55 protein-coding genes, 1 other RNA gene and 1 pseudogene (2 of these 57 only partly in view) are annotated in these 53961 nt (G+C 70.5%); 16 read left to right on the top strand and 41 right to left on the bottom strand.

Features of this window, described 5'->3' with window-relative positions; translation table 11 throughout:
* The 4 genes from C9F13_RS09910 to C9F13_RS09895 all read right to left on the bottom strand — a co-directional run.
* Positions 1-305, bottom strand: partial view of a TRAP transporter large permease gene (locus C9F13_RS09910; protein WP_108446111.1) — the 5' end (the start) only. 979 nt of this gene lie to the left of the window's left edge; 305 of the gene's 1284 nt are visible here — the first part of the coding sequence; the start codon lies at positions 303-305; its stop codon lies off the left edge, out of view.
* Between the two features lie 30 nt (positions 306-335).
* Positions 336-911 carry a TRAP transporter small permease gene (locus tag C9F13_RS09905; protein ID WP_108446110.1) on the bottom strand — a complete coding sequence of 192 codons (576 nt, stop codon included), beginning with the start codon at positions 909-911 and terminating at the stop codon, positions 336-338.
* A 199-nt stretch (positions 912-1110) separates the two neighbouring features.
* A complete protein-coding gene (locus tag C9F13_RS09900) occupies positions 1111-2133 on the bottom strand; it encodes a TRAP transporter substrate-binding protein (protein WP_108446109.1) in 1023 nt (340 codons plus the stop codon).
* Positions 2134-2235: 102 nt separating this feature from the next.
* Positions 2236-2751, bottom strand: a complete 516-nt coding sequence (locus C9F13_RS09895; RefSeq protein WP_108446108.1) for a TIGR02444 family protein — start codon at positions 2749-2751, stop codon at positions 2236-2238.
* A 53-nt stretch (positions 2752-2804) separates the two neighbouring features.
* Here C9F13_RS09895 and C9F13_RS09890 point away from each other — a divergent pair, with 53 nt between their 5' ends.
* Positions 2805-4751 carry an ATP-binding cassette domain-containing protein gene (locus C9F13_RS09890; protein WP_108446107.1) on the top strand — a complete coding sequence of 649 codons (1947 nt, stop codon included), beginning with the start codon at positions 2805-2807 and terminating at the stop codon, positions 4749-4751.
* 221 nt (positions 4752-4972) lie between these two features.
* Here C9F13_RS09890 and dtd read toward each other — a convergent pair whose 3' ends face one another.
* The 4 genes from dtd to thiD all read right to left on the bottom strand — a co-directional run bounded on the left by dtd (position 4973) and on the right by thiD (position 7885).
* The gene (gene dtd / locus C9F13_RS09885; RefSeq protein WP_108446106.1) at positions 4973-5410 is read right to left on the bottom strand and encodes a D-aminoacyl-tRNA deacylase; all 438 of its coding nucleotides are present in this window, start codon (positions 5408-5410) and stop codon (positions 4973-4975) included.
* A 69-nt stretch (positions 5411-5479) separates the two neighbouring features.
* The gene (locus C9F13_RS09880) at positions 5480-6061 is read right to left on the bottom strand and encodes a chalcone isomerase family protein (RefSeq protein WP_108446105.1); all 582 of its coding nucleotides are present in this window, start codon (positions 6059-6061) and stop codon (positions 5480-5482) included.
* Between the two features lie 82 nt (positions 6062-6143).
* Positions 6144-6989: a universal stress protein gene (locus C9F13_RS09875; protein WP_108446104.1), complete on the bottom strand. Its 846-nt coding sequence runs from the start codon at positions 6987-6989 to the stop codon at positions 6144-6146.
* A gap of 83 nt (positions 6990-7072) precedes the next feature.
* Positions 7073-7885 (bottom strand): bifunctional hydroxymethylpyrimidine kinase/phosphomethylpyrimidine kinase, encoded by an 813-nt coding sequence (gene thiD / locus C9F13_RS09870; protein WP_108446103.1) that lies wholly within the window; start codon positions 7883-7885, stop codon positions 7073-7075.
* A 63-nt stretch (positions 7886-7948) separates the two neighbouring features.
* On the opposite strand from thiD, the gene C9F13_RS09865 reads away from it, so the two are divergent.
* Positions 7949-8380 carry a YqaA family protein gene (locus C9F13_RS09865; protein ID WP_108446102.1) on the top strand — a complete coding sequence of 144 codons (432 nt, stop codon included), beginning with the start codon at positions 7949-7951 and terminating at the stop codon, positions 8378-8380.
* A gap of 76 nt (positions 8381-8456) precedes the next feature.
* Here C9F13_RS09865 and C9F13_RS09860 read toward each other — a convergent pair whose 3' ends face one another.
* From C9F13_RS09860 to C9F13_RS09835, 6 genes are all read right to left on the bottom strand, one after another.
* Entirely contained in the window at positions 8457-9545 is a 1089-nt protein-coding gene (locus C9F13_RS09860; protein WP_108446101.1) for a TRAP transporter substrate-binding protein, read from the bottom strand.
* 133 nt (positions 9546-9678) lie between these two features.
* Entirely contained in the window at positions 9679-11082 is a 1404-nt protein-coding gene (locus C9F13_RS09855) for a TRAP transporter large permease (RefSeq protein WP_108446100.1), read from the bottom strand.
* Positions 11082-11639 carry a TRAP transporter small permease subunit gene (locus C9F13_RS09850; protein ID WP_108446099.1) on the bottom strand — a complete coding sequence of 186 codons (558 nt, stop codon included), beginning with the start codon at positions 11637-11639 and terminating at the stop codon, positions 11082-11084. Before C9F13_RS09850 ends, C9F13_RS09855 begins: the two co-directional genes overlap by 1 nt.
* A 115-nt stretch (positions 11640-11754) precedes the next feature.
* Positions 11755-12591 (bottom strand): endonuclease/exonuclease/phosphatase family protein, encoded by an 837-nt coding sequence (locus tag C9F13_RS09845; RefSeq protein ID WP_108446098.1) that lies wholly within the window; start codon positions 12589-12591, stop codon positions 11755-11757.
* 1 nt (position 12592) lies between these two features.
* On the bottom strand, positions 12593-13225 hold the full coding sequence (locus tag C9F13_RS09840) for a thiol:disulfide interchange protein DsbA/DsbL (protein WP_108446097.1): 633 nt from the start codon (positions 13223-13225) through the stop codon (positions 12593-12595).
* 166 nt (positions 13226-13391) lie between these two features.
* A complete protein-coding gene (locus tag C9F13_RS09835; protein ID WP_108446096.1) occupies positions 13392-14012 on the bottom strand; it encodes a c-type cytochrome in 621 nt (206 codons plus the stop codon).
* A gap of 238 nt (positions 14013-14250) precedes the next feature.
* Between C9F13_RS09835 and yihA the strand changes: the two genes are divergently transcribed.
* Positions 14251-14877, top strand: coding sequence for a ribosome biogenesis GTP-binding protein YihA/YsxC (gene yihA, locus C9F13_RS09830; RefSeq protein WP_108446095.1), 627 nt, complete (start codon positions 14251-14253; stop codon positions 14875-14877).
* A 38-nt stretch (positions 14878-14915) separates the two neighbouring features.
* Here the strand turns inward: yihA and C9F13_RS09825 are convergent, their stop codons facing one another.
* The 7 genes and pseudogenes from C9F13_RS09825 to argH form a co-directional block, all read right to left on the bottom strand.
* Positions 14916-15644 carry an HAD family hydrolase gene (locus tag C9F13_RS09825; protein WP_108446094.1) on the bottom strand — a complete coding sequence of 243 codons (729 nt, stop codon included), beginning with the start codon at positions 15642-15644 and terminating at the stop codon, positions 14916-14918.
* Positions 15641-16558, bottom strand: a complete 918-nt coding sequence (locus C9F13_RS09820; RefSeq protein WP_108446093.1) for a tyrosine recombinase XerC — start codon at positions 16556-16558, stop codon at positions 15641-15643. Before C9F13_RS09820 ends, C9F13_RS09825 begins: the two co-directional genes overlap by 4 nt.
* The gene (locus tag C9F13_RS09815; RefSeq protein WP_108446092.1) at positions 16555-17271 is read right to left on the bottom strand and encodes a DUF484 family protein; all 717 of its coding nucleotides are present in this window, start codon (positions 17269-17271) and stop codon (positions 16555-16557) included. Before C9F13_RS09815 ends, C9F13_RS09820 begins: the two co-directional genes overlap by 4 nt.
* Positions 17272-17315: 44 nt before the next feature.
* Positions 17316-18149 (bottom strand): diaminopimelate epimerase, encoded by an 834-nt coding sequence (dapF, locus tag C9F13_RS09810; RefSeq protein ID WP_108446091.1) that lies wholly within the window; start codon positions 18147-18149, stop codon positions 17316-17318.
* Complete coding sequence (gene lysA / locus C9F13_RS09805; protein WP_108446090.1) at positions 18149-19429, bottom strand: diaminopimelate decarboxylase; 1281 nt, start codon at positions 19427-19429, stop codon at positions 18149-18151. The genes dapF and lysA overlap by 1 nt, the downstream gene beginning before the upstream one ends.
* 85 nt (positions 19430-19514) lie before the next feature.
* Positions 19515-19625 (bottom strand): annotated as a pseudogene (lptM, locus tag C9F13_RS17865) (LPS translocon maturation chaperone LptM); the annotation flags it as partial.
* Positions 19625-21034, bottom strand: a complete 1410-nt coding sequence (gene argH / locus C9F13_RS09795) for an argininosuccinate lyase (RefSeq protein ID WP_108446088.1) — start codon at positions 21032-21034, stop codon at positions 19625-19627. The gene argH and the pseudogene lptM, both read right to left, overlap by 1 nt.
* Positions 21035-21267: 233 nt before the next feature.
* Between argH and hemC the strand changes: the two genes are divergently transcribed.
* From hemC to C9F13_RS09775, 4 genes are read left to right on the top strand one after another with little or no spacing between them, the layout of a single operon-like run.
* Complete coding sequence (hemC, locus tag C9F13_RS09790; protein WP_108446087.1) at positions 21268-22209, top strand: hydroxymethylbilane synthase; 942 nt, start codon at positions 21268-21270, stop codon at positions 22207-22209.
* Complete coding sequence (locus C9F13_RS09785) at positions 22209-23003, top strand: uroporphyrinogen-III synthase (protein WP_108446086.1); 795 nt, start codon at positions 22209-22211, stop codon at positions 23001-23003. Before hemC ends, C9F13_RS09785 begins: the two co-directional genes overlap by 1 nt.
* 6 nt (positions 23004-23009) lie before the next feature.
* Complete coding sequence (locus C9F13_RS09780) at positions 23010-24551, top strand: uroporphyrinogen-III C-methyltransferase (RefSeq protein WP_108446085.1); 1542 nt, start codon at positions 23010-23012, stop codon at positions 24549-24551.
* A complete protein-coding gene (locus tag C9F13_RS09775; RefSeq protein WP_108446084.1) occupies positions 24548-25801 on the top strand; it encodes a heme biosynthesis HemY N-terminal domain-containing protein in 1254 nt (417 codons plus the stop codon). The genes C9F13_RS09780 and C9F13_RS09775 overlap by 4 nt, the downstream gene beginning before the upstream one ends.
* Before the next feature lie 343 nt (positions 25802-26144).
* Here the strand turns inward: C9F13_RS09775 and ybiO are convergent, their stop codons facing one another.
* Positions 26145-28466 (bottom strand): mechanosensitive channel protein, encoded by a 2322-nt coding sequence (gene ybiO / locus C9F13_RS09770; RefSeq protein ID WP_425432878.1) that lies wholly within the window; start codon positions 28464-28466, stop codon positions 26145-26147.
* 363 nt (positions 28467-28829) lie between these two features.
* Between ybiO and C9F13_RS09765 the strand changes: the two genes are divergently transcribed.
* Both C9F13_RS09765 and C9F13_RS09760 read left to right on the top strand, forming a co-directional pair.
* Entirely contained in the window at positions 28830-29213 is a 384-nt protein-coding gene (locus tag C9F13_RS09765) for a fluoride efflux transporter FluC (protein WP_108446082.1), read from the top strand.
* Positions 29210-29599 carry a fluoride efflux transporter FluC gene (locus tag C9F13_RS09760; RefSeq protein WP_108446081.1) on the top strand — a complete coding sequence of 130 codons (390 nt, stop codon included), beginning with the start codon at positions 29210-29212 and terminating at the stop codon, positions 29597-29599. The genes C9F13_RS09765 and C9F13_RS09760 overlap by 4 nt, the downstream gene beginning before the upstream one ends.
* Positions 29600-29624: 25 nt before the next feature.
* Here C9F13_RS09760 and C9F13_RS09755 read toward each other — a convergent pair whose 3' ends face one another.
* Positions 29625-30098, bottom strand: coding sequence for a methylglyoxal synthase (locus C9F13_RS09755; protein WP_108446080.1), 474 nt, complete (start codon positions 30096-30098; stop codon positions 29625-29627).
* Positions 30099-30474: 376 nt separating this feature from the next.
* Between C9F13_RS09755 and gap the strand changes: the two genes are divergently transcribed.
* A complete protein-coding gene (gap, locus tag C9F13_RS09750; protein WP_108446079.1) occupies positions 30475-31488 on the top strand; it encodes a type I glyceraldehyde-3-phosphate dehydrogenase in 1014 nt (337 codons plus the stop codon).
* Positions 31489-31494: 6 nt separating this feature from the next.
* Here the strand turns inward: gap and C9F13_RS09745 are convergent, their stop codons facing one another.
* From C9F13_RS09745 to tmpA, 14 genes are all read right to left on the bottom strand, one after another.
* Positions 31495-32790, bottom strand: a complete 1296-nt coding sequence (locus C9F13_RS09745) for an aspartate kinase (protein ID WP_108446078.1) — start codon at positions 32788-32790, stop codon at positions 31495-31497.
* A 149-nt stretch (positions 32791-32939) separates the two neighbouring features.
* Positions 32940-34094: a carboxynorspermidine decarboxylase gene (gene nspC / locus C9F13_RS09740; RefSeq protein ID WP_108446077.1), complete on the bottom strand. Its 1155-nt coding sequence runs from the start codon at positions 34092-34094 to the stop codon at positions 32940-32942.
* A gap of 6 nt (positions 34095-34100) precedes the next feature.
* On the bottom strand, positions 34101-35300 hold the full coding sequence (locus C9F13_RS09735) for a saccharopine dehydrogenase family protein (RefSeq protein WP_108446076.1): 1200 nt from the start codon (positions 35298-35300) through the stop codon (positions 34101-34103).
* 260 nt (positions 35301-35560) lie between these two features.
* Positions 35561-37006: an aldehyde dehydrogenase family protein gene (locus C9F13_RS09730; protein ID WP_108446075.1), complete on the bottom strand. Its 1446-nt coding sequence runs from the start codon at positions 37004-37006 to the stop codon at positions 35561-35563.
* 15 nt (positions 37007-37021) lie between these two features.
* Positions 37022-37747: an ABC transporter permease gene (locus C9F13_RS09725; protein ID WP_108446074.1), complete on the bottom strand. Its 726-nt coding sequence runs from the start codon at positions 37745-37747 to the stop codon at positions 37022-37024.
* Between the two features lies 1 nt (position 37748).
* On the bottom strand, positions 37749-38456 hold the full coding sequence (locus C9F13_RS09720) for an ABC transporter permease (RefSeq protein WP_108446073.1): 708 nt from the start codon (positions 38454-38456) through the stop codon (positions 37749-37751).
* 77 nt (positions 38457-38533) lie between these two features.
* Positions 38534-39310, bottom strand: coding sequence for a transporter substrate-binding domain-containing protein (locus C9F13_RS09715; RefSeq protein ID WP_108446072.1), 777 nt, complete (start codon positions 39308-39310; stop codon positions 38534-38536).
* A 33-nt stretch (positions 39311-39343) separates the two neighbouring features.
* Complete coding sequence (locus C9F13_RS09710) at positions 39344-40138, bottom strand: ATP-binding cassette domain-containing protein (protein ID WP_108446071.1); 795 nt, start codon at positions 40136-40138, stop codon at positions 39344-39346.
* On the bottom strand, positions 40135-41361 hold the full coding sequence (locus C9F13_RS09705; RefSeq protein ID WP_108446070.1) for a pyridoxal phosphate-dependent aminotransferase: 1227 nt from the start codon (positions 41359-41361) through the stop codon (positions 40135-40137). The genes C9F13_RS09710 and C9F13_RS09705 overlap by 4 nt, the downstream gene beginning before the upstream one ends.
* Positions 41362-41368: 7 nt before the next feature.
* Entirely contained in the window at positions 41369-42139 is a 771-nt protein-coding gene (locus tag C9F13_RS09700; protein ID WP_108446069.1) for a class II aldolase/adducin family protein, read from the bottom strand.
* A complete protein-coding gene (locus C9F13_RS09695; RefSeq protein WP_108446068.1) occupies positions 42136-43092 on the bottom strand; it encodes a glycine betaine ABC transporter substrate-binding protein in 957 nt (318 codons plus the stop codon). The genes C9F13_RS09700 and C9F13_RS09695 overlap by 4 nt, the downstream gene beginning before the upstream one ends.
* A 71-nt stretch (positions 43093-43163) precedes the next feature.
* Positions 43164-44765, bottom strand: coding sequence for a 5-guanidino-2-oxopentanoate decarboxylase (locus C9F13_RS09690; protein ID WP_108446067.1), 1602 nt, complete (start codon positions 44763-44765; stop codon positions 43164-43166).
* Entirely contained in the window at positions 44762-45376 is a 615-nt protein-coding gene (locus tag C9F13_RS09685; protein WP_108446066.1) for an HD domain-containing protein, read from the bottom strand. The genes C9F13_RS09690 and C9F13_RS09685 overlap by 4 nt, the downstream gene beginning before the upstream one ends.
* Positions 45373-46491 carry a 2-trimethylaminoethylphosphonate dioxygenase gene (gene tmpA, locus C9F13_RS09680; protein ID WP_108446065.1) on the bottom strand — a complete coding sequence of 373 codons (1119 nt, stop codon included), beginning with the start codon at positions 46489-46491 and terminating at the stop codon, positions 45373-45375. Before tmpA ends, C9F13_RS09685 begins: the two co-directional genes overlap by 4 nt.
* Positions 46492-46593: 102 nt before the next feature.
* On the opposite strand from tmpA, the gene C9F13_RS09675 reads away from it, so the two are divergent.
* Positions 46594-47631, top strand: a complete 1038-nt coding sequence (locus C9F13_RS09675; RefSeq protein WP_108446064.1) for a GlxA family transcriptional regulator — start codon at positions 46594-46596, stop codon at positions 47629-47631.
* 86 nt (positions 47632-47717) lie between these two features.
* On the opposite strand, the gene ssrA is transcribed toward C9F13_RS09675, so the two are convergent.
* Positions 47718-48098, bottom strand: a transfer-messenger RNA (tmRNA) gene (gene ssrA / locus C9F13_RS09670).
* Positions 48099-48138: 40 nt separating this feature from the next.
* Entirely contained in the window at positions 48139-48630 is a 492-nt protein-coding gene (gene smpB / locus C9F13_RS09665) for an SsrA-binding protein SmpB (RefSeq protein ID WP_108446063.1), read from the bottom strand.
* 128 nt (positions 48631-48758) lie between these two features.
* On the opposite strand from smpB, the gene C9F13_RS09660 reads away from it, so the two are divergent.
* Together C9F13_RS09660 and C9F13_RS09655 are read left to right on the top strand one after the other, a co-directional pair.
* Complete coding sequence (locus C9F13_RS09660; RefSeq protein WP_108446062.1) at positions 48759-49193, top strand: type II toxin-antitoxin system RatA family toxin; 435 nt, start codon at positions 48759-48761, stop codon at positions 49191-49193.
* On the top strand, positions 49183-49497 hold the full coding sequence (locus C9F13_RS09655) for an RnfH family protein (RefSeq protein ID WP_108446061.1): 315 nt from the start codon (positions 49183-49185) through the stop codon (positions 49495-49497). The genes C9F13_RS09660 and C9F13_RS09655 overlap by 11 nt, the downstream gene beginning before the upstream one ends.
* A 58-nt stretch (positions 49498-49555) precedes the next feature.
* Here C9F13_RS09655 and C9F13_RS09650 read toward each other — a convergent pair whose 3' ends face one another.
* Positions 49556-49984: an outer membrane protein assembly factor BamE gene (locus C9F13_RS09650; RefSeq protein ID WP_170121141.1), complete on the bottom strand. Its 429-nt coding sequence runs from the start codon at positions 49982-49984 to the stop codon at positions 49556-49558.
* A 72-nt stretch (positions 49985-50056) separates the two neighbouring features.
* Between C9F13_RS09650 and fur the strand changes: the two genes are divergently transcribed.
* A complete protein-coding gene (fur, locus tag C9F13_RS09645; RefSeq protein WP_108446059.1) occupies positions 50057-50503 on the top strand; it encodes a ferric iron uptake transcriptional regulator in 447 nt (148 codons plus the stop codon).
* Between the two features lie 102 nt (positions 50504-50605).
* Here fur and recN read toward each other — a convergent pair whose 3' ends face one another.
* A complete protein-coding gene (recN, locus tag C9F13_RS09640) occupies positions 50606-52279 on the bottom strand; it encodes a DNA repair protein RecN (RefSeq protein WP_108446058.1) in 1674 nt (557 codons plus the stop codon).
* A gap of 269 nt (positions 52280-52548) precedes the next feature.
* On the opposite strand from recN, the gene grpE reads away from it, so the two are divergent.
* Positions 52549-53172 (top strand): nucleotide exchange factor GrpE, encoded by a 624-nt coding sequence (gene grpE, locus C9F13_RS09635; RefSeq protein WP_108446057.1) that lies wholly within the window; start codon positions 52549-52551, stop codon positions 53170-53172.
* 121 nt (positions 53173-53293) lie between these two features.
* Positions 53294-53961: the 5' portion of a molecular chaperone DnaK gene (gene dnaK / locus C9F13_RS09630; RefSeq protein ID WP_108446056.1), read on the top strand. 1261 nt of this gene lie beyond the right edge of the window; 668 of the gene's 1929 nt are visible here — the first part of the coding sequence; the start codon lies at positions 53294-53296; its stop codon lies beyond the right edge, outside the window.

Below are 53961 nucleotides of genomic sequence, written 5' to 3'. Positions count from 1 at the left end.
CAGGAGGCGGCGGTGCTGACCGCCAGCCCGCCCTTCACGTGGCCGATGAAGGACATCACCATGTTGATCAGGCGGTCGGCCGACTGCCCCCGCGTCATGATGTCCGCGGCGAGGATGAACATCGGCACCGCGATCAGCGAGGCCGGTCGGATGCCCGCCATCATTTGCTGGATCAGCGTATCCATCTGATCCAGGCCGTTGAACATCATGAAGAAACCAATGACCGCCGCGGTGATCAGCGGGATCATCATGGGAAAGCCCAGCAGCAGCAGGGCGATCATGGTGGTAACCATTATTGTCGTCATCGTGCGTTCCCCCGGGCGTACTGCCCTCCGTCAGACTTCCGTTTCCGTATCCTTGTAGCCGTCGAGCACGCCGGTCGACAGGTAGACGTCCCGCGACGTCAGGTTCTTGATCGCGGTGAGCAGGTACTGGATGCCGGTGATCAGGAAGCCGAGCGGTGCCCAGACGTAGATGATCCAGATCGGGAAGCCCAGTGCCGGCAGGATCCTGCCCTTGTCGTAGAGGTCCAGGATGTAGATGACCGAGTAATAGAGCAGGAAGAACATCACCAGCGAGGTGACCAGGGCGATGAAGATCATCAGCGCCTTGCGCCCGCCGACTGGCAGCGCATCGTAGATGGCTGACATGCGGATATGGCGGCCGTGCCGGGCGGCGTAGCCGATGCCGGCGAAGGTGATCATGATGATCAGGATGCGGTTGATCTCGCCGGAGAAGTAGATGCTGTCGCCGAACACGAAGCGCGCGATGACGTTGGCGATCGTGTTGAAGGCCATCAGCAGCACGCCGAGCGCAAGGATGACCGCCTCGAGCTTGCTGATGAAGGTGTCGATGGTGCCCAGAAAGCCCGGCAATCCCGAGCGGTAATGCTTTTCGGACTCTTCGGTCATGTCCGCGCTCCCTTTCAGCATGCGATGCGGGAAAAATGGGATTCCCTCAGGGCCAGCATACGCGTCGCGATCAGGCGCCGAGACCCGGGAGATCAACGCTGGGTGCACGCTCGCTCATGCCCGGGAATCCACGGCTCTGAAACAGCAGGGGGGTGGCCCGGGCAGGCCACCCCCCTGTTAGGGCGACGTCGGTTGCGGGTTACTCCGCGTCGTTGCTCACGGCCTCGAGATCGGCCTTGAACTGCTCGAGCAGCTCCTTGCCGCGCTCGCCGGTCATGTCGATGAACTCTTCCTCGACCTGGGGCGCACGCTCCTTGAAGGCCTGGATCTGCTCATCGTCGAGACGCGTCACGGTGACCTCGTCGGAAGCCGCCTGGATCTTCTCCAGCGACTCTTCGGCCAGGCCCTGGATGTGCTCGATGGTGTGGTCGTAGGCCGCTTCGGAGGCGGCGCGCACCAGCTCCTTGTCCTCGTCGGAGAGGTCCTCGAAGAAGTCCTGGTTGGCCATCATCGCGGTGGTGAACCAGCCGTGGCTGGTGAAGGTCAGGTGCGGCGACACCTCGTAGAGGCCGCCGGACTCGATCCAGAAGATCGGGTTTTCCTGGCCGTCGATGATGCCGGTCTGCAGGCCGCCGTAGACCTCGCCCCAGGGCAGCGGCGTCGGCGTGGCGCCGAAGGCGCTGTAGGTCTCGGCCAGCAGCGGATTGGTCATGGTACGGATCTTCTTGTTCTCGAAGTCCTCCGGCGAGGTGATCGGCTCGTCGGCGGTGACCACCATCTCGCCTTCCGGGTACATCTGCAGCAGCTCGAGGCCCTGCTCGGCGTAGAGCTTCGGGAACATCTCGTTGATGGCCTTGCTCTCGTCGAAGAACTCGAGCACCTGGTCCATGTCGGTGGGCATCAGATAGGGGATGAAGAAGATCTGTGCCTCGGGGATCAGCGCGCCGGTGAAGCCGGGAGACTGGTTGACGAACTGCAGGATGCCGTTCTGGGTCTGCTCCATGATGTCATCGGACTCACCGAGCTCACCGAAGCGGTAGATCTGCAGCGTGTGATCGGAGTTGGCCTCGATGTAATCCTTGAAGGCGACCGCGAAGACGTCCTGCACATCGCCTTCGTACTCTTCGTGAGCATAGCGCCAGTTGTCGGCCATCGCGGCGGAGGACATGCCAATCATCAGGGCGCCGATGCCGGCGCTCGTCAACAGTTTCTGTGACTTCATTCTTGTGATCCCTCTACAGGTTTGCCCGTGATGGAGTGATCCATCGGCGGGTGTCTGGTGAACATGGCATTCACGCAACTGAATTTCAGGCTAGCGTGGCCGCTATGAGGGGTCAAGCTGGCTTATTAGCATCTTAAGTTTAATAAGATGTGACGTTTCATGGAGATGAAAGCGCGCGGCGAGGTGCGCCAGCGGGTCGGGAGGCGGCGTGGGCAGCGGGCGGATGCCGGCCCCGCTCAGGGCCAGGCGCTGCAGGCGCGTGAGGGCCTCGCGCTCGGCCTGCAGCTCGGCCTGCTGGAGGGTGCGGCGCAGCGCGGCCACGCCCTTGTCCGTCCGGGCCTCGGCCTTGAGGGCCCGGCGCAGGCGGCGCAGCGGCGCCGTGACCTCATGCTGCCAGCGGCGCACGGCGTCGGGCGGGAGCTCGCAGGCCAGGCCGTGGCGATAGAGCCAGCAGTGCCAGAGCAGCTCGCAGACATCGACGCCGGCCTCGTCCTGCAGCGTCAGGCAGGCCGCCTCGACCCCGTCGCGCCCGTAGAGGGCCAGCGCAAACTCCCAGAGCGGGGCCTGGCGCAGACGGGCCCGCAGAGCGTCGGGCAATTGGGTAGAATCGTGGGTCATGACACGCTGTCGCCCCTGGGCGGCGGCCTCACCGACTGCCGAGTGGAGCCTGCATGATCGCACTGCGCCAAGTTTCCCTGCAACGCGGCACCCAGACCCTGCTGGAGGGGGCCGACCTGACCCTGCATGCCGGCCACAAGGCGGGGATCGTCGGGCCCAACGGCGCGGGCAAGTCCAGCCTGTTCAAGCTGCTGCTCGGCGAGCTGGCCCCGGACAAGGGCGAGGTCGAGATGAGCGGCGGGCAACGTATCGCCCACATGGATCAGGAGGTGGAGGCCCTGGAGCGCTCCATCGTCGACTACGTGCTCGACGGCGACCGCGAGCTGCGGCGCACCGAGGCGGCCCTCGAGCAGGCCCGCCAGCAGGGCGAGGCCCACCGCGAGGCCGAGCTGCACGGCGCCATCGAGGCGCTGGACGGCTACAGCGCCCCGGCCCGCGCCGCCCAGCTGCTGGTGGGGCTGGGCTTCGTCCAGGCCGACCTGGCGCGGCCGCTGTCGGCCTTCTCCGGCGGCTGGCGCATGCGCGTCAACCTGGCCCGCACCCTGTTCAAGCCCTCCGACCTGCTGCTGCTCGACGAGCCCACCAACCACCTGGACCTGGACGCCCTGCTGTGGCTCGAGCAGTGGCTCGCCCGCTATCCCGGCACCCTGCTGCTGATCTCCCACGACCGCGACTTCCTCGACGCCGTGTGCGACCACATCGTGCACTTCGATCGCCAGTCGCTGGTTCTGTATCGCGGCAACTACACCACCTTCGAGCGCACCCGCGCCGAGAAGCTGGCCCTGCAACAGGCCGAGGCCGCCAAGCAGCAGGCCCGCCGCGAGGAGATCGAGCGCTTCGTGGCGCGCTTTCGCGCCAAGGCGACCAAGGCGCGCGCCGCCCAGAGCCGCCTGAAGATGCTCGAGCGGATGGGCGACATCGCCGTGGCCCACGCCGACTCGCCCTTCCACTTCACCATCCCCTCGGCCGACAAGAGCTCCCACCCGCTACTGGTGCTCGACGAGGCCCGGCTCGGCTACCGTCACCCCGACGGCCAGGAGACGACGCAGCTCGACGACGTCAGGGTGACCCTGCTGCCGGGGCAGCGCATCGGCCTGCTGGGCCCCAACGGGGCCGGCAAGTCGACCCTGATCAAGTCGCTCACCGGCGACCTGCCGCTGCTGGCCGGGCGGCGGGTGCCCGGCGAGCACCTGGCGATCGGCTACTTCGCCCAGCACCAGCTGGAGGGGCTGGACCTCGCCTCCACGCCGTTCCAGCACGTGCAGCGCCTCTCGCCCACCGCGGCGGACCTGGACATCCGCAAGTTCCTGGGCGGCTTCGGCTTCCACGGCGACGACGTCTTCGCCGAGGTGGGACGCTTCTCCGGCGGCGAGAAGGCGCGCCTGGCGCTCGCCCTGGTTGCCTGGCAGAAGCCCAACCTGCTGCTGCTCGACGAGCCCACCAACCACCTCGACCTGGAGATGCGCGAGGCGCTCACCGAGGCGCTGGCGAGCTTCGAGGGCACGGTGATCATCGTCTCCCACGACCGCCACCTGCTGCGCGCCACCGTGGACGAGTTCTGGCGGGTGGCCGACCACGGCGTCACGCCCTTCGACGGCGACCTGGAGGACTACCGGACCTGGCTCAAGAACCGTCTGGAGGACGAGCGCCGCGAGGCCCGGGCCGACAAGGCCGAGCGCCAGGAGGCGGGGAGCGCGCCCCGGGAGGATCGCAAGGCGACGCGCCGGGCGGCGGCGGAGCTGCGCGAGAAGCTGCGTCCGCTCAAGCGCGACCGCGACCGGGCGGAGCAGGCCATGGAGAAGGTCCAGGCCGAGCTCGCCGGGGTCGAGGAGGGGCTCGGCGAGGCCGAGCTCTATACCGACCCGGCGCGCAAGGAGGAGCTCACCGAGCGCCTGGGGCGCCAGGGCGAGCTCAAGTCGCGGCTCGAGGCCCTGGAGCAGGCCTGGCTCGACGCCGAGGAGGCGCTGGAGGCCGCCGAGGCGGAGCTCAACGGCGCCTGAACAAAGCTATCGCAGTGACCAGGCACCGGGGCGCTGAGGACAAGTCGAAGAGGAGGTCCTGCGCCAGGGATGGCGTCGGTAGCGCCCAAGGAGGGGTTCACAGCGCCTCCGGAAGGCCGGCCCCGCTCGCAGGCTTGTCGCCAGGTCAGCTCGGAGCTACCGATCTGTAAAGCTATCTGCGATGGCCTTGGGCGCCTGAACGCGGGGGTTGCGCGTAAGAATCAGCCCTCCAGCAGGAAGGTGACCGGCCCGTCGTTGATCAGCGAGACCTGCATGTCGGCGGCGAACTCGCCGCTTTCCACCGTCGGCCAGGCCGCTCGGGCCCGCTCGAGCAGGTAGTGGAAGAGGCGCTCACCCTCGGCGGGCGGGGCGGCGCTGGAGAAGCTGGGCCTGAGCCCCTTGCGGGTGTCGGCGGCCAGGGTGAACTGGGAGACCAGCAGCAGTCCGCCCTCGGCCTGCTGCAGGTTCAGGTTCATCTTGCCCTCGGCGTCGGCGAAGACCCGATAGTGCAGCAGCTTGTGCAGCAGTCGGTCCGCCGCGGCCTCGTCGTCGCCCTTCTCGACGCCCACCAGGGCCAGCAGCCCCGGGCCGATGGCGCCCACTTCACGCTCCTCCACTTCCACGCTGGCGCGTCGCACGCGCTGGATCAGGGCCTTCATCGGGCGGGCTCTCCTTGCTGATGTCTCGGGCGACCAAGCCTAGCACGAGCGCCGCCGCGAGGGCCGCCCTCAGCGGCCCAGCAGGTCGTCCCGGAAGTCGTCGCCCAGCGGGTCGTCGCCCAGCCAGATGCCGAACAGCGCGTTGGCGAGCGCCGGGTCGCCTCCCGAGTAGAGGGTCTCGCCGTTCAAGGCGAGGGTCAGGGCGTCGCCGTCCCAGCCCAGGGCATAGCGGTCGCCGGGGCGCACGTCGCGGTAGCGGCCGTTGAAGGCAGAGAGGCTCGGCGCGAGGCGGGCGAACTCGTCGCCCGGCAGGGCCTTCTTGACCCTCTCGCGGGTCACCTCGGCGAAGTCGCCGGCCTCGATGGCGTGGAAGTACTCGAGCTCCAGGCGGCGCGGCACGTCGGATTGCGGGGCCGGCCGGGGGTAGCCGGCGGCCTGGTAGTAGGCGCCGGCATAGGCGTCCCAGATCATGTAGCGGAAGAGGCCGTGGCCGATGCGCTCGTAGCGGCGCTCGCCGACTTCCAGGGCGGCGGGGAAACGGGCGCCCTCGATCACGACGGCGCCCGGCGCGGACGAGGCGGTGGCGGCGGCGGGCAGCGCGGCGGTGAGGGCCGCGAGCAGCAGGAGGGCGCGGGTAGGCGACAGCGACATGGGAAGAACCTCGCAGGACGGAGCATGTCCTCGTACGGACAGCGAAGTCTCGTAAAGGTTCTGTACAGCTTGTGCCGGCCCGCTACCAGGAGCGACAGAGCATGATGTCGCAGTGGGGCTCGGAGAGCAGGCGCTCGGTGATCTGGCTCTGGCGGCCCAGCTGCCCGCGGCTGCCCAGGGCGAGCAGGTCCGGCGGCTGGCGGCGCAGGCGCGTCATCAGCACCTCCAGGGGGTCGCCCTGCTCGAGCACCAGTTCGAGCTCCGGCACGTCGTCGAGCTCGCCCATCAGCTGCTCGGTCTCGCGCTCGAGCTGGGTGCGCAGCCGCTCCACCTCGCGGTCGCGCCAGCGGGCGAAGTCGCCGTTCGAGCCGAGCTCGCGCTCGCCGGGGATGTCCCAGGCGTGCAGCAGGGTCAGCCGCGCCTCGGGGAAGCGCTTGAGGGTCTCGCGCAGGGTGTGCCGCGAGGTCAGCGAGAAGTCCACCGGCACCAGGATGTCGTGCCACGCCTGGGTCGCCAGGTGGCTGACCGAGAGCACCGGGCAGGGGGCGCTGCGCAGCACCCGGGCGAGGGTGGTGCCGGCCACCAGGTCGGGCTGCCCGCGCTTGCGATGGGCGCCGAGGATGATCATGTCGGCCTGGCGCTCGTGGGCCTCGCGGATGATCTCGGCATAGGGGGCGCCGGCCATGGTCTGGATCAGGCTCTGGGGCTCGGGCAGCGCATAGTCCTCACGCAGGTCGGTGAGGGTGGCGCGGAGGTCCGCCACCACGGCCTCCTCCAGGTCGTGGAGGACACGGCGCGGCAGGTAGGGGTCGAGCACATGGATGATGTCGAGGCGGGCGCCGCTCTCCACCGCGAGGCGCACGGCGCGGGCGAAGGCGGCGCGGTTCTCGGCGGAGAGGTCGCTGGCGAACAGCAGGGTCTGGCTCATGATGACTCCCTCCCGGGCAGGAAGATCTCGAGGGCACCGCTCTCAGCATGGGTGGCCCGGGGGGAGGGCGCAAGGCCGCCCGCCTACCACCAGGCGTGGAAGTGGTGCACCGGGCCGTGTCCCTGTCCCACCGCGAGGCGATGGCTATGCTCGAGCGCCTCAGACAGCCAGGCCTTGGCGGCGGCCACCGCCTCGGGCAGGGCGTCGCCCAGGGCCAGCCGCGCGGTGATCGCCGAGGAGAGCGTGCAGCCGGTGCCGTGCAGGTTGCCGGTGGCGATGCGCGGGCCCTCCAGCCACTCGAGGCGGTCGGCCGTGATCAGCAGGTCCGGGCAGGCCTCGCCGCGCAGGTGGCCGCCCTTGAGCAGCACCGCCCCGGCGCTCAGCTCGCGCAGGGCCGGGGCCATCGCCTGCATGCCAGCGCGGTCCGTGGGCATCGGGCAATCGAGCAGCACCGCCGCCTCCGGCAGGTTCGGGGTAATCAGGTCGGCCATCGGCACCAGCACGTCGCGCACCGCAGCGATGCCGGCGTTGTCGACCAGGGTGTCGCCGCTCTTGGCCACCATCACCGGGTCGAGCACCACCCAGCGCGGCCGCTGGGCGGAAAGGCCCTCACGGATCACCTCGGCCACCGGGCGGCTGGCCACCATGCCGACCTTCACCGCGTCGATGGCGATGTCGTCGAGCAGGGTGTCGAGCTGGGTGGCGATGAAGTCGGCCGGCACCGGATGCACACCGGTGACGCCGCGGGTGTTCTGCGCGGTCAGCGCGGTGATCACGCTGGTACCATAGCTGCCCAGGGCCGAGAAGGTCTTGAGGTCGGCCTGAATGCCGGCGCCGCCGGAAGGGTCGGAGCCGGCGATGGTCAGGGTATTGGGGATCGAACGGGGGGTGGCCATCAGCGTCTTGTCATTGCTTTGTAAGGGGACTGATAGCCTACTGCAGGGAGGGGGCGCGGTGCCATGCTGATGCTGTTCCTGGTGGCGCTGGCCAGCGCCACCCTGCTGCCTGGCGGCTCCGAGGTGTGGCTGGCGCGGCTCTGGTGCCAGGGCGAGCCGGGGTGGTGGCTGTGGGGCGTGGCGAGCGTCGGCAACACCCTGGGCAGCCTCGTCAACGTGGGCCTGGGGCGCTATGCCCGCCACTTCCAGGAGCGCCGCTGGTTTCCGGTCTCGCGGGGCGGGCTCGAGCGCGCCGAGCGCTGGTACCTGCGCTTCGGCGAGTGGAGCCTCTTGGCCTCCTGGGCGCCGATCATCGGCGACCCGCTCACCGTGCTGGCCGGGATCCTGCGCCTGCCTTGGTGGCGGGCGATCCTGCTGATCACGGTGGCCAAGGGCGCCCGCTACGCCCTGGTGCTGTGGCTCGCCGAGGCCTGGCTGGCGCCGCTCTGCGCGTAAGCGCGGCCGGTGATGCGCCCGCCAACGACGAGGGGCCGCCCGCAGGCGGCCCCTCGAGGGCGTGGCAGCGGCGTGCCTACTCGCTGGTGGTGTCGCCCTCGGGGTTGCGGGCGTTGTAGTAGGCCTGCTCGGAGATGGCGTGATAGTTCACGACCTTGTCCTGGAAGGCCTGGTAGGAGTCGTAGATCTTCTGGGCCATCTCGCTCGACTCGGCGAGTTCGGCGACCACGTCGGCGGAGTGCTCCTTGGCCTGGGCCAGCACGTCGGCCGGCAGGCGGCGCAGCTCCACCTCGTGCTCGTTGACCAGGGTCTCGAGGGCATCGTTGTTGCGCGCGGTGTACTCATCGAGCACGTCGGCGTTCACGTCGCGCACGGCAGTGCGCAGGATCGCCTGCAGGTCGGCGGGCAGCGACGCCATGGCCTCCTCGTTGACGATCGCCTCGAACATCACCGTCGGCTCGTGCCAGCCGGGATAGTAGTAGTACTCGGCGGCCTGGTGCAGGCCGAAGGCGAGGTCGTTGTAGGGGCCGATCCACTCGGTGGCGTCGATGGCGCCGGACTGCAGGGAGGTGAAGATCTCGCCGCCCGGCATGTTGACGATGGCCACGCCCATGCGCTGCATCACCTCGCCGCCGAGGCCCGGCATGCGCATCTTCAGGCCGTCCAGGTCGTCGACGGAGTTGATCTCGCGGTTGAACCAGCCGCCCATCTGCACGCCCGAGGCGCCGGCGGCCATCACGTCGACGCCGAAGTCGTCATACAGCTCGTTCCACAGCGCCAGGCCGTCGCCATGGTGCAGCCAGGCGTTCATCTCCTGGGCGTTCATGCCGAAGGGCACGGCGGCGAAGAACTGCGCGGCCGGCGCCTTGCCCTTCCAGTAGTAGGAGGCGGAGTGGCCCAGCTCGGCGGTGCCGCCGGAAACGGCGTCGAAGACCTCGAAGCCCGGCACCAGCTGACCGGCCCCGAATACCTCGATGGTCAGGCGACCGTCGGACATCTCCTCGACCAGCTCGGCGAGGCGCTCCGGCCCCTGGCCCACGCCGGGGAAGTTCTTCGGCCAGGAGGTGACCATCTTCCACTCGAAGGTCTCCTGGGCCTGGGCGGTGCCCGCGGCCAGCATCAGGCCGGCGGCGCCGACGGCGATGGCGAGTGCTTTGGGTTGCATGTGATTCCCTCTCATTGTGTGCGTTGTGGGGGAGTGGTCCGCGTCGGACCGGTCGGCCGGGAGGGCAGCCGCCCTCCCGGTGACGTTCGCGTCACTATACCCGGCCGCCGGGGCGGCCGATTCCACGCTCTGCCTAGAACTGGTTCGGCAGCCAGGTGGCGAGGCCCGGGAAGAAGGCCAGGGCCAGCAGCATGGCCAGCTGCAGCGCGATGAACGGCATCACGCCCTTGTAGATCGCCGTGGTGGGCACCGACTCCGGCGCCACCCCGCGCAGATAGAAGAGCGCGAAGCCGAAGGGCGGCGTCAGGAAGGAGGTCTGCAGGTTGATGGCGATCATGATGCCGAGCCAGATGGGGTCGAGGCCCATGGCCAGCAGGATCGGCCCGACGATCGGCACCACCACGAAGGTGATCTCGATGAAGTCGAGGATGAAGCCGAGCAGGAAGATCACCAGCATCACGATCAGCGTCGCGCCGACCACGCCGCCGGGCATGTTGTCGAACAGGTCGGTGACCAGCTCCTCGCCGCCGTAGGCGCGAAACACCAGCGAGAAGAGCGCCGCACCGATCAGGATCAAGAACACCATGGTGGTGACGTGGGTGGTGGAGCGCAGCACCTCCTTGAGGGTGGCGAGGTCCAGGCGGCGATAGGCCAGGGCCAGCATCAGCGCGCCGAAGGCGCCCACCGCCGAGGCCTCGGTGGGGGTGGCGAAGCCGCCGAGGATCGAGCCGAGCACCACCACGATCAGCACGATGGGCGGCACCAGCCCCTTGAGCAGCAGCAGGCCGAGGCCGCCCTCGTGGCCGAGCTCCTCCATCAGGTCGCGTCGGTCGACGGCCGGCGCGGCGCTGGGCTTCCACCAGGCGACCAAGGCGACGTAGACGATGTAGAACACCACCAGCACCAGGCCAGGCACCAGCGCGCCCATGAACAGGTCGCCCACCGAGACCGTCTTGGGGCTGAAGATGCCCATCGAGAGCTGGGCCTGCTGGTAGGCGGAGGAGAGCACGTCGCCCAGCAGCACCAGGGCGATGGAGGGCGGGATGATCTGGCCCAGGGTGCCGGTGGCGCAGATGGTACCGGTGGCCAGCGGCATGCTGTAGCCGCGCTTGAGCATGGTCGGCAGGGACATCAGGCCCATGGTCACCACGGTGGCGCCGACGATGCCGGTGGAGGCGGCCAGCAGCATGCCGACCAGGGTCACCGAGATGCCCAAGCCCCCGCGCAGCGAGCCGAACAGCAGCGCCATGGCCTCGAGCAGGGTCTCGGCGACCTTGGACTTCTCCAGCAGCACGCCCATCAGCACGAACAGTGGCACCGCCAGCAGCGTCTGGTTGGTCATGATGCCGTAGAGGCGGTTGGGGAAGGCGCTCAGGTAGCCGGCATCGAAGTGGGCGTCGATGCCCAGGGTCTCGAGCCCGAGGCCCAGCCCGGCGAAGGCCAGGGCGGTGCCGGCCAGCGACAGCGCGACCGGGTAGCCGGCCATCAGCACCAGGCAGATGACGACGAAGAGGATCAGCGGCATGAACTCCAGCATTACAGGTGCTCCTCGTGGGGCTCGTCGTCATGGGTGGCGGCCAGGCGCCCGGTCAGCACGTAGACATTCTTCACCGCCTCGACCAGGGCCTGGAGGATCATCAGGCCGGCGAACAGCGGGATCAGCGTCTTGAGCAGGAAGACCCCGGGAATGCCGCCGGAGTCGGGCGAGCCCTCGAGGATCGCCCAGGACTTGCCGACGTAGCCCAGGCTCGAGAGGATCACGAAGCCCGTCACCGGCAGCAGCAGGAAGAGGGTGCCGGCGAGGTCGACCAGCGCCTTGCGCTTCGGCGTCATCGCCCGGTAGAAGATGTCCACCCGCACGTGGCCGTCGTGCTTGAGGGTGTAGCCCGCGGCCAGCAGGAACACCGTGGCGTGCAGGTACATCACCGACTCCTGCATGGGGATGCTGTTGACGCTGAAGGCGTAGCGCAGCACCACGATCAGGAACTGGATGAGCATCATCAGAAGGATCAGCCAGGAGAGGCTGGTGCCGAGCCGCTCCGAGGCGCGGTCGAGCCAGGCGATGAAGCCCGGCAACTCGCGGGATTGGGCCATGAGGGGTCTCGCTGTGTCGAACGGGGCGTGGAAAGGGGGCGGATGGTCGCACACCCGAGACGTGCTGACCGCCGCGGTCTCCAACGCTGACTATACGTTACCGACCCGCTCGGCGTCAGTGGCGCCGGCGCTCGCCGTTCGGCCGGCCGACGGCCAGGCAGCTGGCCAGGCAGGCGTCGGGCAGCCGCACGTCCACAGCGATCGGCAGATGATCCGAGAAGAGGTGCTCGAGCACCCGCACCTCGTCCGCGTGGAGGGAGTCGGAGAGCAGGATGTGGTCCAGGGCGCGGCGCGGCTGCCAGGAAGGGTAGCTGAGCGGCGGGCGCACCGGGTGCAGCGGCAGCGAGGCGCGGAAGCGCTCGTGGCCGTGCAGCTGGTCCGGGGTGCAGTTGAGGTCGCCCATCACCACCACGTGGCGCAGCGGGCGGATGATCTCGCTGAGGTAGTCGAGCTGGCGCACCCGGCCGCGGTGGCTGAGCGCCAGGTGGGCGACGAACAGGTGCAGGGCGTCGGCCCCCTCGCCGTAGCGGACGTGGATGGCCCCGCGGCCGGGCAGGGTGCCGGGCAGGCGGTGCTCCTCGATGCGCGACGGCGTCAGTCGCGAGAGCAGCCCGTTGCTGTGCTGGGCGATGCGGCCCAGGTTGCGGTTGAGCTGCTGGAAATGGTGGGGAAAGCCGGCATGGGTGGCGAGGTACTCCACCTGGTTGATGTGGCTCGAGCGGAAGCTCCCGCCATCGGCCTCCTGGAGGCCGACGATGTCGAAGCGGCTGAGCACCTCGCCGATCATGTTGAGACGCTGCAGCCGTTTCGGGTGGGGCAGCAGGTGCTGCCAGCTGCGTGTCAGGTAGTGGTGGTAGGCCGAGGTCTGGATGCCCACCTGCAGGTTGAAGGTGAGCAGCTTCAGGTGGCCGCCGTCGAGCAGCGGTGTCCTTGCCTCGGCCAGCTGGGTCATCTCAGTCGGCGCGCTCCTCGCGGACCTTCTCGACCAGGGCACCGGCGATCTGCGGCATGTTGCCGAGGCTGCCGGCGGTGCTCGGCGAGACCAGGTAGCGACCGTCGACGATCAGCGCCGGAACGCCCATCAGCTGCATCTGGCGCATGCGGGCGTGGGCCTGGTTGACCTGGCTCTTCACGCCGAAGGAGGCGAGCGCCTCCCGGGCCTCCTCCTCGCTGACGCCGTAGTCGCTGAAGAAGGCGGCGATGGCGTCCTCCGAGGTCAGGCGCTGGCCCTCTTCGTGGATGGCGTGGAAGAAGTCGTCGTGGAGCGCGTCGAGGATTCCCAGCTGCTCGGCGGCATAGAAGGCGAAGGCGTGGGTGTTCCAGTCGCCGCCCATGGTGGCCGGCATGCGCCGGAAGACCACGTCCTCGGGCTGCTCGGCGACCCAGGCGTTGAGCGGCTCCTCGAGGTTGTAGCAGTGCGGGCAGCCGTACCAGAAGGCCTCGGTCACCGCGACCTGGCCGTCCTCGACCCGCGTCTCCACCGGGTTCTCGAGCACGGTGTAGTGCTCGCCCTCGACGAGGGGGGCGGCGGATACCAGGGATGACAGGCCGAGGCCGGCCAGGGCGACCATCAGGGTCTTCAGCATGGGAACTCTCCTTGAGTGCAACACCTTGAGTGAAACAGGATCCGGGTGCCGGCGCGCGGCACGTCGCTGGCTTTGATGCCCCGGCACCGTCCGGGTTCCCCACAGACGCCGAGGGCGGCCACTGGCCGCCCTCGAAGTGCCGCTGCCCGGCGGGCCGGGACGGGGCTCAGTGCAGGCCGCGCACGTAGTTGGCCACGGCGGCCATGTCGTCGTCGCTCATCTTGCTGGCGATGTCACGCATGATGGCGGCCGGGTCGTTGGCCCGCTCGCCGGCGGCGAAGTCCTGCAGGGTGGAGACCACGTAGTCGTGCTTCTGGCCGGAGAGCGCCGGGTAGACCGCGGAGCCGATGCCCTCGCCTTGCGGGCTGTGGCAGGCCGAGCAGGCCGGGATGCCCTTGGCCATGTCGCCGGCGCGGTAGAGCTGGCGGCCGCGCTCGATCAGCGCCTCGTCGTCCTCGGCCTGACCCAGGGCCGGGTCCATCTCGGCGAAGTACTTGGCCACGTCCCAGGCGTCCTGGTCGGAGTAGTTGTCCACCTGGCCGGCCATCTGCGCGACCATGCGGTTGCCGTCGCGGATGTCCATGATCTGCTTGGCCAGGTAGGAGGCCTGCTGGCCGGCCAGGTTGGGGAAGGCGCCGGAGGGGCTGATGCCCTGCTGGCCGTGACAGGCGGCGCAGGCCTGCGCCTTCTCCCGACCGGCCGCCGCATCGGCATCCGCTTGAAGGTCCGCATGGGCCACGCCGACCGCGCCCATGGTGATTGCCAGGCTTGCCAGTAGCTTTCTCATCGCAGTTCCACTATCCCGTTACGTTGTTGGCCGGTACGTACCCCGGGTGCCGCCCGGGTTGGATCCGGGTGCCCTGTGGCCGGTCGTCGCCGACGCGGTGGTCGGTCGCTGGCGGCCGAAGCACGGTGGTATACTGACGCGCCCCGGGTCGCAGACAAAGACACTGCATTATAACGGAACACCCGAGCCGCGGGAATGCAAGCCGTGGCGCCCTTGATCAACGTCAGGATTCTCCCGCATGTCGCGACTCAACTACCAGGCCTCCCGTTTCCTCACCAGCGCCCCGACCCTGGCCAAGTGTCCGCCGGACGCCGGCGCCGAGGTGGCCTTCGCCGGCCGCTCCAACGCCGGCAAGTCCAGCGCCATCAATGCCCTGACCCGGCAGAAGGCGCTGGCGCGGACCTCCAAGACGCCGGGGCGCACCCAGCTGATCAACTTCTTCGGGCTCGGCGAGGACAGCGACCACCGACTGGTCGACCTGCCGGGCTATGGCTATGCCAAGGTGCCGGAGCAGGTCAAGCTGGAGTGGCAGCGCCACCTCTCCGACTACCTGCGCCGGCGCGGTTCGCTGCGCGGCCTGGTGCTGGTGATGGACGTGCGCCATCCGCTCTCGGAGTTCGACCAGACCCTGCTCGGCTGGGCCGACGAGGCCGACATGCCGGTGCACATCCTGCTGACCAAGGCCGACAAGCTGAAGAGTGGCGCGGCGAAGAGCGCCCTGCAGCAGGTGCGCTCGCGGCTGCGCGAGTGGGAGGACCTGGTCAGCATCCAGCTCTTCTCCGCCCTCAAGAAGCAGGGCATCGAGGAGGTGCATGCGCGCCTCGACCAGTGGCTGCTCGACGCGCCGGTGCCCGCCGACGACTGACGTCCGCCTTCCATGCGTCGCGCTGGCCGCGGCGGCGACTAGCCGAGGTCGGCCAGCAGGGCCGGCAGCTCGCGCACGTGCGCGAGCCGATGCACCCCCTCGGGCAGCGTCCCCGCCGGGGCGTCCGGGGCGATCCACACCGCCTGCATCCCGAGCCGCCGCGCCGGCAGCACGTCCTCCTGCCAGGAATCCCCCACGTGCAGCGCCCGGGAGGGTGCGGTCTCGAGGCGCGCCAGCGCGGCCAGGAAGGGCCGGGCGTCCGGCTTGGGGGCCTGGATCTCGCCGGCGGCGATGGCCACCCGGAAGTGGCGATGCAGCGCCAGGCGGTGCAGCGCCAGGTTGCCGTTGGTGATGGCCCCCAGCCGGTAGTGTCTGCCGAGCGCCTCGAGCAGCGGCTCCACCTCGGGGTGGGGCGCGACCTCGATTCGCAGCGCATGGAAGCGCGCCATGGCGGCGGCGGCCCATAGCCAGGCGGTGCTGCGCGGGAGCCCGTAGGCCTCCAGCAGCTCCACCAGGGCGCGCTCGCGCAGCCAGGTGAAGTCGCCGCGTCGCGGCGGGAAGCGCTCGGCCAGCCGGCCGCGCGCCGCCTGATAGGCCGCCAGGGGGTAGCGCTCGGCGAAGCGCCCGCGCGCTTCGCCGCGGCGCGACAGCCAGTCGGTCAGGGCCTCATCGAGCCAGGCGTAGTGGCCGGTCTCGGTGCGCGCCATCACCCCGCGGTTGTCCCACAGGGTGTCGTCCAGGTCGAAGGTGATCGCCCGCAGGCTCATGAGGGCTCTCCATTGTCGTTGCCGCGGCGGCGCGCCCGCGGGTGGGCGGCGTCGTAGCTCGCCGCCAGGTGCTGCCAGTCGAGCCGGGTGTAGACCTGGGTGGTTGCGAGGTCGGCGTGGCCGAGCAGCTCCTGCACCGCGCGCAGGTCCTGGCTCGACTCCAGCAGGTGGCTGGCGAAGGAGTGGCGCAGCCGGTGCGGGTGGAGGTGCTCGGCGAGCCCGCGCGCCCTGGCCAGCTCGGCGAGGCGCCGCTGGATGCCGCGATGGCCGAGGCGACTCCCGCGTACCCCGACGAACAGCGCCTGGGTGTCGCGCGCGGCGAGCTGGCCGCGCACCGCGAGCCAGGCGTCCAGCGCCTGGCGGGCCCGGCGGCCGACCGGCACCTGGCGGGGCTTGCCGCCCTTGCCGAGCACCCGGACCCGCTGCGGCTGGAGATCGGGAAGGTCCAGCGCTGCCAATTCGGCCAGGCGCAGGCCGCTGGAGTAGAAGAGCTCCAGCATCGCCTGGTCGCGCCGCGCCAGCGGCGAGTCGTCGTGGGGAGTGTCGAGGAAGCGGGAGAGCTGGTCGACGTCCAGCGGCCGGGGCAGGTGGCGGGGCTGGCGCGGGGCCTTCACCAGGGCGGCCGGGTTGTGGGCCAGCCGCCCCCGCTCCACCAGGTGGGCGGCGAAGCGCGAGATCGCGGCGCGGCGCCGGGCCAGGCTGCGCGGGGCCAGGCCGCGCAGCCGCTCGCCGCCGAGGAAGCGGCGCAGCAGGGCGGCATCGAGGCGCGACCAGTCGTCGATCCCCTCGTCGGCGAGGAAGGCCGTCAGGGCCTCGAGGTCGCGCCGGTAGGCGTCCGCCGTGGCGGGACTCGCCGTGCGCGCCAGCGCCGCCACGAAGGCCTCGACCTCGGACGCGAGGGGGGCTGTGCTCACGACGAGGCCGGCGCCATGCGCACCAGCAGGCGCGCCACCACCTCGCCCACGTAGTCGGTGAACAGGGTGTCCATGCTGGCGCGGAAGTGGTCGGGGTCGGGGCTCGCCAGCACCAGGTAGCCCAGCGGCTCGCCCAGGGTCAGCCGGGCCACCGCGCAGGAGCCGGCCTTGGCGGGCGCCGGCGCGTGGGGCAGCAGGCGCTTCCAGTCGGTGGGGGTCAGCCGCGTGCAGCGGCTGGCGCGGCCGTCGAGCAGCGCCGCGAGGCGCTGGCCGGCGTGGTCGTCGAGCACCTGCCGGGGCGCCTGGGGCGGGCGGGGCTCGGCGTCGGTGAGGCTCGCCGGGCACCACAGCGCCACCGCCGGGGTATGGAAGTGCTCACTCAGCTGGGTCGCCAGCGCCTGGCCCAGGGCGTCGTTGTCCTCGGCCTCGAGCAGCGCGAGGATCAGCTCCCGGGTACGCCGGTACTGGCCCTCGTTGAAGCGGGCCGACTCCAGCAGCTGCTCCAGGCGCCACTCGGCCTGCTCGGCACGGGCGCGCAGGTCGTGCACCAGCCGCTCGAGCAGCGAGGTGGCACCGCGGCTCTCGGGGTGAGGCACCTTGAGCTGCTGCAGCAGGCCCTCGCGCCCGACGAAGAAGTCCGGGTGACGGGCCAGCCACTCGGCGACCCGATCGGGATCGAGGGTCTTGCGCGGATCGGGGGCGGCTCGGGTCATGGGGCTTCTCCTGGGGTGGCGAGGGTCCTTGGGGGCAGAGCGACTCAGTTCAGCACGACGCGGCCGTCGAAGACGCGTTCGGCCGGTCCGGTCATGATCAGCGGGGCGGCGTCGCCGGCCCACTCGATGACGAGCTCGCCGCCGGGCAGGTGCACGGTGACGGGGCTCTCGAGCAATCCCTGGCGGATGCCGCTGGCCACCGCCGCGCAGGCGCCGGTGCCGCAGGCCAGGGTCTCGCCGCTGCCGCGCTCATAGACGCGCAGGCGGATCTCGTGGGGCGACACCACCTGCATGAAGCCGGCGTTGACCCGCTTGGGGAAGCGCGGGTGGGCCTCGATGGCCGGCCCCAGCCGCTCGACGGGGGCGCGGTCGACGTCGGCGACCCGCAGCACCGCATGGGGGTTGCCCATGGAGACCACGCCCACCTCGAGGCGCTCGCCGTCCACCTCGAGGGCGTGCACGACGCGGTCCTCGGCGGCGTCGAAGGGCAGCGCCTCCGGGGCGAAGCGCGGGGCGCCCATGTCGACGCGCACCCGGCCGTCGTCCTCGACCACCAGGGTCAGCGGGCCGCCGGCGGTCTCGACGTGGATCTCGTGCTTGTGGGTCAGGCGCTGGTCGCGCACGAAGCGCGCGAAGCAGCGCGCCCCGTTGCCGCAGTTCTCGACCTCGCTGCCGTCGGCGTTGTAGATGCGGTAGCGGAAGTCCATCTCCGGGTCGCGGGGCGGCTCGACCACCAGCAGCTGGTCGAAGCCGATGCCGAAGCGCCGGTCGGCCAGGCGGCGGATCTCCTGCTCGCTGAAGCGCGCCCGCTGGGTGACCAGGTCGACCACCATGAAGTCGTTGCCCAGCCCATGCATCTTGGTGAAGTGCAGGAGCATCAGCGCGCCTCTCCCGCATCGTCGGGCAGCAGCGCCTCGCCGGCCCACAGCTCCTCGAGGCGCTCGCGGCGACGCACCAGGTGCACCCGGTCGCCGTCGACCATCACCTCGGCGGGGCGCGGGCGGCTGTTGTAGTTCGAGGCCATCACGAAGCCGTAGGCGCCGGCGGAGCGCACCGCGAGCAGGTCGCCCGCGGCGATGGCGAGCTCGCGATCCTTGCCCAGGAAGTCGCCGGTCTCGCAGACCGGGCCGACCACGTCGTAGGTGGCGGCGTCGCGCGGGTGGCGGGTGTCCACCGGCAGGATCGCCTGCCAGGCCTGGTAGAGCGCCGGGCGGATCAGGTCGTTCATGGCCGCGTCGACGATGGCGAAGTTCTTGGTCTCGCCGGGCTTCAGGAACTCGACCCGGGTCAGCAGCACGCCGGCGTTGGCGGCGATCGAGCGGCCCGGCTCGAAGAGCAGGGTCAGCCGCTCGCTGCCCGGCCACGCCGAGAGCCGCTCGAGCAGGGCGGTGGCGTAGTCGAAGGGCGCCGGCGGGCGCTCGTTGTGGTAGGGCACGCCGAGCCCGCCACCGAGGTCGAGGTGCTCGACCTCGATGCCGCGCTCGCGCAGCCGCTCGAGCAGCACCAGCAGGCGGTCGAGGGCGTCGAGGAAGGGGGCGAGCTCGGTGAGCTGGGAGCCGATGTGGCAGTCCAGGCCAACCACCTCGAGGTGGGGCAGCGACGCCGCCAGCTCGTAGACGGCCAGCGCCTCGTCCACCGGGATGCCGAACTTGTTGTCCTTGAGCCCGGTGGAGATGTAGGGGTGGGTGCCGGCGTCGACGTCCGGGTTGACCCGCAGCGAGACCGGCGCCCGCCGGCCGAGCCGGCCCGCCACGGCGTTGAGGCGCTCGAGCTCGGGGCGCGACTCGACGTTGAAGCACTTGATGCCCGCCTCCAGGGCGCGGGCCATCTCGGCCTCCTGCTTGGCCACGCCGGAGAAGACCACCCGGGCCGGGTCGCCGCCGGCGGCGAGCACGCGCTCGAGCTCGCCCACCGAGACGATGTCGAAGCCGGCGCCCATCTTCGCCAGCAGGCCCAGCACGGCCAGGTTGGAGTTGGCCTTCACCGCGTAGCAGATCAGGTGCGGGTGGCCGCCCAGGGCCTCCGCGTAGGCGCGGTAGTGGCGCGCCAGGGTCGCCCGGGAGTAGACGTAGCAGGGCGTGCCGAACTCGTCGGCGATGCGGGTGAGCGGCACGTCCTCACCGTAGAGGACGCCGTCGCGGTAGTCGAAGTGATCCATGCTAGCTCTCGTCGTCGCGGGCGGTGTCGTCGTCCTGCGGGGCGGCGGCGTCGTCCGACGTCGCCTGCTCGCCGGCAGGGTCATAGCGCTCGGCGGCCGCCTCGTCGCCGGGCAGGTAGAGCGGGCCCTTCTGGCCGCAGCCGGCCAGCGCGAGGGCCAGGGCCAGGGCCAGGGCGGCGGGGAGCAGGCGTCCCATCAGGCCAGGCTCGCCAGGGCGTCGCGGGCGCGCTGGGCCGCGGCCCGCACCTGGTCCGGGGCGGTGCCGCCGATGTGGTTGCGGGCCGCCACCGAGCCCTCGAGGGTCAGCACCTCGAAGACGTCCGCCTCGATGGTGTCGGAGAACTGTCGGAGCTCCTCGAGGCTCATCTCGGAGAGGTCCTTGCCCTCCTTGAGCCCGAAGGCCACGGACTGGCCGACGATCTCGTGGGCGTCGCGGAAGGCCACGCCCTTGCGCACCAGGTAGTCGGCCAGGTCGGTGGCGGTGGAGAAGCCGCGGCGGGCGGCCTCGGCCATGCTCGGCTTCTTCGACTCGATGGCCGGGGCCATGTCGGCGAAGGCGCGCAGGCAGCCCTTGACGGTGTCCAGGGTATCGAACAGCGGCTCCTTGTCCTCCTGGTTGTCCTTGTTGTAGGCCAGCGGCTGGGACTTCATCAGGGTCAGCAGGCCCATCAGGTGGCCGTAGACGCGCCCGGTCTTGCCGCGCACCAGCTCCGGCACGTCGGGGTTCTTCTTCTGCGGCATGATCGAGGAGCCGGTGCAGAAGCGGTCGGGCAGGTCGATGAAGTCGAACTGGGCGCTGGTCCACAGCACCAGCTCCTCGCTCATCCGCGACAGGTGCATCAGCAGGATGCTGGCGAAGGACGTGAACTCGATGGCGAAGTCCCGGTCGCTGACCGCGTCGAGGCTGTTCTCGGCGGGACGCTCGAAGCCCAGCAGCTCGGCGGTGACGTGGCGGTCGATGGGGTAGGTGGTGCCGGCCAGCGCCGCGGCGCCCAGCGGCAGCACGTTGACCCGCTTGCGGCAGTCGAGCAGGCGCTCGTGGTCGCGGGCCAGCATCTCCTGCCAGGCCAGCAGGTGGTGGCCGAAGGTCACCGGCTGCGCGGTCTGCAGGTGGGTGAAGCCGGGCATGATGGTGTCGGCCTCGCGGTCGGCCAGGTCGATCAGCCCCGCGCGCAGGCGCGCAAGCTCCGCGGCCACGGCGTCGATCTCGTCGCGCAGGAAGAGGCGGATGTCGGTGGCCACCTGGTCGTTGCGCGAGCGGCCGGTGTGCAGCTTCTTGCCGGTGATGCCGATCTTGGCGGTGAGCCGTGCCTCGATGTTCATGTGCACGTCCTCGAGCGCCACCGACCACTCGAAGGTGCCGCCTTCGATCTCGCCGCGGATCTCGTCGAGGCCCTGGACGATGGCGTCGCGCTCCGCGTCGGTCAGCACGCCGACCCGGGCCAGCATGGTGGCGTGGGCGACTGAGCCCTGGATGTCGTGGAGGGCGAGGCGCTGGTCGAAGCCGACCGAGGCGGTGAAGCGTTCGACGAAGGCGTCGGTGGGCTCGCTGAAGCGGCCACCCCAGGACTGATTGGTGCCGGGGTTGGAAGGACTCGGGCTCATCGGGCTGGGCATCCTGCTTGACGAAAGGGGTGATGGGCACCGCCATGGCGGCGCTGCCTTGACATGGCGGAAAGTGTACCAGAGTCCGAGGGGCTGGCGAGGGGCGGGGCACGCTCGCCGCACCGTGATTTTTCCTGCTTCGCGCGGTGCTTTATGATGAGGCGTATCCACATCATCACCGGGCGCCAGCGCATCGCGCGCCATCGGCAGGCCAACCGGTACGGGAGAACCACGTGCAAGCCATCAACACCCTGCGTATCGCCACCCGCAAGAGTCAACTGGCCATGTGGCAGGCCGAGCATGTCCGCGACCGTCTGATGGCCGCCCATCCCGGTCTCACGGTCGAGCTGGTGCCCATGTCCACCCGCGGCGACAAGATCCTCGACACGCCGCTGGCCAAGGTCGGCGGCAAGGGGCTGTTCGTGAAGGAGCTGGAGGAGGCGATGCTCGACGGCCGCGCCGACATCGCCGTGCACTCCATGAAGGACGTGCCGATGCACTTCCCCGAGAGCCTGGGCCTCTCGGTGATCCTCGAGGGCGCCGAGCCCACCGACGCCTTCGTCTCCAACCACTACGCGTCGCTGGACGCTCTGCCCGAGGGCGCGCGCATCGGCACCTCCAGCCTGCGCCGTGGCCTGCAGATGCGCGAGGCGCGCCCGGACCTCGAGGTGCTCAACCTGCGCGGCAACGTCCAGACCCGCCTCGGCAAGCTCGATGCCGGCGAATACGACGCCATCCTGCTGGCGACCTCCGGCCTCAAGCGGCTGGGCCTCGAGGCGCGCATCGCCATGGAGCTGCCGCCCGAGGTCTGCCTGCCGGCCTGCGGCCAGGGGGCGCTGGGCATCGAATGCCGCCTCCACGACCCGGAGCTGCTGGCGCTGCTGACGCCGCTGGACGACGCGGCCACCGCCACCCGGGTGCGCGCGGAGCGCGCCATGAACACCCGCCTGGAGGGGGGCTGCCAGGTGCCCATCGGCGGCCACGCCGTGTTCGAGAACGACGGCCAGACCCTGTGGCTGCGCGCCCTGGTGGGCAACCCGGAGGGCACCCGGGTGCTGCGCGCCGAGGGGCGCGGGTCCATCCACGAGCCGGAGGCGCTGGGCATCCGGGTGGCCGAGGAGCTGCTCGACCAGGGCGCCGGCGACATCCTCGCCGAGGTCTACGGCGCCGTTTGATGGCGAGCCGACCGGTCCTGATCACCCGTCCGGGCGAGCGCGCGGCCCCGCTGGCCGCGGCCATCGAGGCTTGCGGCCTGCCCGTGGCGCGCCTGGAGGTGATGCGCCTCGAGCCGCTGGCGGAGACGCCGGCGGCGCGCAGCACCTGGCTGGACGTCGACCAGTTCGACAAGGTGGTGGTGGTGAGCCCCTTCGCCGCCGAGTGCCTGGCTGATGCGCTCGATCGCTACTGGCCGCAGCTGCCGGTCGGCATCGACTACTATGCGGTGGGGGCGTCCACCGCCGCCGCCCTGCACCACCACCTCGGGGTGCGCGTGCACGTGCCGTCGCCGGACAGCGGCGAGGACACCAGCGAGGCGCTGCTGTGCCTCGCCTCGCTGCGGGCCCTCGACGAGCAGCGGGTCTTGCTGGTGACCGGCGAGGGGGGGCGAACCCTGCTCGCCGACACCCTGTCCGCGCGCGGCGCGAGGGTGACGCGCCTGGCGGTCTACCGGCGCCGCCTGCTCGACCCCGCGCCACCCCTGCAGGCGCGGCTGGCGACGGGCGATTACCGGGCGCTGGTGGTCAGCAGCGGAGAAATCCTCGAACATCTGGCAGGATGGTGTACGGATGCCGCCTTGAACCAACCGCTAATCGTTTCCAGCGCGCGGTTGGCTACACTGGCCGGCAGGCTGGGATTTCGTGTCCCCGTGGTGGCGTCGGGTGCCACCCCTGCCGCCCTGGCGGCCGCGGTCGCCGGGAGCAGCGCCCCTGAGGAGGCCGATGTCGATCATGATGATCTCGAAAAGGGCTAGCGACAGATGAGCAAGCAACCAAACGATCAGGACGAACAGCAGACGCCTTCCGATGCGGCCCAGGGCGCATCGACGCCCCCGGGCGGTCAGGGGAGCGGCGAGGCCGACAAGGCCGGCGGTTCGTCCTCCCGCCGCTCGCGCCGCCGCGGCAAGGGCGGCTCATCGGCTTCGGCCGGCGCCGCGGCCGGGCAGGAGAAGCAGGACGCGGCCGCGCAGGACGCTAGCGCGTCGTCCGGCACGCCGAGCGCCTCCGCCGACAAGCCGGCCGCCGGCACCGACAAGGCGACGACGCAGAACGCCGCGCCCGCCAAGCCGACCTCCGGCGCCGCCGGCACCGACAAGGCCAAGACCCATAACGCCTCCGCCGACAAGCCGGCCGCGGGTGCCGCCGGCACCGGCAAGGCCAAGGCCCAGGACGCGCCCGCCGACAAGCCCAAGGCCGCCGACGGCGGCAAGCCCCCGGCGGGCGGTGCCGCCACCGCCAAGAGCGGCGGCCAGGGCGGTGGCAAGGCCGGTGGTGTGGCGCTGGTGCTGGTGATCCTGCTCGCCATCGGCGTGGGCGTCTTCGGCTGGCAGGCCTGGCAGAAGCTCGAGACGCAGCAGCAGCGTCTCTCCGCACTGCCCGCCGAGGTCGCCAGCGAGTCCGCCCTGGGCGACCTGGAAGCGCAGCTCGAAAGCGCCGAGAGCGAGCGTGACGCGGCCCTCGAGTCGACCCTCTCCAGTCTGCGTGCCGACTTCGCGGACTACCGCGGCAGCGTCGACGAGACCCTCGACCGGGTGCTCGACGAGCTCTCCCGCGAGCAGGAGACCGACGAGCGCGACTGGCTGCACGCCGAGGCGGCCTACCTGCTGCGCCTGGCCAACCAGCGCCTGCAGCTGGAGCGCGACGTCGAGGGCGCCGCGGCCCTGCTGCGCACCGCCGATGCACGCCTGCGCGAGGCCGACAACCCCGCCCTGGTGCCGGTGCGCCGCGAGATCGCCTCCGAGCTCGCCGCCCTGGAGGCCGTGCCGACGGTCGATCGCACCGGCCTCTACCTGGCACTCAACGCCCAGCAGGAGCTGATCGCCGGCCAGCCCCTGGCCCAGGACATCGAGGAGATGACCGCCGATGCCGTCATCGAGGAGGCGCCCACCGGCGGCTGGCAGCAGCAGCTGTCGCGCTTCGGCAACGAGCTCAAGGACCTGGTCACCGTGCGCAAGCACGACGAGGCCCTGGAGGCGCTGATCGCCCCGGAGCAGGAGTCCTACCTGCGCCAGAGCGTGCGCCTGGTGCTCGAGCAGTCCCAGCTGGCGCTGCTCAAGGAGGAGCAGGAGCTCTACGAGGCAAGCCTCGACAAGGCCCTGACGCTGATCCGCGGCTACTACGACATGGAGGCGCCCGGCGTGCAGTCGGTGGTCGCGCGCCTCGAGGAGCTCCAGCAGCGCAGCATCCGTCCCGAGCTGCCGGACATCAGCGGCTCCCAGCAGGCGCTGGCGAGCTTCATCGAGCATCGCTTCGAGAGCCGCGCCGCCGATCAGGCCGAGGGCGGCCAGGGAGATGACGCATGAGAAAGCTGATCCTGATCGTGGTCCTGGGCCTCGCGCTCGGGGCGCTGTTCGGCCAGCTGATGATGTCGGTGCCGGGCTACTGGCTGGTGCGGGTGGGCGACACCTCCTACCAGACCTCCTTCTGGTTCGGCCTGGTCATCCTGCTGGCGGTGTTCATCGCGCTGCACTTCGGCCTGCGCCTGCTGATGCGCCTGACCCGGCCGGTCAGCCGCTTCAAGGTGTGGAACAGCCGCGCCCGCAACCGCACCGCCATGAAGCGCACCGTGCGCGGCCTGGTGGCGCTCGCCGAGGGGCGCTGGAAGCGCGCCGAGAAGGCCCTGGTCAAGGCCGCCGATGACTCCAGCACGCCGCTGGTCAACTACCTCTCCGCGGCCCTGGCCGCCCACTACCAGGGGCGTTACGAGCAGGCCGACACCCTGCTCAAGCGGGCGCACCTGAGCACCGAGGGGGCCGACACCGCGGTGGGCATGATGCAGGCCCAGCTGATGCTGGATCGCCAGCAGTACGAGGAGGCGCTGGCGATCCTGACCCGCCTGGACCGCCACCTGCCCAACCACCCCCAGGTCCTCAAGCAGCTCAAGCAGGCCTACCTCAGCGTCAGCGACTGGGACGGCCTGCGCCGCCTGATGCCGCGGCTGGGGGCGCAGCAGCTGATCTCCCGCGAGGAGCGCGAGCAGCTCGAGCTGCGCGCCTACCGCGAGCTGATCGGCCAGGAGGCCCGCAACCCCGGCGACATCGAGCGGGTGCGCAACCTCTGGGCCGACATGCCCGACTACCTGCGCACCAACAACGACCTGATCGTGCTCTACGCCGAGGCGCTGGTGCGCGGCGACCAGGAGGGCATCGCCGAGCGACTGCTGCGCCACTCCCTCAAGGAGCACTGGGACAGCCGCCTGGTGCTGCGCTACGGCCTGCTCGACGTGGATGCCCGTCGCCAGCTGGTGGTGGCCGAGAAGTGGCTGCAGGAGCGGCCCAACGACCCGGACCTGCTGCTCACCCTGGGGCGCCTGGCGCTGCGCAACGCCTACTGGGGCAAGGCCCAGGAGTACTTCGAGGCGAGCCAGCGCCAGCGCCCCAGCGGCGTGGCGTGCGCGGAACTGGCCCGGCTCTATGCCAACCTGGGCGAGCACCAGAAGAGCCAGCTCTTCTACCGCCAGAGCGTCGAGCTGCTCGACAAGTCGCTGCCCTCGCTGCCGCAACCCACCGAGGCGCCCGAGTCGGACGCGAAGGCGGCCAAGGCGGCGTCCTGAGCGATGCGTGACCCGGGGTTGCCGTGACGTGACCCACCCACGAGAGGGGCTGCCGATGGGCAGCCCCTCTTGGTTTGCGCACCTTGCGCTATGCGGGTGTCTCGTTGGTGCGCTCGGGTGGAGCAAGGGGGGGGGAGCAAGGAATGCCGGCTTGCCGCCCGCCACGCCCCTCGAGGCCGCGCCCCTCTCTTCGCACCGGCTACGCACCGGATCACCCCGCTTTGGGGCGTCTGCCCCCTGAGCGGGACCTCTCTACTATCACCCGATCTAACGACAGCGGGGCCGCCCTCGGCGACCCCGCTGTCGATGCGAGCAGGCGCCGCGGGCGCCTGCGGGCGAGCGTCTAGACCTCGCTGTCGTTGGGCTGGCGATGGTCGGCGTCGGCGATCTCCTGCACGCCGTGGCCGGTATCGTCGCCCGGGGCGTCCTCGGCGGGGCGCCGGCGCGACGCGGCGTCCAGCATCCGCACGTTGGCCGCCGGCGAGCGACCCTGCTTGTCCTCGCCGAAGTAGAGCGTGGTGTGCGGGAAGGGGATCTCGATGCCGGCCTCGTCGAAGCGTAGCTTGACCAGGCGGTTGTAGGCGCGTCCCACGGCCCACTGGTCGCCGGGCGTGGTCTTGATGACCACCCGGATGTTGACCGAGCTGTCGGCGAGGGCCACCACGCCGGCCACAGTGAGCGGCTCGAGGAGCTTGTGGCCGTGCTCCTCGCTGGCTTGGAGATCCTCGAAGGCCAGCTTGAGCTGCTCGATGGCCTCGTCGATGCTCTCGCGGTAGGCGATGCCGTACTCGCCGACGTGGTTGCCGAACTCGCGCATGTAGTTGGAGACGGTGTCGACGCTGGAGAAGGGCACGATGTGGTAGGTGCCGGAGAGGTCGCGGATGCCCACCGAGCGGATGCTCAGCTTCTCGGCCGTGCCGGTGATGCCGCCCAGAGTGACGACGTCGCCGGTGTTCATGGCGTTCTCCACCTGGATGAAGATGCCGGTGATGATGTCCTGCACCAGCTTCTGGGCGCCGAAGCCGATGGCCAGGCCCAGCACCCCTGCGCCGGCGATCAGCGGGCCGATGTTGATGCCGATCTCGGAGAGCACGATCATCGCCGTCATGGTGACCAGGGCGATGGCCAGGGCGTTGCGGAACAGCGCCAGCAGGGTCTGGGCCCGCGCCGAGGGCACGCCGCCTCCGGTCTCCGGGTTGAGCTTGTGCTCGATCAGGCTGGCGAGCCCCAGCCAGGCCGCCGCGGCCACCGCCAGGATCACGATCACGCTGACGATCTTGCCGACCAGCTCGCGACCGGCTTCGGAGGCGTACCAGCCGGAGAGGTCGAAGGCGCCCCAGGCGCTCAGCACGATCATGATCACGGTGATCAGGATCAGCGCGCGGATGACGCGCAGGGCGTTGGGCACGTAGCTGTTGAGGCGCGGCTCGAGCAGCGGCAGCTTGCGCCGCAGGTCATCGGAGAGCCGGATCTGGCGGCCGATGGTCTGGGTCAGGAAGCTGGAGGCCAGCATGCCCACCACCACGGTCGCCAGGGTCTTGAGGGTGGCAAAGAGCACGAAGGGCAGGGCGTCCGCGGGGCGGGTCAGGGTCAGCACCAGCACCATCACGAAGTAGGCCAGGGCGAACAGGTGCCAGGTGCGGGCGAACAGCTGCAGCGAGACCCGGCTGGCGGCCATGGTGGTCTGCTGGGCCTTGTGGTTGAGGGCGTCACGCAGCCGCGCGCGGTTGCTCAGCACCACCGCCACCGCATAGACGAAGGCGCCGATCATGATCAGGGTGCCGACGCTCTCCCCGAGGGTCGGGGCCAGGTAGGCGCTGATCAGCGGCACCACCACCATCAGGCCGTAGCCGACCAGGCCGATCAGCCGGGCGATCCAGCGGTTCCAGTAGGAGGCCTCGCCGGCAGAGATCGGCAGCAGGCGCAGCCCCTCGTAGCGCGAGGCGAAGAGCATCCGCACACCCGCCTTGAGCAGCTCGATCACCAGGAAGGCGTTGAGGAACAGCGAGGCCCGGGTCGAGAGTTCGCCGGCCTCGCCCACCGCGAAGGTGGCGACCAGGTTGCCGCCGACGTAGGAGAGGGCCACCACCAGCACGTCGATCAGCGCCGCCAGCGCCACGCAGAGCACCAGGCGCACCACCGGATTGAGCCCCTGGCCGTTGAGCGACCACTGGCTGATGCGGCCGAAGACCGGCTTGGCCAGCGCGCGGATGATCAGGAAGAGCGCGACGGTGGCGAGGATCACCAGCCCCAGATTGATGGCTGCATCGCCGACCGCGGCCATATCGATTTCGGCGCTGGCGCCGTCGCTTCCCGCGAACAGCTCGCCGATCGCCTCCGCCGCCTCGGCCAGCTGGGTGCCGACCTCGCCGGCGATGCGGCTGGTGGCCTGGGCCAGCTGGCGCGGCAGGGAGGGCGCCTCGGCGCTGGCCTCGGCGGCCGCCGAGGCGGCGGCGTCGGTGCCCGGGGTCTGGGCGGCCAGGCCGCGCAGCTGGTCGATCAGCTGCTGGCGGCTCTCGGCGTTCTCGAGCAGGTCGGCCAGGGTGGAGTAGGCCGGCGGTTCGCTGCCGGTGTCGGCTTGCTGGGCCTGGGCCGGACTGCCGATGGCCACCAGGGCCAGCAGCAGCCAGACGCCCAGGGCTGTCAGGGCTCGCATAGGGTTCACGCGGTGACCTCCGTCTCTTGGCGCGTTGGCGATGGGGTGTCAGGGGAGCGGTACTGGGTACCTAGTCGGCATGGTACGGGTTTGGCGTGGCGATCACGACCCGAGGGTCGCGAGCCTTTTTTATGTACAAACATTGTACATCATGAGATTTGTCTGCCAATATTGTCATCAACGCGGCGGCCAAGGGTCGCCGCCCCCTGCAAGGCAAGCATGCGATACTCTTGGCCACCCTCGATGGGTGGCCTTTTTTATGTGGGGTGGGCCAGCGTCGTGATGGTTAGCAGAGTATCATAATGTCTTGATATGCCGGCGGTCGCGACGGGAAGAGGCGGCTGAAGTCGAGGCGCGGTCGAAGGAGGCGAGATGACGGCGGGGTGGAGTGAACTGTGGCTGGTGGCCGCCGGCGGGGGGCTGGGGGGCATGGCGCGCCTGGCGCTGGGCGACGCCGTGGCGCGCCGCCTGGGCGCCGGCCTGCCCTGGGGCACCCTCGCGGTCAACCTCAGCGGCGCCCTGCTGATGGGCGGGCTCGCCGGCGCGCTGGGGCCGACGGCCTCGGGGCCGGCGTGGTCGCTTGGGGCCATCGGCCTGCTGGGTGGCTACACCACCGTCTCCTCCTTCAGCCTGCAGACCCTGACCCTCGCCCAGCAGGGGCGGCATGGCGCCGCCGTGGCCAACGTCCTCACGACCCTGGTGGGGGGCTTTGCGGCCCTGCTGGCGGGTGCATGGCTCACGGGAGGGCTCTCTTGATCGCCTGGCGCGCCTACGCCGCCGTGGGGCTCGGCAGCGGCCTGGGGGCGGCGCTGCGTTACCTCGTCGGGGTGGCGCTCGCCGGGCCGCGCTTCCCCTGGGCCACGCTGGCGATCAATGGTCTCGGCTCCTGGCTGATCGCCGCCTTCGCCGCCTTCGCCGCCCACCGGGTCCATGGCCGGGTGGCGCGCTGGCAGCCCTTCCTGGTCGCCGGCTTCTGCGGCGGCTTCACCACCTTCTCCCTGTTCGGCCTCGAGACGCTGCGGCTGCTGCAGGCCGGCCATCCCTGGCTGTCGCTTGGCTACGTGCTGGCGAGCGTGCCGCTGTGGCTGGCGGCGGCCTGGCTGGGGCAGCGCGCCGGCCGGCGGGCGGCGGCGCGGGCCTGAGGGCATCGCGCCTTGTCCCGGCGGCTCAGGCGGTGCGCGACGACACCCAGGCCCCGGCATCGGGGATGGTCATCGCGTACTCCTGCTCGAGCCAGGGGGAGCTGACCATGAAGTCGGCGCTCGCCGCGTTGCAGGCCACCGGAACGTTCCACAGCGCCGCCAGGCGCAGTAGCGCCTTGACGTCGGGGTCGTGGGGCTGCGGCGCGAAGGGGTCCCAGAAGAAGATCAGCAGGTCGAGGCGCTGCTCGGCGATGCGCGCGCCGATCTGCTGGTCGCCGCCCAGCGGTCCACTCATCAGGCCCTCCACCGCGAGCCCCAGCTGGCGCGAGATGCGCTCGGCCGTGGTGCCGGTGCCGACCAGGGCGTGCCCCGCCAGGGTCGCCTCCCAGCGGGCCACCCACTCGAGCAGCTCCTCCTTCTTGCCGTCGTGGGCCACCAGCGCGATGCGCTTGCTGGCCGGCAGGGTGCGCGTCACGTTGCGCGGCGGTCGGTGTGACATCTCGATGCTCCTCGGAAGGGGATTCCTTCGCTGACGATAGCGACTTTAAGGTAAGTTTACTACTTTTTCGGGCGTTCGGCGGCGTGGCTGGCGATGCCTCGTCGCTCCCGTCATGCCGGCGCCTCGGGCGAATAAGAGCGTGAAAGCCAAGCAGTTCGGAGAGGCGAGGTTCCCGGGCAGCGGAGCACGTGCTGCAGGATATGTTGTAAAATTACTTAAAATTCCTTGAGGCCTCGGGGCGTCTGGTCCACATTGTAGGGCAGGACCCGCCGGGGCAGGGCCGTCGGCCCCGTCGGCGACAACCTTCACGCCCCGGGGCGCTCTAACCCCACAGGGGCGAGACCCGCGAACGCACCGAACCGAGGAGACTCCTGCCATGACGCTCAAGATCGCCATCAACGGCTTCGGCCGCATCGGCCGCAACGTGCTTCGGGCGCTGTACGAGAACGGCTATCGCGACCGGGTGCAGGTGGTCGCCATCAACGACCTTGGCGATCCGGCCCTGAACGCGCACCTGCTGCGCCACGACAGCGTGCATGGCCGCTTCGCCTTCGCCGTCGAGCACGACGAGGAGAGCCTGAGCGTGGACGGCGATCGCCTCGCCATCCTCGCCGAGCGGGACCCCGCGGCCCTGCCGTGGAAGGCCCTGGGGGTCGATCTGGTGATGGAGTGCACGGGGCTCTTTACCCATCGCGAGGCCGCCGCCCAGCACCTCGACGCCGGCGCGCGACGCGTGCTGATCTCGGCGCCGAGCCCGGATGCCGACGCCACCGTGGTCTATGGCGTCAATGAGCACGTGCTCACCGCCGAGCACCGGGTCGTCTCCAATGCCTCCTGCACCACCAACTGCCTGGCGCCCCTCGCCCAGGCGCTCCATGAGGCGGTGGGCATCGAGAGCGGCCTGATGACCACGGTGCACGCCTACACCAACGACCAGCACCTCTCCGACGTCTACCACTCGGACCCCTACCGGGCGCGCAGCGCGACCCAGTCGATGATTCCGACCAAGACCGGGGCTGCGGCGGCGGTGGGGCTGGTGCTGCCGGCGCTCAAGGGCCGGTTCGATGGCCTGGCGGTACGGGTGCCGGTGATCAACGTCTCGCTGGTGGACCTGACCTTCACCCCCAGCCGCGACACCAGCCGGGAGGAGATCAACGCCGTCGTCGCCCGGGCCGCCGAGGCCTCGCCGGTGCTGGCGGTCAACGCCCAGCCGCTGGTCTCCATCGATTTCAACCATGACGCCCACTCCTCGACCTTCGACGCCAACCACACCCGGGTCAGAGGCCGGCTGGTCAAGGTGATGGCCTGGTACGACAACGAGTGGGGCTTCTCCAACCGCATGCTGGACACCGCCCTGGCCATGCAGGCGGCGGCACGCGACGCCGCCTGAGCCGCCTCAGTCGGGCAGGTGCCAGGTCGCCGGGCACTGGGCGCTGGGGAAGAGCCGCTGGGCGGTATCGGCGTTGCGCCGCTCGGCCAGGCAGTCGCGCCCCTCGCCGAGGGCGCGCAGCAGGGCGTCGTCGCCGTGGCGCACGTTGACCAGGGTCAGGTCGTCCCGGCGCGCCACCGCATAGTCGATACTCAGCGACTGGACGAAGGGTTCCAGGCGGGCGGGATGGCTATCGAGGCAGAGCGAGAGGCGCGTGGCCCCGGCATCGATCAGACCGGCATGCAGCCCGGCCGCCACCAGCCGGCCGAGGATGTCGTGCTGGCGGGCCTCGTCCATGAAGGCGAAGTCTCGTGGGCGGATCTCCAGCAGCGTCTGCGCCTCGCAGAGCATGAGGGCGGGCACCTCGCCATCATGGCGTGCTTCCTCGCCGATGGTGCTGCCCGGCGCCTCGAGATCCTGGAAGGAGCGCACGGTCAGCGGGATCGCCCGCTGCTGCAAGGGAGCCAGGGTCTTGGGGTGGATCACCGTGGCGCCGTGCCAGGCCAGCGCGATCGCCTCGTGGTAGGAGATCGTTTTGAGCTGCACCGCGTTGTCGACGCGGCGCGGGTCGGCGTTGAAGAGCCCCGGCACGTCCTTCCAGATCGTGACTCCCTCGGCGCCCAGGCAGTGGGCGAGGATCGCCGCGGAGTAGTCCGAGCCCTCGCGACCCAGGGTCGTCGAATCGCCCTCGGGGGTGGCGCCGATGAAGCCCTGGGTGACGCGGATCCGGCCGTCGTCGAGGTCCAGGCCGCGCACCCGCTCGGCGGTGGCGGACCAGTCCACGTTCGCCGCCTGATATTCGGCGTCGGTGGCGATCAGCTCCCGGGCATCGCGCCACTCGCTGGCGCGGCCGCTCTCCTCGAGCCAGGCGGCGACGATAGTGGTGGAGAGCAGCTCGCCGAAGCAGACCGTCTGGTCGTAGTGGAAGGGGCGCTCGCGGCCGGCATGGGCCCGGTGGCGCCGGTCGAGCTCGGTGATCAGCGCCTCGACCCTCCGGGTCACCGGCTCCGCCGAGGCCCCAAAGAGCGCCTCGACGGTGGCGAGGTGGTCGCGGCGCAGGGCCTCGAGGCGCTCGCGGTACTCGGCCGGCTCATCGCCCCGGGCCGCGGCGAGCAGCGCCTCCAGGGCGTTGGTGGTCTTGCCCATGGCCGAGACCACCACGATCAGCGGGCGCCCGGGGAACTGGGCGAGCAGCTCGCCCAGGTGGCGGATGGCCTCGGCGTCCCGGACCGAGGCGCCGCCGAACTTGAAGACCTGGGTCATGGTGGCTCCTTTCGCGCTGGCATGACGTCTCTGACGCCACCATGCGGGAAAGTCGCGGGGGAGAAAAGGGGCGGAACGCCTTGGGGGGAGGAAACGACGACGGGCCCCCGAGGGGGCCCGTCGCGTCGGCGTCGAGGTCCGTGGCGGCGTCAGCTCAGCCGCTGCCGGTAGTCCTCGTAGCCGAAGGTCTTCACCGTGCGCACCTCGCGGCTCGCCTCGTCGATACGGCAGATCGACGGCAGGCGCATGCCGTTGAAGGTGGTGGTCTTGACCATGGTGTAGTGGGCCATGTCGGTGAACACCAGCCGGTCGCCGATCGCGAGCGGCGCATCGAAGCTGTACTCCCCCACCACGTCGCCGGCCAGGCAGGTCAGCCCGCCCAGGCGATAGGTGTGGGCCTTCTCGCCGGGCTCGCCGGCGCCGAGGATCTCGGGCCGGTAGGGCATCTCCAGCACGTCGGGCATGTGCGCGGTGGCCGAGGTGTCGAGGATGGCGATGGCGCCGTCGTTCTCGACGATGTCGAGCACCGTGCAGACCAGGTAGCCGGTGTTGAGGGCGATCGCCTCGCCCGGCTCCAGGTAGACCTCGAGGTGCGGGTGGCGCGCCTTGAAGTCGCGGATCACCCGCACCAGCCGTTCGACGTCGTAGTCGGGGCGGGTGATGTGGTGGCCGCCGCCGAAGTTGACCCACGCGAGGCCGCGGAGATAGCGGCCGAACTTCTCCTCGAAGGCCGCCAGGGTGCGCTCCAGGGCGTCGCTGTCCTGCTCGCAGAGGGTGTGGAAGTGCAGGCCGTCGAGGCCGGCGAGATCCACGCCCTCGAGCTCCGCCGCCCGGGTGCCGAGCCGCGAGCCGGGCGCGCAGGGATCGTAGAGCGCGACCTTGCCCTCGGAGTACTCCGGGTTCACCCGCAGCCCGCAGGAGACCTCGCGCGGCGCCTCGGCCACGGCCGCGCGGTGGCGCTGCCACTGGGCCGGCGAGTTGAAGCTGAGGTGGTCCGCGTACTGCAGCACCACCGCCATCTCCGCCTCGCTGAAGGCCGGCGAGTAGGCGTGCACCTCACCGCCGAAGGTCTCCGCGCCGAGGCGCGCCTCATCCTGGCCGCTGGCCGTGGTGCCCACCAGGTAGCGGCTGACCAGCGGGAAGGCGTCCCACAGGGCGAAACCCTTGAGCGCCAGCAGGATGCGCGCCCCGCTCTCCTGCTGGACCCGCTCGAGCAGCTCCAGGTTTCGGCGCAGCAGGGTGTCGTCCACCACGTAGGCCGGCGAGGGGCAGGCCGCGACGTCGAAGTTGGGCGTATCCACCATCGTCGATCAGGCCAGCGGGTCGTGGTCGGGGTCGAGCTCGACCACCTGCCACGGCAGGCCCATGTCGCCGATGCGGTCCATGAAGGGGTCCGGATCGAGCTGCTCGACGTTGAACACGCCCGCCCCCTTCCAGATGCCTTCCAGCATCAGCATGGCGCCGGTCACCGCCGGCACGCCGGTGGTGTAGGAGATCGCCTGGGACTGCACCTCGCGGTAGCAGGCCTCGTGGTCGCAGATGTTGTAGATGTGCACCTTGCGCCGCTTACCGTCCTTGATGCCGTCGGCGATGATGCCGATGTTGGTCTTGCCCTTGGTGCGCGGGCCCAGCGAAGCCGGGTCCGGCAGCACCGCCTTGAGGAACTCCAGCGGGGCGATCTCGGCATTGCCCACCTTGATCGGCTCGATGCTGGTCATGCCGACGTTCTCGAGCACCTTGAGGTGGGTGATGTACTTGTCGGAGAAGGTCATCCAGAAGCGGATGCGCTTCAGGCCCTTGATGTTCTGGCAGAGGGATTCCATCTCCTCGTGATAGAGCAGGTAGAGATCCTTCTCGCCGATGCCGTCGAAGTCGAAGGTGCGCTTCACCGCCAGCGGGTCGGTCTCCTTCCACTCGCCCTCTTCCCAATAGCGTCCCTTCGCGGTGATCTCGCGGATGTTGATCTCGGGATTGAAGTTGGTGGCGAACGGATAGCCGTGGTCGCCGCCGTTGGCGTCCAGGATGTCGATGTGGTGGATCTCGTCGAACAGGTTCTTCTGCGCGTAGGCGCAGTAGATGTTGGTCATGCCCGGGTCGAAGCCGCAGCCCAGGGTGGCCATGTTGCCGGCCTCGGCGTAGCGATCCTGGAAGGCCCACTGCTCCTTGTACTCGAACTTCGCCTCGTCGGGATGCTCGTAGTTGGCGGTGTCCAGGTAGGGCACGCCGGTGCGCAGGCAGGCCTCCATGATGGTCAGGTCCTGGTAGGGCAGGGCCACATGGATCAGCACGTCGGGCTGGAACGACTCGATCAGCGCGACCAGCGCCTCGACGTCATCGGCATCCACCTGGGCCGTCTGGATGGGGCGATCCAGCTGCGCCGCGATGGCGCGGCACTTGTCTTGGTTGCGGCTGGCCAGGCAGATCTCGGAGAAGACTTCGGGATGCTGGGCGCACTTGTGGGTAACGACGCCACCGACGCCGCCGGCGCCGACAATCAGGACTTTGCTCATGGGGTTTCGAATCCAGATCGAGAAATGTTCAACGATGATAGGGTCTTATCGGTCGATGGACTGCGTCTGCGAGCCCGGACCCGATGCCACCCCGGTCGACCTTTCGCACCGAGCTCCGCAAGGGAGGCGCGAGTGCGCGATGATGGCGTCCTAGCGAGTCGGGGGCAAGTGCTTTTCGTGCATGCCGTGCGACGAAAAGCGGGGGGCAGTAGCGCGCCTCGCCCGTCTCCGAAAGGCGGCCGGGCGAGGCGCGGTAGGCGTCAGCCCGCCGTCGGGCGGGTGATGCGCTTGGGCTCCAGATAGGCGTCGAGCCCGGCCGGGCCGAGCTCGCGGCCGATGCCGCTGCGCTTCATGCCGCCCCAGCTGGCGTGGGGCGGCGCCACCTGGTCGCAGTTGCACCAGACGTTGCCCGCCTCCAGGCGTCGGGCGATCGCCTCGGCGCGCGCCGGGTCGCCGGCCACCACGGTGGCCGCCAGCCCGAAGTCGCTGTCGTTGGCCAGGGCGATGGCCTCCTCGTCGTCGGCCACCCGCCGCGCACAGAGCAGCGGCCCGAAGATCTCTTCCTGCCACAGGCGGCTGTCGGTCGGCACGTCGCGGTAGAGGCGCGGCGCCACGAAGCAGCCGCGCTCGGGAAGCGCGAGGACAGGGGTGGCGCTTGCGAGCCCCTCCCGCTCGGCCTGGATGAGAAAGCCGTGCACCCGGTCGCGCTGGACGGCGGTCGCCAGGGGGCCCATGTCGGTCTCGGCCGCCAGAGGATCGCCCAGGCGCAGCGCGCCCATGGCCTCGTCGATGGCGTCGAACAGGGCCTCCGCGACGCGCTCGTGGACCAGCAGGCGGCTGGTGGCGGAGCACATCTGGCCGGCGTTGTAGCAGATGCCGGCCATCACCAGGTCCCGCGCCTGGGTGAGATCGGCGTCCTCGGTGACCAGGATCGGCGACTTGCCGCCGAGCTCCAGGGAGACCGGCCGCACCCCGCGGGCGGCGGCCTGCATCACCGCCTCGCCCACCGCGTTGCTGCCGGTGAAGGAGAGCTTGTCGATGCCCGGATGCCGGCTCAGCGGCGCGCCGATGCCCTCGCCGTCGCCGTGCAGCAGGTTGACCACCCCCGGCGGCAGGCCCGCCTCGAGCACGAGCTCGGCCAGGGCCCGTTCCGGAAGCGGGGTGACCTCAGAGGGCTTGAAGACCACCGTGCAGCCGGCGGCCAGCGCCGGGGCAAGCTTCCAGGCGCTGCTGACCAGCGGGAAGTTCCAGGGGGTGATCAGGCCCACCACGCCGACGGGATCCCAGTAGCGCCGGGCCGCGAGGCCATCGAGGCCGCTGTCGTCGGCCTGGCCCTGGCGCTCGCCCAGCGCGCGGGCCTGGTCGGCGTAGTAGCGGTAGCAGGCGATGGCGTCGTCGAGGTCCTGATGCGCCTCGGCCAGCGGCTTGCCGTTGTTGCGGCTCGAGAGCGCGGCCAGCGCCTCGCGGCGCGCCTCGAGCCCCGCGGCGATGGCGTCGAGATACTCGCCGCGCCGGCGCTCCGGGGTGGCGCGCCAGCCGGGCAGGGCGCGGCGGGCGGCGGCCACGGCCGCCTCGACGTCCGCCGGGTCGCCGACGGTGACCTCGGCGATCACCGTCTCGTGGTAGGGATCGAGCACCGGGCGGCGGGCCTCGGCCCGGCTCGCCACCCAGGCGTTGTCGATGAATTGCTCGGTCAGGGCGTGCATAGGGCCTCGTCGTGCTCAGCGAATGGGCAGCCAGCGGCGCCGGGTCGGGCGCATGCCGGGGAAGTTCAGCTCCACCAGGCGCAGCCCGAGGGTCAGCACGATGGTGGTGGCCAGGTAGATGCCGGCGATCAGCAGCAGCGGCTCGTAGACCAGGAAGGTCTCGTCGCGAATGATGTTGGCCGCCTGCAGCAGGTCCATCAGCGCGATGGTGGAGACCAGCGGCACCGACTTGAGCAGCAGGATCATCTCGCCGGTCAGGGTCGGCAGGCAGAGCTGGATGGCCCGCGGCAGCCAGAGCCGCGTCAGCACCTGGACGCCGGAGAGCCCGAAGGCGCGGCCAGCCTCCAGCTCGCCCCGAGGCACGCTCTGCATGGCGCCGCGGATCACCTCGCCGGAGTAGGCGCCGACGCTGAGGATGAAGGTCAGGGCACCGAAGAAGAAGGGGTCGCGCAGCAGCGGCCAGAAGGCGCTCTCGCGGATCCCCGGCACGCCCTCCAGCAGGCGACCGACGCCATAGTAGAAGAAGAACAGCTGCACCAGCAGCGGGGTGCCGCGGATCACCGTGGTGAAGGCCAGGGCCAGCCAGGCCAGCGGCCGGGGGCCGCGCAGGCGGGCCAGGGCCACGCCCACGGCGAGGATCAGGCCGCCGACGGCCGAGACCGCCAGCAGCCACAGGGTGTTGACGAAGCCCTCCCACAGATACTCCTGATAGAAGGGGTCGCTCAGCCAGGAAAAGTCCATCTCAGGCCTCCGTGGGTTGGCCGCGGCGCACCAGGCGCTCGAGGCGGGCGAACAGCGCCGTGGAGGAGAGGGTCATCAGCAGGTAGATGACGCCGGCGGCGGCGTAGAAGAGGAAGTAGGCGCGGCTGCTGGCGGCGGCCTGCTGGATGGTGAAGAACAGCTCGTTGAAGCCGATCACGCTGATCAGGGCGGTGTCCTTGATCAGGATCAGCCACAGGTTGGACATGCCCGGCAGCGCATTGGGCAGCATGGCAGGCAGCACGATGCGGTGGAAGCGGGTCCAGCGCGAGAAGCCGTAGGCGTCGGCGGCCTCCAGCTGGCCGCGAGGGATGGCCAGGATGGCGCCGCGGAAGACCTCGGTCATGTAGGCGCCCTGGACGAAGGCCAGCACCCCGACGGCGGTGGCGAAGCCGGTGATCTTCACCGCGCCGGCCATGCCGAGCTTGGCCAGCAGGGCGTCCAGCGCCTGGGCACCGGCGTAGTAGAGCAGGATGATCAGCAGAAGCTCGGGCACGGCGCGGATCAGCGTCGAGTAGGCGCCGGCCAGGGCGCGCAGCGGCGCCCAGGGGCTCAGCTTGGCGCCGGCGCCCAGCAGCCCCAGCAGCAGGCCGATGGCGTAGGCCAGCACGGCGATCTCCACCGTGGTCAGGGCCCCGGCCAGGATGGGGCCGGCCCAGTCGCCGAGCCCCTCCGGTGTCATGGCAGTCATGGTCGATGGTGTCCTTGGTCACGTGACGAGACGCCCCGACGCCGGCCGGCGTCGGGGCAGCGACTGGCGCTCGCGGCTCAGTCGTAGACGCAGACGTCGGTGCCCAGGTACTCCTCGGAGAGGCTGGCGCAGGTGCCGTCCTCGATCACCGCGGCGATGGCCGCATTGAGGTCGGCCTCGAGCGCGTCGTCCGCCTGGCGCAGGCCGATGCCGACCCCCTCGCCGTAGGCCTCGTGTCGCGGCGCGGTGGCCTTGATCTCGAAGCCCTCGGCCTCGTCGCGCTCGAGGAACTGCACCATGGCGATCTCGTCGGCGAGGATCGCGTCCAGGCGCCCGGAGAGCAGGTCGTTGTTGACCTGTTCGGCCTGGTTGTAGATGCGAATGTCCACGCCGCTGTCGCGCAGCGCGCGGCGGGCGTAGGTGGCGTTGGTGGTGGCGGCCTGGACGCCCAGCACCAGGCCGTCGAGGTCCTCGGGGCCGCTCATCTCGCGGTCGTCGGCGGCCACGTAGGCGCCGGGCGTGAAGTAGTAGGGGCGGGTGAAGTCGATGACACGCTGGCGCTTCGCGGTGATCGACATGGAGTTCATGATCATGTCGATGCGCTCGGCGTTGAGCGAGGCGATGATGCCGCTCCAGCCGGTGGGCGTGATCTCGCACTCGCGGCCCATGGCGTCGCAGAGGGCGAGGGCGAGGTCCACCTCGAAGCCGGTCCAGTCACCGCTGGCGGCCTTGAAGGTGAAGGGCGGGTAGGGCTCGCCGGAGATGCCCACCTTGAGGGGCTCGTTGGCCTGGGCGGTGGCGGCGAGGCCCAGCAGGGCGGCGGCAGCAAAGGTGCGCTTCAGGGGGAATGTCATGATCTTCTCCTGTCGTTGTGGTGTGTGGAGCGTTCAGGCCGCCGGCGCGACGAAGCGACGGCAGCGGGGATCATCGAAGACGTCCTCCGGGCTCCCCGAGGCGGCGATGCGCCCCTGGTCGAGGTAGACCAGCTGGTCGGAGACCTCGCGGGCGAAGTGCATCTCGTGGGTGACCAGCAGCATGGTGCGGCCCTCGTCGGCGAGGTCGCGGATCACCCCGAGCACCTCGTTGACCCGCTCCGGGTCCAGCGCCGAGGTGGGCTCGTCGAAGAGCAGCAGGCGGGGCTCCATGGCCAGGGCGCGGGCGATGGCCACCCGCTGCTGCTGGCCGCCGGAGAGGAAGGCGGGGTAGGCGTCGCGGCGGTCGGCCATGCCGACCCGCTCGAGGTAGTGCTCGCCGATGGCGGTGGCGCGGCGCCGGGAGAGCCCCTTGACCCGCATCGGGGCCTCGATGACGTTGCCCAGCACGCTCAGGTGGGGCCAGAGGTTGAACTGCTGGAAGACCATGGTCACCTTGGCGCGCAGCCGCTGCAGCTGGCGCCGGTCCAGGCCGACGATGCCGCCCTGGGGATTGCGGGTGAAGCGGATCGCCTCATCCGCAATCGCCAGTTCGCCCCGGTCGGGCCGTTCCAGCAGGTTCATGCAGCGCAGCAGGGTGCTCTTGCCGGAGCCGCTGGAGCCGATGATGGAGGTGACGGTGCCTTCCTCGACCTCGAGGGAGACGCCCTTGAGCACCTCCAGGTCGCCGAAGTGCTTGATCAGGTGGTGGGCCGCCACCGCGGGGGCGGCGGCCGGGGAGCAGGGAGAGGGTTCGAACGATGTCGTCATAGGCAATCGGCCTCCGGGGCCGGGGTCGGTGACAGGGATGCGCGATCGGCTTCGGACCGGGCGCGTTCGGCGCAGGCGGCCAGGCGGCGGCTGGCGGCGGCGAGCCGCGCGGCGTCGACGGTCAGGCTGAGGCGCACGAAGCCGGCCGCCGAGGGGCCGAAGGCCTCGCCGGAGAGCACCGAGACGCCCTCCTCGTCGAGCAGGCGGTCGGCGAAGGCCTGGGAGGAGAGGCCGGTGGCGCGGATGTCGACCATCAGGAACATCCCCGCCGGCGGGCGGATCGCGCTGACGGCGGGGCTCTCGGCCAGCGCCTCGCAGACGGCGTCGCGGCGCGCGCGATACGCCTCGCGCATCTCCTTGAGCTCGGCCGGCGGCGCGGTCAGTGCGGTGCAGGCCGCGTCCTGGACGAAGTCTGGGCAGCCGTAGAGCATGCACAGCGCCAGGTGAGAGAGGTGGCCGATCAGCGGCGCCGGGCCGACCACCCAGCCCAGCCGCCAGCCGGTCATGGCGTGGGACTTGGAGAGGCTGTTGATGATCACGCTGCGCTCGGCCATGCCCGGCAGGGTGGCGGGGCAGACGTGCTCGCCCTCGTAGATCAGCTCGGCGTAGACCTCGTCGGAGATCAGCCAGAGGTCGTGGCGGCGGCAGAGTTCGGCGACGGCCTCCCAGGTCTCGGCATCGATCAGCTGGCCGGTGGGGTTGTGGGGGCTGTTGAGCAGCAGCGCCCGGGTGCGCGGGGTGATGGCCGCCTCGAGGGCCGCCGGGTCGAGGCGGAAGTCCGCCTCGCCGCGCAGCGGGACCTGTACCAGCTCGGCGCCGGTGGCGCGCAACACCGCCTCGTAGGTGACGTAGCTCGGCTCGGGCACCAGCACCTCGTCGCCGGGATCGAGCAGGCACTGGGCGGCGGCGTAGAGGCCGCACTGGGCGCCGGCCATGACGATGACGTGCTCCGGCCCCACCTCGAGGCCCTGGTCGCGATAGCCGTCGGCGATGGCCTGGCGCAGCGCGAGCTTGCCCTGCACGTCGGCGTAGTGGGTGGCGCCACCGCGCAGGCTCTCGACGGCGCTCTCGATGATCGGCGCCGGGGTGGTGAAGTCGGGGTCGCCCACCGAGAGCACGGTGATCGCCTCGCCGGCGGCCTGGCGGGCCAGGGCGCGGTAGTGGATGTCCCAGGCCGCGGCACCCTCGCCGGCGATCCGGTTGGTCAGTTGGGAATAGCGCATCGAAAGCTCAGCCTCGGTCGGTGTCGGGGGAGTGGGAGGGGGGCGACAGGCGGCGCCGCTCGGCCTGCCAGGCCAGCGCGGTGCCCGCCGGACTCTCGGCCCAGGCCTCGTACTGGCGGGCCACGTGCTCGGCCATCGCGGGCGAGGCGGCGAGCAGCGTCTGGCCGGTGGCCTGGGCGGCGAGCTGGGCCTGGCAGCTGCGCTCCAGGTCGCGCATGCGCAGGAAGGCCTCGCCGACGCTGCGCCCGCAGGTCAAAAGGCCATGCTGGCGCAGCACCATGGCCATGTGCGAGCCGAGGTCGGCGGTCAGCCGCCGGCGCTCGTCGAGGTCCAGGGCGATGCCCTCGTAGTCGTGGTAGGCCAGGCGGTCGTGGAACTGCATCGCCCACTGGTTGAGCGGCAGAAGCCCCTCCGCGAGGCAGGAGACGGCGACCCCGGCCACGGTGTGGGTGTGCAGCACGCAGGCCACCTCGGGGCGGGCGGCGTGGATGGCGCTGTGGATGGTGAAGCCGGCCGGGTTGATGCCGAGCCCGGTGGGGTCGTCGAGCACCGTGCCGTCGGCGGCCACCGTGACCAGGTCCTCGGCGCGGATCTCCTCGAAGCGCAGGCCGAAGGGGTTGAGCAGGAAGCGGTCCTCCTCTTCTTGCCGGCCCTCGCCGGGCAGCCGCGCCGAGATGTGGGTCGAGATGCCGTCGTCCATGCCGTCCAGGGCGATCAGCCGATAGGCGGCGGCCAGGTCGTGCCGCACGCTGGCCTCGGTCTCGCGGGGCACGCTCACAGGCGGGCCTCCACGGCGGCCAGGGCGTCGTCGCCGTCGCGGGTCTTCACGCCCTCGAGGAAGGCGGCGACCCGCTCGGGGTGGGCGGTCAGCCACTCGCGGGCCACGTCCTCGACGTCGCGCTCCTCCAGGCTGTAGGCGCGGATGAACTCGCTCTGCTCGGCGGCGGAGAGCGTGAACTGGTCGAGCAGGCGCGCCAGGTTGGGGTTGGCCTCGGCGTACTCCCTGGCGACGATGGTCTTGACGTCGCTGCGGCCGCTGTCGGCGCCGAAGACGTTGGCCGCGTCATCGAGGATGTGCACGTCGTACTCCGGCACCATCCAGTGCGGGGTCCAGCCGTAGAAGAGGATCCACTGCTCCTCGGCCACGGCGGCGCGCACCTCGGAGAGCATGCCGGGCGTGGACGAGGCCTTGAGCTCCCACCCGTCGAGCCCGTGGGTATCGTTCTCGATGGCGCCCTCGATCATGTCGGTGACGGTGGAGCCGCTCTCGATGCTGTAGATGGTGCGGTCGAAGTGCTCGGCCACCTCGGGGTCGGCGAGCTGTGCGGCGTCGGTGATCCCGGCCTCGGCCACGTAGCCGGGCACCGCGAAGCCCATGCGGGCGCCGGTGACGTTGTTGCCCAGGTCGACGATGGCGTCGGCCGCCATGGCGGCGTCGTAGCTCTCCTGCTGGGCGGGCAGCCAGCCGGCCAGGAAGGCGTCGCTGTCGCCGCTCTGCAGGGTGCTGTAGCCCACCGTGGAGCTGAGCTCCAGGGCCTCGGCGCGGTAGCCCAGCGGCGTGATCAGCTGGGCGAGGATCTCGCTCTTCACGGTCACGCCCGGCCAGGGCGGCACGACCAGGCGCAGCTGATCGTCGCGATCGGTGGCGAGGGCGGGCGCGGAGAGGGCCAGGCCGGCGACGAGGCCAAGGCCGTGGATGAGGGTCAGGGGGCTTCGCGTCTTGGTGCACATGTGCAGACGTCTCCTTATCGTCGGGGGCCGGTCGTGCCGGCCGGAAGTTCAGTGCCGGGCCGTGGGCGGCGTCATGCCGAGGCGGCCCAGGCGGCGGCATCGATCTCGATGATCAGCGGCGAGTCGGCGCCGTCGAGTCGCCCCAGGGCCTCGTGCAGGCTCGCCGGATCGCCCACGGTGGCGTAGCGGCAGGCGTAGGCCGAGGCCAGGTCCCGGAAGGCCGGCGCGGCCAGGTCGACGCCGACGTGCGCCACGTCGCTTGCCGACATGTAGCGGCGGATCTCGTCGTAGCCGTCGTTGTTCCAGATCACGATCGCCAGCGGGCGGCCGAGGTCGCGAGCCGTGCCGAGCTCGCCGAGCACGAACTGCAGCCCGCCGTCGCCGACCAGTGCGACCACCGGCCGCTCCGGCTCGGCCAGGGCGGCGCCCAGGGCGGCGGGCAGCCCGTAGCCGAGGGTGCCGTAGCCGGTGGCGGCGTTGAACCAGCGTCGCGGGGCCGGCATGGCGGCCAGGAAGTTGCCGGCGTAGACCGGGCCGGTGGAGTCGCCGACCACCACGGCGTCGGGCAGCGCCTCGCGCAGGGTGGCGAAGAGCGGCACGTAGGGGGCGAGCTCCGGGTCTTCGGCGAGGGCGAGCTCACGGCGCACGGCGGCGGTGCGGGCCCGGCCGTCGCGCTCGTCGGGCTCGGGCAGACGCGCCGCCAGCGCCGCGAGGGTCTCGCCGGCGTCGGCGACCAGCGCCAGGTCGGTCGCCTGGTTGCGGCCCAGCTGCTGGGGGTCGATGTCGACGCGGATCAGCCGGCCGTCGAGCCGGAAGCCCTCGTCGAAGACCAGGTCGTAGTCGGTCTCGCCGAGCTCGGTGCCGATGGCGAGCACCACGTCGGCCTCGGCGGCCAGCCGGCGCGCGGCGGGCAGGCTGGCGGTGGCGCCCAGGTCCAGCGGGTGATCCAGGCCCAGCACGCCCTTGGCGTTGATGGTGGTCAGGGTCGGGGCGTCGAGGCGCTCGGCGAGGGCGCGGGCGGCCTCGGGGGCGCTGGCGCAGCCGCCGCCGAGCAGCAGCAGCGGACGCTCGGCGCCGGCCAGCCAGTCGGCGGCCCGGGCGATGGCCGCGGGGGCCGGCGCCGGGGGGAAGACCTCCACGGGGCGCGGCGCGAGCGCAGGCACCTCGGTGTCGAACAGGTCGATAGGAATCTCGATGTGCACCGGTCCCGGCCGCGCGCCGCGGAAGATCGCGAAGGCCCGGGCCAGCAGCTCCGGCAGCGCCTCGGGGTCGTGCAGGGTGTGGCTGAAGACGCTGACGCCGGCCAGGGTCTGCTGCTGGCTCGGCAGCTCGTGCAGGCGCCCCTGGCCGCGGCCCAGGGTCGGGCGGCGGTTGACGCTGGAGATCACCAGCATCGGCACCGAGTCGGCCAGCGCCTGGCCCATGGCGGTGGCGATGTTGGTCATGCCGGGGCCGGAGATGATGAAGCAGGCCGCCGGGCGGCCGCTGGCGCGGGCATAGCCGTCGGCCATGAAGCCGGCGCCCTGCTCGTGGCGCGGCGTCACGTGGCGGATGCGGCTGTCGCTGAGTTCGCGGTAGAGCTCGATGGTGTGCACCCCGGGGATGCCGAAGGCGGTGTCGACGCCGTAGGCTTCCAGCAGGCGCAGCAGCTGGCGGGCACAGGTCTGGCTCATGGGGTCGCCTCCCCGTTCACCGGCTCTTCCACCGACTCTTCTTCCACAAGATCAGGCAGGCCGCCGCGCACCGGGCGTCCCAGCACCCGCTCCACCATGGGCACGAAGTGCTCGAGGGGCAGGGTGTCGTAGTCGGGGTCGAAGCTCGCCTGGTCCCAGTCGTCGCAGAAGCGCACGGTGCGCGCGTAGGCCGGGTGGTCGCGGAACTGCTCCCGGGCGTGGGGATCCTGGCCGAAGAAGTGGCGGTAGTGGTAGCCCTGGAAGAGCTCGTGGTGGCGGATCATCCAGGCGTTGAGCGGGTCGACGAAGGGCTCGAGGATCGCCGCGGCGATCTCGGCGTGGTTGGCCGGGGCCAGGTCGTCGCCGATGTCGTGGAGCAGCGCGCAGACCACCATCTCCTCGTCGGCGCCGTCGCGCAGCGCCCGGGTCGCGGTCTGCAGGCTGTGCTGGTAGCGATCCACCGGGTAGCCGTGGGTGTCGCCGGCCAGGTTATGCAGGTGCTCCAGCACCCGGCGCGGGGCGTCGGCGAGGTAGTCGCGGAAGCGGGCGTCGATCAGCGCCCAGTCGTCGCGGCGGGCCTCACCGAAGTGGCGGAAGGTGGCCTGGTTCATGCGGGCTCTCCTGCGGTCGGGGCGGGGGTGGCCTGGCGGCGCAGCACGCGGCGGCGGCTGGCGGTGCTGTCGCGGTCGACGTAGCCCTGGCGCAGGTGGCGCACCCCGCCGGCCAGCTGGAAGGCGCTGCGGCCGTGCAGCAGGCGGTAGTTGTCCATGATCAGCATCTGGCCCGGGTCGAGCTTGAGGTGCAGGGTCAGCTCCTCGCCGGTGATCAGCCGATAGAAGGCCGTGCGCGCGGCGTAGTAGGCCTCCAGTTGCTCGGTGGGCAGGGCCGGCACGCGCTCGGTGCGGTTGGAGTAGCGCACCCGCACCGGGTCGCCCTGGCTGTCGAGCTCGATCAGCGGGCCCTCGCCCTCGAGGTGGGTGGTGTCGTCGCGGTAGCGGAACCCCGGGGTGACCCGGGTCAGGCAGTCGTAGGCCGCCGGGTCGCGCTCGCGCAGCAGGCGGGCGGCCATGAAGCCGTCGGCCAGGGTGCTGTCGCCGCCGTCGGCGGCGTTGGTCAGGCAGTGCAGCCAGATGTAGCCGGGGATGGGGTCCCGATAGGGGTTGTCCGTGTGGGGCTCCAGGCCGCGCTGGGTCATGGTCAGGTCGTAGGCGTCGGCCACCGACTTGACGTCGGCGATGCCGCCCCAGTTGGTGCGCCGCAGCGGACCGATGCGATCGACCAGCGGCTGCATGCCGTGCTCCTCGGTGGGCACGCCGGAGACCAGCACGAAGCCGTCGCGGTGCAGCGCCTCGAGCATCGCCAGCAGGGCGTCGTCGTCTTCCACCGCGGCGGCGAAGTCGGCCTCGGGGTGCGGCGCGCTGGCGGCGTCCCAGAGCCGCTGGGGCGGGTCGCTCGGCGCGTCGTTCAGCAGCGCGTCGAGGGCGAAGACACTTTGGTGGCCGTCGCTGAAGCGCAGGTGCAGCTCGCCGTCGCGGGCCTCGGCCGACTCCACGGCGAGGTCCAGCGGCAGCTCGGCGGCCTCGATCAGGCGCTGGCCGGTGCGCGGGTCCAGGGTCTCGGCATCGGGGCTGCGCTCACGCAGCCAGAGGGCGGCGAATTCGCGGGTCCGGCCGTGGTGGTCGATGACCAGGCGTCGGTTATTGGCCAGGGATGTGACGTGTGTCATGGCGGCGTCTCCACGGACTGTGCTTCGGGGTCGCGATCCACCATAACCCCCTCGGACGCCCGCGACTTGATTAAATTGGCCTCAGGCTTGACTCTATTGGTCATGATCGACATTTCCGATACCGCCTGGCCCTATCCGCGCCCTGATTCCCCGCCGCTGCTCACCCCCGAGCAGGCCGAATACACCCTCGACGTGTGGCTGGTGCCGCGCTTCTCCATGCTGACCCTTTTCTGCCTGCTGGAGCCGCTGCGCGTGGCCAACCGCTTCGGCCGCGACCTCTTCGCCTGGCGCCTGCTCTCGGCGGACGGGGAGGCGGTGGTGGCCAGCAACGGCGTGCGCATCGACGTGGATGGTCCGCTGGAAGCGCTGCAGGACAGCGCGCGGCTGATGGTCGTCTCCTCCTATGAGGCGGAGGCGACGGTGCGCTTCCAGGATCGCGCCGTGCTGCGACGCATCGCCGCCCACGGCGGCTGGCTGGGCGGGCTCGACACCGCGCCCTTCATCCTGGCCCGGGCCGGGGTGCTGGAGGGGTGCCGGGTGGCGCTGCACTGGGAGAGCGTGCCGGCCTTCCGGCTCGAGTTTCCGGAGCTCGAGATCAGCCCGGCGCGCTACGAGTTCGACGCCACGCGGATGACCGGCTCCGGGGGTGCGGCGAGCATCGACATGATGCTGGAGTGGATCGAGCGCGCCTACGGGCCGGCCCTGGCCGATGCCGTGAGCCGCCAGCTGGTGCACGAGCGGGGGCGCGGCGAGGGGGGCGAAAAGCGTCAACGCTACGGGGAGCTGCCGCGCAGCGTGGTGCGGGCGCTGGCGGTGATGGAGGCCAACCTGGCCCAGGCGCTGCCGATCCCCGAGGTGTGCCGGCTGGCCGGGCAGTCCCAGCGCCAGCTGACGCGGCTCTTCCAGCGTCACTTCGGGGAGACTCCGCGCCAGTGCTACCTCGGCATGCGCCTGGACCGGGCGCGCCAGCTGCTGGCCGACAGCCGCTGCCTGGTGACCGAGGCGGCCTTCGCCACCGGCTTCACCCAGCCGGCGCACTTCACCCGCGCCTATCGCGCCCGCTTCGCCGAGGCGCCCAGCGTCACCGCCGAGCGCGGCAGCGGCGTCGAGCAGGGGGGCGAGGGTGTCTCGGTCGGCTAACGGTGAGCAAGGCGTCGGGCGGGGCGTCTGCGAGAGGCGGGCAGAAACGAAAAAAGCGCCCGTAGGCGCTTGATTCGTCGACTGTTTGGTGGAGGCGGCGGGAATTGAACCCGCGTCCGCCGGCACTCACCCATTGGCTCTACATGCTTAGTTTCGTCTTTTGTTTTAACGCCACTGGCTCCGACGATCAGGATCCAGCAACGCGATTCCTCGTAAGGTTTAACGACAGGCGAGAGGACACCACCTATCGCGATCCCATCAGTCTTGGCTCATATCCCGTCAGCAATGAATGGGCACATTGCCTTCGGGCCGGGCTAGAAGCTAGCGGCGTTTAAGCTGCCAGCGCGCCCTGAGCGTAGTTGTCGTCGTTTGCGACTATTTAGTCGTGATGTTGGATTTACGAGATACATCACGCTCTCGGCATGCACCTCAGGGATTGTCACCGGCGTCGAAACCGTGTCGCCCCCGTAACGCGCATCCTAACAGGATGTGCAGGACTGTGACACCTCAGGCCTTGGTTTGTTCGCGCATGATGCGCCCTTTCTGCCGCTGCCAGTCGCGGTCCTTCTCGGTGGCGCGCTTGTCGTGCAGCTTCTTGCCGGTCACCAGGGCCAGCTCGCACTTCACCCGGTTGTCCTTCCAGTAGAGCTTGAGCGGCACGCAGGTGTGGCCCTTCTCCTGGGTCCGCGAGAAGATCTTGGCGATCTCCTTGCGATGCAGCAGCAGCTTGCGGGTGCGCGTCGGGTCCGCGATTTCGTGGGTGCTGGCGGTGTTGAGCGGGGTGATGTGGCTGCCCAGCAGCCAGGCCTCGCCGTTCTTGACCAGGATGTAGGTGTCGGTGAGCTGCGCCTTGCCGGCGCGCAGGCTCTTCACCTCCCAGCCGGCCAGCACCAGGCCCGCCTCGAAGCTCTCGTCGATGTGGTACTCGAAGCGTGCCTTCTTGTTCTGGGCGATGACGTTGCCGCCGGGCCCCTTGCTCTTGCCTTTCTTGTTGGCCATGAAACCTCGTGTCCTGTATCTGCCGGTGGCGCTTGCCCTTCGATGTGGGGGGAAGCGTGGTACCATTCAAGGCCTGAAATAACCGCTCATGATACGCCCTGGGCACTGTGAAGTCAGCGGAGAGCTCAATGCCAACGGTCAATCGGTCCGCCATGGTGCGGCACACCCCCCAGGACATGTTCGACCTGGTCAACGACTTCGAGCGCTACCCGGAATTCCTTCCGGGGTGCCGGAACGCCCGCCTGCTCGAGCGCGACGAGTCGCACCTGATCGGCGAGATGACCCTGGGTCGTGCCGGCATCGAGCAGAGCTTCACCACTCGCAACGACCTGATCGAACCCGAGCGCATCGAGATGTCGCTGGTCAGCGGTCCCTTCAAGCGCCTGCGCGGCCGCTGGCTGTTCATCCCGATGGGCGAGGGGGCCTGCAAGATCAGCCTCGAGCTGGAGTTCGAGTTCGCCAACCGCCTGCTGGGCATGGCCTTCGGCAAGCTCTTCCAGCAGGTCGCCGGGCAGCTGGTCGACTCCTTCACTCGCCGGGCGGACAGCCTCTATGGCCGCTAGCGCGCCGGACGCCATCGAGGTCGAGGTGGCCTTCGCCCTGCCCGAGCGGCAGTGCGTGGTGGCGCTTCGCGTCCGCCAGGGCACCACGGCCCGCGAGGCGGTGGCGATGGCGGGGCTGGAGGCGCGGTTTCCGGAGCTTCCCGCGGCGACCTTCTCTGAGGCCGACCTGGGGCTCTTCGGGAGGCGCCTGCGCGACCCCGAGGCGCAGCCCCTGAAGGCGGGGGATCGCGTCGAGGTCTACCGGCCGCTCAAGATCGACCCCAAGGCGGTGCGCGCCGAGCGCGCCGCGGCCAGAACGCGCTGACGCCCCGTCCGGCGGGTGCCGGTACGGGGCGTCTGGCGAGGCTCGATCGCGGGATGGCTCAGGGGCGATCCGGCGTGAGGTTGTCGATCGGCGCGTCCTGATCGTCCGCGGCGACGCCGCTGTCGGGGCCGATGCCGCGCTCGTCGCCGAGCGGCGGCGCGGTCGAGAAGTCGCCCTCCCGCTCGATCTGCACGACGCGACCGCCGTCGAAGGTCAGGGTGATGCGCCGCTGCTCCACGCCGCCGTAGGCCTCGTCGAGGCGATAGACGTAGTCCCACTGGCGGGCATCGAAGGGCGCCTCGAGCAGCGGGCTGCCCATCAGGTCGACCACCTGCTGGCGGGTCATGCCCGGCCGCAGCTGTTCGGCCATGCCCTCGGTCACCAGGTTGCCCTGGGGCAGGTCGCGCTTGTAGACCCCGAAGTAGCTGCAACCGCTGATCATCAGCAGGGCGACGGAAAGGGTGACGATTCTTGTCAGCTTTTGCATTTGCGCCTGTTCTTCACTATCGTGGATTCGGTCGATCATAACCGACCCTACCCGATACTGCGAAGAGCGACCATGGCCGACCAGAACCATGAACTGCGCAAGGCCGGTCTCAAAGTGACCCTGCCGCGCGTCAAGATCCTGCAGATCCTCGAGAGCGCCTCAGAGAAGCACCATCTGAGCGCAGAGGACGTTTACAAGACCCTGCTGGACGCGGGCGAGGACGTGGGCCTGGCTACCGTCTATCGCGTGCTGACCCAGTTCGAGACCGCCGGCCTGGTGATCCGTCACAACTTCGATGGCGGCCACGCCGTCTTCGAGCTCTCCCAGGAGGAGCACCACGACCACATGGTGTGCCTGGAGAGCGGCGAGATCGTCGAGTTCTTCGACGAGACCATCGAGCGGCGCCAGCAGGAGATCGCCGAGGAGCACGGCTTCGAGCTCGTCGATCACGCCCTGGTGCTCTATGTGCGCCCGCGGGGCTCCCGGGCGACACGCCAGGAAGGCATCCAGAAGAAGTAGCGCCGGCGGGTTCATCCCAGCGGCGAATGGCGCGGCCCCGATCCTCGGATCGGGGCCGCGCTGCGTCGGGGCGAGGGATGAGGCGCGCGGGGCGCGGCGGGCTCAGTGGTGGGCGCGCTGGCTGGCGTCGAGCATCTCCCGGGCGTGGGCCAGGGTGCGGTCGGAGAGGTTCACGCCGCCGAGCATGCGCGCCAGCTCGCCGACCCGGCCGGCCTCGTCGAGCAGGGCCATGCGGGTCAGGGTGGAGGCCTTCTCGGCCTGCTTCTCGATGTGCAGGTGATGGTGCGCCTGGGCGGCCACCTGGGGCAGGTGGGTCACGGTCATCACCTGGCCGTTCTCGCCGAGGCGGCGCAGCAGCTGACCGACGATCTCGGCGGTGGCCCCGGAGACCCCCACGTCCACCTCGTCGAAGACCAGGCTGGCGATGGTCGAGTGCTGGGCCGCCACCACCTGGATCGCCAGGCTGATGCGCGACAGCTCGCCCCCCGAGGCCACCTTGGCCAGCGGGCGTGCCGGCTGGCCGGGGTTGGCGCTGATCAGCATGCGTGCGCCCTCCAGTCCCTCGAGGGCCGGGGCCTCCCGGGGGGCGAGCTCGACCTCGAAGGTGGCCTTGTCCATGGCCAGAAAGGCCAGCTGCTCCTGCACGGCGCGACCGAAGCGCCGGGCGGCCTGGCGGCGCGCCCTGGAGACCGCCGTGGCCTGCTCGTGCCAGCGCGCCTGCTGTGCCTCGACCTCGGCGGCCAGCGTCTCGAGGTCGCCGTCGCCCCCCTCGAGCCCCTCGAGCTCGGTGGCCAGGCGCCGGTGCAGGTCGACCAGCTCCTCGGGCAGCACGTGGTGCTTGCGGGCGATGCGGTGCACCTCGCCCAGGCGCTCCTCCACCCAGGCCAGCCGCTCGGGGTCCAGCTCGACGCCGGCGGCGAAGTGGCCGAGCTCGCGGCCCGCCTCCTCGATCTGGATGCGCGCCTCGCCAAGCATGGTGAGGGTGTCGGCGAGGCTGCCGCGATCGCTGCCCGGCAGTTCCGAGAGATGCTGGATCGCCTGGTTGAGCAGCGACAGGGCGCCGGCCTCCTCGCCGTCGCAGCACTCGGCGGCGAACTGCGCCTCGCGCAGCCGCTCCTCGGCGTGGGCCAGCTCCTCCTGCTCCTCCTCGAGCCCCTTGAGCTCGCCCTCGGCCAGCGCCAGGGCATCGAGCTCCTCCACCTGATAGCGCAGCAGCTGGCGGCGGGCGCGGATCTCGTCGCCGTCCTCGGCCAGGCGCTCGAGGCGCCGGCGGCTCGCCTGCCAGTCGCGGAAGGCCTGGCGCATCGCGGCCACCGCCTCGCGATGGCCGGCGAAGTCGTCGAGCAGGCGCAGGTGGGTCTCCTCGTTCAGCAGCGCCTGGTGGGCGTGCTGGCCGTGGATCTCGATGAGGTGCTCGCCCAGGGCGCGCAGGTCGGCCACCGTGGCCGGCTGGCCGTTGATCCAGGCCTTGGAGCGGCCGCTGCGGGTCACCACGCGACGCAGCAGGCAGTCGTCGGCGGGCAGCTCGCGGGACTCGAGCCAGGCGCGCGCCTCGGGCAGGGCCTTGAGGTCGAAGCGCGCGCTCAGGTCGGCGCGTTCGCACCCGTGGCGCACGCTGGCGCTGTCGGCGCGCTCGCCGAGGCACAGGCCCAGGGCGCCGAGCAGGATGGACTTGCCGGCCCCCGTCTCGCCGGTGATGGCGGTCATGCCGCCGGAAAGCTCCAGTTCGAGGTGGTCGACGATGGCGAAGTCGCGAATGGCAAGCTCTGTCAGCATGGTGCCTCCCGGGGCCTGTCTGGGAATACCGTTCTGCAAGGTCCGCGCGGTCTGGACGTGCGGCGCGAGGAATACTGTCTATCCATACACGTATTGTGCGTTTATACAGTAGTCCAGCGCCCCCCACAATGCACCCGCCAATTCGTCTCGCGATGACGCCTTGAGTTCACCGCGGCCAGCCCCATATACCCCGGCAGATCATCGTTCACGCCATCATTCATGCCTTGCCAGCGGCTCCAGGCCGCTGATTGCCATTCAGGAGACCCCACATGGCCAAAGACTCTCAGACCCCGCTGGACGACGAACTCGCTCGCGAGGAGCGGGAAGCCGAGCCGCAGGCCGAGACCGTGGAGGGTGAGCTGGAGGACGCCATCGAGGGCGCCGACCAGGCCGCCACCGAGGCCGAGGCCGCCGACAATCCCGAGGCCGAGGTGCTGGCGGCCCGCGTCGAGGAGCTCGAGCAGAGCGTCGCCGAGGCCAAGGATCAGGCCATGCGGGCGGCCGCCGAGGCGCAGAACGTGCGCCGGCGCGCCGAGCAGGAGGCCGAGAAGGCCCGCAAGTTCGCCCTGGAGAAGTTCGTCAAGGAGCTGCTGCCGGTGATCGACAGCCTCGAGAAGGCCCTCGAGTCGATGGGCGACGAGGCCAGCGAGGCCCACATCGAGGGCGTCTCCATGACGCTCAAGATGCAGCGCGACGTGATGGCCAAGTTCGGCGTCGAGGTGGTGGAGCCCCACGGCGAGCCCTTCGACCCGCAGTACCACGAGGCCATGGCCATGGTGCCCAACCCCGAGCTGGAGCCCAACACCGTGATGGACGTCATGCAGAAGGGCTACCTGCTCAACGGGCGCCTGGTCCGTCCGGCCATGGTGGTCGTCAGCCAGGCCGCCGGCTGACACCGAGCCATAGAAAAGCGGCCCTCGGGTCTTGAAAAGGGTTCGAGGGCCCCCAGATAGACGGCAACCCCGCGGCGAAAGCCGCAGATCACGAATTCAACTGCCAGTTTGAGGATTTCCTATGGGACGCATCATCGGTATTGACCTGGGGACCACCAACTCTTGCGTCGCCGTGCTCGACGGTGACCAGGCCAAGGTGATCGAGAACGCCGAGGGCGCGCGCACCACGCCGTCCATCATCGCCTACACCGACGACGGTGAGACGCTGGTGGGCCAGGCGGCCAAGCGCCAGGCGGTGACCAACCCCCAGAACACCCTGTACGCCATCAAGCGCCTGATCGGCCGTCGCTTCAAGGACGACGTCGTCCAGAAGGACGTCAAGATGGTCCCCTACACCATCACCGAAGCCGACAACGGCGACGCCTGGGTGCAGGTCAAGGACAAGAAGCTGGCGCCCCCGCAGGTCAGCGCCGAAGTCCTGAAGAAGATGAAGAAGACCGCCGAGGACTACCTGGGCGAGGAAGTGACCGAGGCGGTGATCACCGTGCCGGCCTACTTCAACGACTCCCAGCGTCAGGCCACCAAGGACGCGGGTCGCATCGCCGGCCTCGAGGTCAAGCGCATCATCAACGAGCCGACCGCGGCCGCGCTGGCCTACGGCATGGACAAGTCGCGCGGCGACAAGACCATCGCGGTCTATGACCTGGGTGGCGGCACCTTCGATATCTCCATCATCGAAGTGGCCGACGTCGACGGCGAGACCCAGTTCGAGGTGCTGGCCACCAACGG

It is taken from the genome of Halomonas denitrificans, assembly GCF_003056305.1.
In the GTDB taxonomy this organism is placed as follows: domain Bacteria; phylum Pseudomonadota; class Gammaproteobacteria; order Pseudomonadales; family Halomonadaceae; genus Halomonas; species Halomonas denitrificans.
Note: the sequence above shows the minus strand (reverse complement) of the source record. Positions and strands in the feature narration are given on the sequence as shown.

Bases quoted from the DNA above. Each gene is read 5' to 3' on its own strand.
- C9F13_RS09905 (WP_108446110.1), bottom strand. From the start codon at position 911: ATGACCGAAGAGTCCGAAAAGCATTACCGCTCGGGATTGCCGGGCTTT.
- C9F13_RS09900 (WP_108446109.1), bottom strand. From the start codon at position 2,133: ATGAAGTCACAGAAACTGTTGACGAGCGCCGGCATCGGCGCCCTGATG.
- C9F13_RS09895 (WP_108446108.1), bottom strand. From the start codon at position 2,751: ATGACCCACGATTCTACCCAATTGCCCGACGCTCTGCGGGCCCGTCTG.
- C9F13_RS09890 (WP_108446107.1), top strand. From the start codon at position 2,805: ATGATCGCACTGCGCCAAGTTTCCCTGCAACGCGGCACCCAGACCCTG.
- dtd (WP_108446106.1), bottom strand. From the start codon at position 5,410: ATGAAGGCCCTGATCCAGCGCGTGCGACGCGCCAGCGTGGAAGTGGAG.
- C9F13_RS09880 (WP_108446105.1), bottom strand. From the start codon at position 6,061: ATGTCGCTGTCGCCTACCCGCGCCCTCCTGCTGCTCGCGGCCCTCACC.
- C9F13_RS09875 (WP_108446104.1), bottom strand. From the start codon at position 6,989: ATGAGCCAGACCCTGCTGTTCGCCAGCGACCTCTCCGCCGAGAACCGC.
- thiD (WP_108446103.1), bottom strand. From the start codon at position 7,885: ATGGCCACCCCCCGTTCGATCCCCAATACCCTGACCATCGCCGGCTCC.
- C9F13_RS09865 (WP_108446102.1), top strand. From the start codon at position 7,949: ATGCTGATGCTGTTCCTGGTGGCGCTGGCCAGCGCCACCCTGCTGCCT.
- C9F13_RS09860 (WP_108446101.1), bottom strand. From the start codon at position 9,545: ATGCAACCCAAAGCACTCGCCATCGCCGTCGGCGCCGCCGGCCTGATG.
- C9F13_RS09855 (WP_108446100.1), bottom strand. From the start codon at position 11,082: ATGCTGGAGTTCATGCCGCTGATCCTCTTCGTCGTCATCTGCCTGGTG.
- C9F13_RS09850 (WP_108446099.1), bottom strand. From the start codon at position 11,639: ATGGCCCAATCCCGCGAGTTGCCGGGCTTCATCGCCTGGCTCGACCGC.
- C9F13_RS09845 (WP_108446098.1), bottom strand. From the start codon at position 12,591: ATGACCCAGCTGGCCGAGGCAAGGACACCGCTGCTCGACGGCGGCCAC.
- C9F13_RS09840 (WP_108446097.1), bottom strand. From the start codon at position 13,225: ATGCTGAAGACCCTGATGGTCGCCCTGGCCGGCCTCGGCCTGTCATCC.
- C9F13_RS09835 (WP_108446096.1), bottom strand. From the start codon at position 14,012: ATGAGAAAGCTACTGGCAAGCCTGGCAATCACCATGGGCGCGGTCGGC.
- yihA (WP_108446095.1), top strand. From the start codon at position 14,251: ATGTCGCGACTCAACTACCAGGCCTCCCGTTTCCTCACCAGCGCCCCG.
- C9F13_RS09825 (WP_108446094.1), bottom strand. From the start codon at position 15,644: ATGAGCCTGCGGGCGATCACCTTCGACCTGGACGACACCCTGTGGGAC.
- C9F13_RS09815 (WP_108446092.1), bottom strand. From the start codon at position 17,271: ATGACCCGAGCCGCCCCCGATCCGCGCAAGACCCTCGATCCCGATCGG.
- dapF (WP_108446091.1), bottom strand. From the start codon at position 18,149: ATGCTCCTGCACTTCACCAAGATGCATGGGCTGGGCAACGACTTCATG.
- lysA (WP_108446090.1), bottom strand. From the start codon at position 19,429: ATGGATCACTTCGACTACCGCGACGGCGTCCTCTACGGTGAGGACGTG.
- argH (WP_108446088.1), bottom strand. From the start codon at position 21,034: ATGAGCCCGAGTCCTTCCAACCCCGGCACCAATCAGTCCTGGGGTGGC.
- C9F13_RS09785 (WP_108446086.1), top strand. From the start codon at position 22,209: ATGGCGAGCCGACCGGTCCTGATCACCCGTCCGGGCGAGCGCGCGGCC.
- C9F13_RS09780 (WP_108446085.1), top strand. From the start codon at position 23,010: ATGAGCAAGCAACCAAACGATCAGGACGAACAGCAGACGCCTTCCGAT.
- C9F13_RS09775 (WP_108446084.1), top strand. From the start codon at position 24,548: ATGAGAAAGCTGATCCTGATCGTGGTCCTGGGCCTCGCGCTCGGGGCG.
- C9F13_RS09765 (WP_108446082.1), top strand. From the start codon at position 28,830: ATGACGGCGGGGTGGAGTGAACTGTGGCTGGTGGCCGCCGGCGGGGGG.
- C9F13_RS09755 (WP_108446080.1), bottom strand. From the start codon at position 30,098: ATGTCACACCGACCGCCGCGCAACGTGACGCGCACCCTGCCGGCCAGC.
- gap (WP_108446079.1), top strand. From the start codon at position 30,475: ATGACGCTCAAGATCGCCATCAACGGCTTCGGCCGCATCGGCCGCAAC.
- C9F13_RS09745 (WP_108446078.1), bottom strand. From the start codon at position 32,790: ATGACCCAGGTCTTCAAGTTCGGCGGCGCCTCGGTCCGGGACGCCGAG.
- nspC (WP_108446077.1), bottom strand. From the start codon at position 34,094: ATGGTGGATACGCCCAACTTCGACGTCGCGGCCTGCCCCTCGCCGGCC.
- C9F13_RS09735 (WP_108446076.1), bottom strand. From the start codon at position 35,300: ATGAGCAAAGTCCTGATTGTCGGCGCCGGCGGCGTCGGTGGCGTCGTT.
- C9F13_RS09730 (WP_108446075.1), bottom strand. From the start codon at position 37,006: ATGCACGCCCTGACCGAGCAATTCATCGACAACGCCTGGGTGGCGAGC.
- C9F13_RS09725 (WP_108446074.1), bottom strand. From the start codon at position 37,747: ATGGACTTTTCCTGGCTGAGCGACCCCTTCTATCAGGAGTATCTGTGG.
- C9F13_RS09720 (WP_108446073.1), bottom strand. From the start codon at position 38,456: ATGACTGCCATGACACCGGAGGGGCTCGGCGACTGGGCCGGCCCCATC.
- C9F13_RS09715 (WP_108446072.1), bottom strand. From the start codon at position 39,310: ATGACATTCCCCCTGAAGCGCACCTTTGCTGCCGCCGCCCTGCTGGGC.
- C9F13_RS09710 (WP_108446071.1), bottom strand. From the start codon at position 40,138: ATGACGACATCGTTCGAACCCTCTCCCTGCTCCCCGGCCGCCGCCCCC.
- C9F13_RS09705 (WP_108446070.1), bottom strand. From the start codon at position 41,361: ATGCGCTATTCCCAACTGACCAACCGGATCGCCGGCGAGGGTGCCGCG.
- C9F13_RS09695 (WP_108446068.1), bottom strand. From the start codon at position 43,092: ATGTGCACCAAGACGCGAAGCCCCCTGACCCTCATCCACGGCCTTGGC.
- C9F13_RS09690 (WP_108446067.1), bottom strand. From the start codon at position 44,765: ATGAGCCAGACCTGTGCCCGCCAGCTGCTGCGCCTGCTGGAAGCCTAC.
- C9F13_RS09685 (WP_108446066.1), bottom strand. From the start codon at position 45,376: ATGAACCAGGCCACCTTCCGCCACTTCGGTGAGGCCCGCCGCGACGAC.
- tmpA (WP_108446065.1), bottom strand. From the start codon at position 46,491: ATGACACACGTCACATCCCTGGCCAATAACCGACGCCTGGTCATCGAC.
- C9F13_RS09675 (WP_108446064.1), top strand. From the start codon at position 46,594: ATGATCGACATTTCCGATACCGCCTGGCCCTATCCGCGCCCTGATTCC.
- smpB (WP_108446063.1), bottom strand. From the start codon at position 48,630: ATGGCCAACAAGAAAGGCAAGAGCAAGGGGCCCGGCGGCAACGTCATC.
- C9F13_RS09660 (WP_108446062.1), top strand. From the start codon at position 48,759: ATGCCAACGGTCAATCGGTCCGCCATGGTGCGGCACACCCCCCAGGAC.
- C9F13_RS09655 (WP_108446061.1), top strand. From the start codon at position 49,183: ATGGCCGCTAGCGCGCCGGACGCCATCGAGGTCGAGGTGGCCTTCGCC.
- C9F13_RS09650 (WP_170121141.1), bottom strand. From the start codon at position 49,984: ATGCAAAAGCTGACAAGAATCGTCACCCTTTCCGTCGCCCTGCTGATG.
- fur (WP_108446059.1), top strand. From the start codon at position 50,057: ATGGCCGACCAGAACCATGAACTGCGCAAGGCCGGTCTCAAAGTGACC.
- recN (WP_108446058.1), bottom strand. From the start codon at position 52,279: ATGCTGACAGAGCTTGCCATTCGCGACTTCGCCATCGTCGACCACCTC.
- grpE (WP_108446057.1), top strand. From the start codon at position 52,549: ATGGCCAAAGACTCTCAGACCCCGCTGGACGACGAACTCGCTCGCGAG.